This is a genomic window from Micromonospora sp. NPDC048947 (assembly GCF_040649495.1).
GTDB classification, from domain to species: domain Bacteria; phylum Actinomycetota; class Actinomycetes; order Mycobacteriales; family Micromonosporaceae; genus Micromonospora; species Micromonospora alfalfae.
This window is the reverse complement of sequence record NZ_JBEZFO010000011.1, coordinates 1-57,671: the sequence shown is the minus strand read 5'-3', so window position 1 is coordinate 57,671 and position 57,671 is coordinate 1. Positions and strand designations below refer to the sequence as shown.

The following is a 57,671-nucleotide window of genomic DNA, read 5'->3' as shown; positions in this document are numbered from 1 at the left end:
AGTTCACCGGTGCGCTCGAAGTCGCAGTCGATGTCGAACGTCGCGACGGTGGCGGCGATGGCGTCCAGGTTGTCCCGGCCGAGCCGTTCCAACTCGCCGACCTCGTCGGGAAACCGGTCGACGCCGTTGGCGAGGCCGTGGGTCAGCGAGGCGGCGCAGAAACCGCCGTTACGCCCCGACGCTGCCCAACCGCAGGTCCCGGCGTCGACGAGCAGCACGTCCCGGTCCGGGTCCGCCTGTTTCGCCAACAACGCGGCCCACAGTCCGCTGTAACCGCCGCCGATCACCAGCAGGTCGGCGGTGTGCCGACCGCCCAGTGGCGGTAGCGGGTCGGGGCGATCCGGGCGATCGAGCCAGTACGGCACGGGTGCCGCGTCGGCCAACGCGCGGCCGGTGTGCGGGAGCGTCATGACGACCTGGACAGCAGCGCGGCGCGGCGGGCCCTCCGGCCCCGCAATGAGCTGAGCCCCACGAGCAGCAGCGCGACCGCGAACATCGCCGTGCCGATGACGTTGACCTGTGGGGGGATGCCACGCTGGGCAGCGCCCCAGACGTACATCGGGAACGTGACAGTGGTGCCGGCGTTGAAGTTGGTGATGATGAAGTCGTCGAAGCTCAGCGAGAAGGCCAGCAGAGCGGCGGCCACGATGCCCGGCAGCACCAGCGGCAGGGTGATCCGGCGGAACGTCTGCCACTCGTTGGCGTAGAGGTCCATGGCGGCCTCCTCCAGCCGCCGGTCCATCCCGGCGAGCCGCGCCTTCACGGTGACCACCACGAACGACACGCAGAACATCACGTGCGCGATCACGATGGTCCAGAAGCCCTGCGGTACGCCCGCCGACACGAACAGGGCCAGCAACGACGTGCCCATCACCAGCTCCGGGGTGGCCATCGGCAGGAAGATCAGCACGTTGATCCCGGACCGGCCACGGAAGCGGTGCCGGACCAGCGCGAACGCCATCAGGGTGCCGAGCACTGTGGCGACCACTGTGGCGAGGAAGCCGATCTGCACGCTGCGGACCACCGCGTCGCACATGTCCGAGGTGGCGCACGGCTGCCGCCAGTTGTCCAGTGTGAACTCGTTGAAGTCGTACGACAGCCGGCTCGACGGCCGGTTGAACGACAACCCGGCCACCACCAGGATCGGCAGCGCCAGGTAGCCGAGCACCAGCAACGCCACGATCATCACCCAGCGGTCCGCGAGCCAACGGGAAACCCTCATCGGAGCCGCCTTTCATTCGCGACTGCGGGGCTCCGCTGCGCTGCACTCCTCGCGCTCATCAGAGGACCTCCTCCGTGCCGGCTCGACGGAGGTAGCCGAAGACCACCGCGAGGATCGCCGCCATCAGCAGGAACGACAGCGCGGCGCCCTGCGGGTAGTCCAGTCGGACCAGGAACGCCGAGTCGATGACGTTGCCGATCATGTATTCGTTCGGGGTGCCGAGCAGTTCGGCGTTTATGTAGTCGCCGCTCGCCGGGATGAAGAACAGCAGCGTGCCGGCGACCAGACCGGGCATGGACAGCGGCAGCGTCACCCGACGGAACGCCTGCACCGGGCTCGCGTACAGGTCGGTGGCCGCCTCCAACAACCGGGGGTCCAGCCGCTCCAGGCTCGCGTACAGCGGCAGCACCAGGAACGGCAGGAAGTTGTACGTCAGGCCGAGCACCACAGCGAACGGCGTGGCCAGCAGCCGACCGTCCGGGGCGAGCAGGTGCACGTCCCGCAGCAGACCGACGAGCGCGCCGTTGTCCGACAGGATCGTCTTCCAGGCCAGCGTGCGGACCAGGAAGCTGGTGAACATCGGCGCGACGACGCACACCAGCAGCAGGTTCTTCCAGCGGCCGGCCTTCTGCGCGATGGCGTACGCCAGTGGGTAGCCCAGCAGCAACGCCAACACCAGGGCCAACCCGGCGTAACCGAACGAGCGCAGGAACTGCGGCCAGTACGCCTGCAGCACGTCCGGGTAGTTGCCGACCGCCCAGGTCATCGCGTACCCGGTGGAGAGCGAGCCGCTGGGGTCGTACAGGCTGGCCGCCGCCAACTGCACCAGCGGCACACCGAAGAAGATGAGCAGCCAGGCCGCACCGGGCAACAACAGGAGGTACGGCAGGAGTCGGCGTCGCCCGGACCGGGCTGCCGGTGGCGCGGGCGGCGGGTGCCCCGCTCTGGTGGGGGCCAGCAGGGTCACGACGACGCACCCACCGGCTCGTCCAGCACCGGCGACGTCCGGTCGGTGTCTGCGGCGTCGCGGGGCAGCAGGAACGCGTGCTGCGGATCCCAGTACGCCACCGCCTCGCTGCCGACCGCCACCGGCGTCGACGTCCCGCTGTTGGCGGCGAAGACCGACAACTCGGTGCCCCAGCCGGTGCGCAGCAGGTACTGCGTGCTGACTCCCACGTAGGAGGCGTCGGTGACCACTCCGGTGACCTGCTGATGCCCGGCGGGCACCTGGTCGGCGGAGCCGACCAGAATCAGCTTCTCGGGGCGTACCCCAAGGTGAACCGGGCCGTGCTCGGCCCGCGACCGGCCGGCGGGCACCGAGAAGCGCGTGCCGTGCGCCGTCACCGCGACGTCGCCGCCGCTGGCGCTGGTGGCCTCGCCGGCGAGCAGGTTGGACTGGCCGAGGAAGTTGGCGACGAAGGCCGTGGCGGGAAACTCGTAGATGTCGGCCGGGGCACCCAACTGCTCGATCCGGCCGGCGTTCATCACCGCGACGGTGTCGGCCATCGTCATGGCCTCCTCCTGGTCGTGGGTGACGTGCACGAAGGTGATGCCGACCTCGGTCTGGATGCGCTTCAGCTCGATTTGCATCTGTCGGCGCAGCTTGAGGTCGAGTGCGCCCAGCGGCTCGTCGAGCAGCAGCACCTGCGGCCGGTTGATCAGGGCGCGGGCCAGCGCGACCCGCTGCTGCTGCCCCCCGGAGAGCTGGGCGGGGCGCCGGTTGCCGTAGCCGTCGAGTTGCACCAGCGACAGCATCCGGGTGACCTCGTCGTCGACCGAGCGGATGCCGCGTCGGCGCAGCCCGAAGGCCACGTTCTCGAAGATGTCGAGGTGCGGGAAGAGCGCGTAGCTCTGGAAGACGGTGTTGACCGGCCGCTTGTAGGGCCGCAGCCGGGCGATGTCCCGGTCACCGAGCAGCACCTGGCCGCTGGTCGGCTCCTCCAGGCCGGCGATCATCCGCAGCGTGGTGGTCTTGCCGCAGCCGGATGCGCCGAGCAGCGCGAAGAACGAGCCCTGCTCGATGGTCAGGCTCAGGTCGTCGACAGCTGTGAAGACGCCGAACCGTTTGGTGAGGTCGGCCAGGCGCAGGTCGCCGGCGGGTGTCTCGCGCGCCATCCTCGTCACGCCCCGATGACCTGTTGGAACTTGCCCTCGTACTCCTTCTCCTGCTTCTCGTCCAGGGCCATGAACACCTTGGACTTCGACAGCAGCGCCTCGTCCGGGAAGATCAGCGGGTTGGCGGCCAGCTCGGGGTCGATCTTCTCCATCTCGGCCTGAGCGCCAGTGACCGGGCAGATGTAGTTGACGTACGCGGCCAGCTTCGCCGCGACCGTTGGCTCGTAGTAGTAGTTGATCAGCGCTTCGGCGTTGCCTTTGTGGGTGGCCTTGTTGGGGACCATCATGTTGTCGCTGTAGAGCATCACGCCGGAGTCCGGCGCGACGAACCGCACCTTCTCGTCCTCACCGGACAGTTGGATGACGTCGCCGGACCAGCCGATGCACGCGGCGATGTCGCCCTTGGCCAGGTCCGGCGCGTAGTCGTTGCCGGTGAACTTGCGGATCTGCCCGGAGTCGACTGCCTTCTTGAGCTTGTTGAGGGCGTCGTCGAACTGGGCGGCGGTGAAGTTCGCCGGGTCGTGCCCGTTCGACCCGAGCAGCAGGCCCATGGTGTCGCGCATCTCGCTGAGAGCTGTCACCTTGCCCTTGAGGTCGGGGCGGGTGAGCAGTTCGTCGACAGTCCGCAGTTCCTTCGTGACGTTGCCGTTGTAAGCAAGGCCAGCGAGGCCGGACTGCCACGGAATGGAGATCCGGTTCTCGGCGTCGAAGGGGCGGTTGAGCAGCGACGGAAGGAGATTGGCCTGCACGTTCGGGATCTTCGCCGGGTCCAACTTCTGGATCCAGCCGAGCCGGATCATCCGGGCCGCCATCCAGTCGGTCAGCACGATGATGTCCCGGTCGGTGCTCTGGCAGGCGGCGAGCTGGTTCTGCACCTTGCCGAAGAATTCGTTGTTGTCGTTGATGTCCTCGGTGTAGGTCACCTGAATGCCGGTCTTCGTGATGAACTCGTCGAGGCTCGGTCGCTTGGACTCGTCAGTGTCGTCCACGTCCATGTACTGCGGCCAGTTGGCGAAGGCGAGTTTCTTCTCGGTGCCGGAGAGGTCCTCGCTGACGCAGCCAGCTTCGGTCTGTTGCGCGCCCTTGGTGCCGCAGCCCGCGAGGCTGCCGCCCATGGTGAGCAGGGCGGCCGAACCGAGAGTGCCGGTGAGCAGTCCACGCCGGGAGAGGGGCCGGAGGGGAGTACGCATGACGACTCCTAGGGGGTCATCGTCGGCGGGCGGGACGGGGAGGCACGCCGGCGGGAATGTCGGGAGGGTCAAGTGCCATGGACGACTGATCCTGACATGAGGTGACCTCCCTTACAAGGGATTCCGTTGCGGGAATAGCGATACACGACGAAATACGCCAGACTACGCGGGGATACACGCGCGACATCACGATTCGGGACATGGGGAGCGGGCAATGACAAACCGGCAGCACGAGAACAGCAACGGCGGTCGACGCGTCGCTGTCCGTGACGGTGCCAATCACGCTCTGCTGGATGACGTGGCCAAGCAGATCATCGAGCAGCTTCAGGAGGACGGCCGCCGCCCGTACGCGACGATCGGCAAGGCTGTGGGGCTGTCCGAGGCCGCGGTCCGCCAGCGGGTGCAGCGACTGCTCGACTCCGGCGTGATGCAGATCGTGGCGGTGACCGATCCGCTCCAGCTCGGCTTCAACCGGCAGGCGATGATCGGCCTACGTACCGACGGCGACCTGGAAGCGGTCGCGGACCGGCTGGCCGAGCTGGACGAGGTCGACTACGTGGTGATCACCGCCGGGTCGTTCGACCTGCTCACCGAGGTGGTCTGCCGCAACGACGACCACCTGCTGGAGATCCTGCAACGGCTGCGCGCGGTGCCCGGGGTGCTCTCCACCGAGGCGTTCGTCTATCTCAAACTCCGCAAACAGACCTACACCTGGGGTACGGCCTGACACCGCCACCGTTGTGCTCCACGCCGGCGCTCGATCCACGCGGCACTTGATCCACGCGGCACTTGATCCACGCCGCGCTCGAGTCACGCCGCGCTTGATCCAATCGGTCTTCAGGAAGTCGGGGTGTCGGGGCCGCCCTGACGCCCCGGTTTCCGTGAACCCGAGTGGATCAGTGGTCGGTCGCGTCGACCGCGCCCACCGCGTCACCCGCGTCACCTGACCCACGCCACCCCGACCCCACGCCCCCGACCCGCGTCACCAGACCCGTAACGCTGACCGCGCCGCCCCGACCCCGACTCCGACCCCGACTCACGTCACCCCGACTGCGTCACCCCGGCGGCCGACCCCCGCCTCCCAGCCCTGCCCTCGCGCTTGATCCACTCGAGTTCACCAATATCGCGGTGTCAACCACGCCCGAACACCGCGATCTCGGCGATCCGGAGTGGATCGAGCCGGCGGCCGGAAGGAGGCGCTACCACCAGCCGGGCCCTTTGGAGCTGATGTCGCAAACGAATCGGCGGACCGGCCGACGTCCACGCGCAGACCGGCCGACCCCCGCGCGACGAACCGGCCGGGCCCCGCGCACGGACCGGCAGACCCCGGCGCGACGAACCGGCCAGGCCCCGCGCACGGACCGGCAGACCCCGGCGCGACGAACCGGCCAGGCCCCGCGCACGGACCGGCAGACCCCGGCGCGACGAACCGGCCGGGCCCCGCGCACGGACCGGCAGACCCCCCGACGCGACCAACCCGCCGACGTCCACGCACAGACCGGCAGACCCCCCGCGCGACGACCGGCCAGCCTGGTCGACGCCGCGAACCCCGGGAGGGCTCGTGGAGCGGCCGCGACAAGGCAGCCGCGACAGGGCAGCCGCGACAAGGCAGCCCTGATGTCGCAAACGATTCAGCTCCAAAGGCAGCGACCAGCGCACGTCGGGCTCCTGCCGACCGCTGATCAACCCAGCAACAGTGGTGCGGATTCCGTTGCAGGCACTACGCCTCTGCGCTAAATCCGTCGCCAACCGGCCGTGATACCGCCGATAACACTTGCCTCGGAGGTCCAGGCTGTGCGATAACCGTTGGCAGAGCGGCCGGCTTCACCCCTTTGACCGGCCCGACGACCGATGGGGCTGACATGGCCAACGCCACCGACCACCTCTGGATGCACTTCACCCGGATGGCGAGCTACTCCGCCGGTGAGGTGCCGACCATCGTGCGCGGCGAGGGAGCGTACGTGTGGGACGCGCAGGGTCGCCGCTACCTGGACGGGCTCGCCGGGCTCTTCGTGGTCAACGCTGGCCACGGCCGCACCGAGCTGGCCGAGGCCGCCGCCAAGCAGGCCGGCGAGCTGGCGTACTTCCCGCTCTGGTCGTACGCCCACCCGAAGGCCATCGAGCTTGCCGAGAGGATCGCCGCGCTCACCCCCGGCGACCTCAACCGGATCTTCTTCACCACCGGCGGCTCGGAGGCCGTCGAGGCGGCGTGGAAGCTGGCCCGCGCGTACTTCAAGCGCACCGGGCAGCCCAACAAGTACAAGGTGATCAGCCGCTACATCGCCTACCACGGCACCTCCATGGGTGCCCTGTCGATCACCGGCCTGCCCGGCATCAAGAGCGACTTCGAGCCACTGGTGCCGGGCGCGATCAAGGTGCCGAACACGAACTTCTACCGGGCGCCCGAGCACGGTGACGACCCCGAGGCGTTCGGCCGGTGGGCCGCCGACGAGATCGGTCGGGCCATCGAGCGGGAAGGGCCGGACACGGTCGCCGCGGTCTTCCTTGAGCCGGTGCAGAACTCCGGCGGGTGCTTCCCACCGCCGCCGGGTTACTTCCAGCGGGTACGGGAGATCTGCGACGCGTACGACGTGCTGCTCGTCTCGGACGAGGTGATCTGCTCGTGGGGGCGGTTGGGTGAGTACTTCGGCGCGGTGCGCTACGGATACCAGCCGGACATCATTACCACCGCCAAGGGCATCACTTCCGGCTACGCCCCGCTCGGCGCGATGATCGCCAGCGACCGGCTGATGGAACCCTTCCTCACCGAGACCGGCATGTTCGCCCACGGCGTGACCTTCGGTGGGCACCCGGTCTCCTGCGCGGTGGCCCTGGCCAACCTGGAGGTGTTCGCCCGAGAGGACCTGGTCGGACACGTACGCGCCAACGAGGACGCCTTCCGGGCCACCCTGGAGAAGCTGCACGACCTGCCGATCGTCGGCGACGTCCGCGGCGACGGCTACTTCTACGGCATTGAACTGGTCAAGGACAAGACCACCCGGGAGACCTTCACCGAGGCCGAATCGGAGCGCCTGCTGCGCGGCTTCCTCTCGACAGCCCTGTTCCAGGCGGGCCTCTACTGCCGGGCCGACGACCGGGGCGACCCGGTCATCCAGCTGGCCCCACCCCTGATCGCCGAGCAGCAGCACTTCGACGAGATCGAGCAGATCCTCCGCACAGTCCTAACCCAAGCCTGGAGCCGCCTCTAACCGGCCGGGCCCCCTGTTGATCAAGAGGTATGCGTCAGGAACGCGCCGAATGGTGACCGAAACCTCTTGATCAACGCGGGAATGCCCCACCGCACGGCGAACGACCCGCAAGATCGCGCTCGAACATGGAAAGAGTGGGGTCCGGACGTCGTGAGGCCACTACAACCAGGATCGACTGTGATCTTGGGCCAGGGGGTGCCGTGTGGGGCACCCTGGCGGGTCAGTGGTTGGGGGGGATCACTCGGAGGTGGCCTCGGCGGCCGGTCTGGTGGGGGTTCTCGGGACGGTTCTGGTCCGGCTCCGGGGGGCGGGGGGCCGGGCGGGCGGCTTCGCGGACCGCTTCGGCCAGCGCGACCAGGTCGTCCGTGGTGGGCGGCGGCGGCTCGAACTCGCCCTCGTGGCGGACGACGTCCCAGCCCCGCGGCGCGGTCAGGCTGCGGGCGTGCGGCTCGCAGAGGTCGTACGTGTGCGGCTCGGCGAACGCCGCCAGCGGCCCCACCACCGCTGTCGACTCGTTGTAGACATAGGTCAATGTGGCGACCGCTTGCCGGGGGCAGCCGTTACGGGAGCAGCGCCGTGGTGACCTCACGTGCGGCAGGGTATCTCCATTACCGGGTCCGGCGCATCGCTTCGCGTTGCGACACGCCCGTCATGGTGATCACAGTCGACCGTCCTGGGCGCGCCGCGCCACTGGAGCGGCGCTGCCGCTGACCAGCCCGGGACGGGCGCTACCCTTTGCCTCATGACGAGCCCGGAACACCGCCGCACCGGCCCCGGCCGGCGTGCGCATCGTGACCGGCACGGGCGCGGCCTGCGCGGACGGCTGGTTCCGGCCACCGTGCCGCTGGCGCGGACCAAGGCCGAGGTCTTCGACGACCTGGTCCTGGACACCGTCGAGACGCTGGAGCGTCGGTTCGCCAAGGAGCTGGCCGGGGTCGAGTTCGCGGTCGAGGATGTCCCGCCGGACCTGAACGTCTACGACTCGGACGTACTGGAGGATGGCGAGGTCCCGCTGGCCCGGCTGCTGCCCGGCCGCCCGGGCCGGCAGGAGGTGCCGCCGCGGATCGTGCTGTACCGGCGGCCCCTGGAGTTCCGGGCGATGGACCGTGAGGACCTCGCCGATCTCGTCCATGACGTGATCATCGAACAGGTGGCGAACCTTCTCGGGGTGGACCCGGACGAGCTCGCCTGAGCCAACCTCCGGGCGGAGAGTCGGGCGGCCCCCACCGCCTCGACCTCACACCGCTCAGGCAGTCCCCCGCCCAGACCTCGAACCGTTCAGGCCGCCCCCCGCGCAGACCTGCACCGCCCAGACCTGAACCGCTCAGGCCGCCCGCCGCTTCAACTTGCGCCGCTCCCGCTCGGAGAGCCCACCCCAGATGCCGAACCGCTCGTCGTGACCCAGTGCGTATTCGAGGCACTCGGTCTTGACCTCGCAACGCGAGCAGATCCGCTTCGCCTCGCGGGTCGAGCCGCCCTTCTCGGGAAAGAACGCCTCGGGGTCGGTCTGCGAGCACAACGCCCGCTCCTGCCACTCCGGCGCGTTTCCGAGCAGGTCGGCCACCTCAAGCTGGCCGTCCATCAAATGCCTCCTTGTCGCGCACCGGCGTCATCGCCGCTGCAACCCCCCACGCGAAAGGCGTGCTTGTCCGTCCGGTCCCGTTTTGTTGCGTTCCGCGCGAACAACCCCATTCAAATTACACGCGTGTAATGCGTGCGCCGTCAAGCCAAACTTGATAATGGAGTCGCCCTCCCGACACCCTCGGCCGGCCACTCGGGCCGTCCAGCCTCGCAACCTGCCCTATCGATTCAGACCCCGGCCGAGTAACGCCCTCTCCGGCGAGTTGCCCGACTTTTCTGCCGTGGCGCTTCTCCGACGAGTCGCCGATCGGATGGCACCAGAGACCTCCACCCCTAAGCTGATCTTGGTGGGGGACAGGTTAACGCGGTGCGGCGCAGACCGCCCGTCGAGCTGCGGACAGCACTCGTGCCCCGTCCACAATGTGGACGGGGCACGGTGGTGAAAGCGATGCTCCGGGGTCAGCCGGCGGCCCCGAAACCGCTGCTGGGCCAGGCAAACTCGGCTATCTCTCCACCATGGACAGAGATTGTGCCGGCGGGCGTACGATCGTCCCACCAGACGGTATAAATTCCGCTCGGCAGATCGGGATAGACCGCACTGTGGAACGAACCGTCCCGCACCCGACGCTCACGCACCGCCGAGTGGACCCGCCGGTCCTCGTCGCGACTGATCTCGATCTCCCGGCCGTGCAGATCCCGACCCGTGTAGACGATCAGGGCGCCGGTGTCGCCGCCCAGATCGAGGATGACGGTCCCGGTCTCCGACGGCCCGTACGCGTGCTCGTGCATCCAGTTCGCCCTTCGCCCGATCAGGACGCCGCCGACGGGTTGTTGAACCCGTCGTACGGCGTACCCAGGTAGGGGAAGTTTCCGAGGAACGGCGCTGTCACGTCGGCGGCGCTCAGCCCCGGGGTGACGGCGGCGGCCGCCGCGTCCGGTTGGAACGTCTTGTCCACCAGCGGGACGGTGACCCCGGCGATGGCCCGCAACGCGATGCTGACCACGTCGTCGCCGACCCGACGCCCGTTCGGGAACCCGGCCAGGTCGCCACCGAGCACCCCGAACCGGTCCGGACGCCTGGTGGGCGGGATCGCCGTGTTCAGTCGCAGCATGTCGGCCTGCACCTCGCCGGTGCTGTTGGTGAAGCCGTCGATCAGCCCGGCCGGCACGCCGGTGAGCAGGATCGCCACCAGGTCGGCCCGCGCCTTCTTCGCCTTGGTGAGCTTGTCCAGGTTGGGAAAGACGTCCGGGTAGAGCGCCGGCAGCAACGCGGCCAGCTCCGGCTGCTCGACGAACTGGGCGAACCGTTTGTCCTCCGACGGTGGCAGCGAATTCCACAGGTCCTTCTTGGACATCGGCACGATGACCTCGTTGAACAGTGGATTGCCCAACCGCGATACCTGGGTGAACGGGCCGGTGCTGGTGTCCGCCCCGCCCCGGTCGCCGAGCACCCGCACCTGCCGACGCGACGCCGACGTCCACACCCCGATCACCGACGCCCGATCCGCGGCACCGTACCGGTTGGCGCGCCGACGCACCCGCTCCAGCGGCACCTGCACCGCGATGCTGTGCACGTTCATCCGGTCGGTGGCGTTCACCGGCTCGCCCTCGGCCTTGAAGATCTTCTTCCCGGCGACGTGCAGTTGCTGGAACGGCCGCAGCGTGCCGAGGTCGAAGATCGCCCCAAGGTCGACGAAGAACCCGTCGGCGCGTTGCCCGGCGAAGACCCGCTCCCCAGTGGAGAGCGAGTAGGTGGCCTGCCGCACCAGGTCGGCGTACTTCGGGGTGGACAGCGGGCCGACGTTGCACGGCGGACACTGCAGCTTGTGCGCCAGCCGGTGCTCGCGGCCGTCGGCCACCCGGGTCAGGCTGTAGAACTGCCGCCGGTTCCAGGTCTTGCTGTCGAGCGAATCGATCGGGCCGGTGTTGTAGAGAAAACTGTTCGGGTTCGTGATCTCGGTGGTGAATTCGAACCGGTAGGTGACGTCCGGACGACCGTCACCGTCGTTGTCGATATGGATCTCGTAGCGCACGTCGTCGCCGAACTCGAAGAAGTTCGGGCCCCCGGAGGGGAGTTGCAACGGCACGTAGTTGGCGATCAACGTGACCGTGTCGCGTTTGTCGGGGCTGACGAACGCGTACAGGTCGGAGCTGTCGGCTACCGGATCCTTGGCTATCTCCGGGGCCTCGCGGTGGGAAGACATGACGGACCAACCTCACTGGGCGGGGACAGGATGGCGGGGCGGAGGGGTCGGGTCAGCGCCGGGCGGCGCGCCGCAGCCGGTCCGCCAGGCCGCGGTCGCGTACCTCGATGCGCCTCTCACCGACGAAGACGTCCATCGTTCCCGAGTCGGCGTCACGCAGATGAACGACGATCGGCTCGTCGGCTCGACCGGCCGAGCCCGGGGCGTTCTGCGCGGCCGACAGGCCCGGCACTGTGAGCGCGGCGGCGCCGAGGGTGGCGCTGGCCGCGGCGGTCAACGTCTGCCGGCGGGTCAGTCGCGGCCACTGCCGCTTCCGCTGATCACTGGTCATGGGCAACCTTTCCGGCGGTGGCGCGAGCGCGCCCGCGGAGACGGACGGGTCCGGTGCCGTCACGCGACGCCGCCGGGCCCCTGAGGGGACACCGGCGGCGGTCCTCGCCGCGACCGCCACCGGCATCGCGTGGTACGGCCGGTGGCGGGGAAAGGTTCGACGTCAGGGCCGGGCGTGACCGTACGCAGTCGACCGCTTGCGCGCCGGACGTCCGGCGGCCTTCGCGATGGCCCGCAACTGCTCCTCGGTACGCGCCGAACCGTTGTCGGAGCCGGCCATCCGGGAGATGGTCTCCTCCATCAGCGTGCCGCCGAGGTCGTTGCAGCCGCCCTGGAGCATCGCGACGGTGCCCTCGTCGCCGAGCTTCACCCAGGAGCACTGGACGTTGTCGATCCGACCGTGCAGCAGCAGCCGGGACATGGCGTGCACCACCCGGTTCTCCCGCCAGGTCGGCCCGGGTCGGGCGATACCCGCCAGATAGATCGGAGCATTCGTGTGCACGAACGGCAGCGCCACGAACTCGGTGAACCCGCCGGTGCGGTCCTGCACCCCGGCCAACACCCGGAAGTGCGCCAGCCACTGCCCGGGGTGGTCGACGTGGCCGTACATCATCGTGGAGCTGGACCGGATGCCCAGCTCGTGGGCGGTGCTGACCACCTCGACCCAGGCGGCGGCCGGAAGTTTGCCCTTGGTCAGCACCCAGCGCACGTCGTCGTCGAGGATCTCGGCGGCGGTGCCCGGGATGGTGTCCAGCCCGGCCTCGCGTAGCTGGAGCAGCCACTCACGGACCGGCACCCCGGCCTTCGCGGCGGCGGTGACGATCTCCATGGGAGAGAACGCGTGCACGTGCATCTCGGGCACCCGGGCCTTGATCGCGCGAACGATGTCGGCGTACCCGGTGACCGGCATCTTCGGGTCAATGCCCCCCTGGAGGCACACCTCGCTGGCGCCGGCCGCCCACGCCTGCTCGGCCCGGTCCGCCACCTGCTCGACGGAGAGCCGGTACGCGTCGGCGTCCCGCTCACGCTGCGCGAACGCACAGAACCGGCAGCCCACGTAACAGACGTTGCTGAAGTTGATGTTGCGGTTGACCACGTAGGTGACGTCGTCGCCGACCGCCGCACGGCGCACGTCGTCGGCGAGGCGGCACAACTCGTCCAGCGCCGGCCCGTCCGCACCGAACAGCGCCAGCGCGGCATCGGTGTGCCCGGGGTCGAGCAGCGCCGCCGGGTCGTCGGCGGCGAGCCGCAGCCCGGCCGCCAGGTCACGGTCCGTGCCGTTCCCGGCCGATGCCACTGGTACGCCCGCCCGGCGGGCTGTCGCCTCCGGGGTGACCTTGCCAGCGACCTCGGACCAGTCGCCGTACACGCTGTCGAAGTCGCCGCGCCGGTCGTCGGTGCGGCCGGTGGTGTCGATCGTGGCGTGCAGGTCGACCCGCCCGCCGAACACCTCCTCCGGCTCCTGCCACGGCCGTCCCTGCGGCATCGCCGACTCGACAGCCATGCCCGTCGCCGCGTCGGCCAGGGCGCCGACGTGCGGCAGCAACCGTGGGTCGAGCCACGGATCACCCGCGCGCACGTACTCGGGGTAGATCGTCAACCGCTCCCGCAACGTGAACCCGGCCAACTCGCTGTGCCGGGCCAGCTCGTCGATCTGCGGCCAGGGGCGCTCCGGGTTGACGTGGTCGGGGGTGAGCGGGGAAACGCCACCCCAGTCGTCGATGCCGGCGCGCAGCAACAGGTCGTACTCGCCGGCGATGAGGTTCGGCGGGGCCTGGATCCGGGCCTTCGGGCCCAGCAGCAACCGGGCCACCGCCACAGTGGCGGCCAGATCGTGCAGCTCCGCGTCCGGCATGCCGCGCATCGCCGTGTCCGGCTTGGCGCGGAAGTTCTGCACGATCACCTCCTGGAGGTGGCCGTACTCCCGGTGGACGCGACGGATCGCGAACAGCGCCTCCACCCGCTCCGCCGGAGTCTCCCCGATGCCGATCAGGATGCCGGTGGTGAACGGCACCCCGACCCGGCCCGCGTCCTCAAGCACCCGCAACCGGACCGCCGGCTCCTTGTCCGGTGAGCCGAAGTGCGGACCACCCGGCTCCGACCAGAGTCGGGTCGCTGTCGTCTCCAGCATCATGCCCATGCTCGGCGCGACCGGCTTCAGCCGTTGCAGCTCCGACCAGGACAGCACCCCAGGGTTGAGGTGCGGCAACAGGCCGGTCTCCTCCAGCACCGCCACCGCACAGGCGCGCAGGTAGTCCAGTGTCGAGTCGTAACCGCGTTCGTCCAACCAGGTCCGAGCCGCCGGCCAGCGTTCCTCCGGTCGGTCACCCAGGGTGAACAGCGCCTCCTTGCAGCCCTGCGCAGCCCCGGCCCGGGCGATCGCGAGGACCTCGTCGCGGTCCAGGAACGGCGCCGGCAGCCGGTGCGGCACCGTCGCGAAGGTGCAGTAGTGGCAGCGGTCCCGGCAGAGCCGGGTCAGCGGAATGAAAACCTTCTTCGAGTACGTGACCACACCCGGCCGCCCGGCGTCCCGCAGCCCGGCGTCGCGGATCCCCCCGGCGAGCCGGAGCAGCTCGTCGAGCGCGTCGCCACGAGCGGACAGCAGCGCGGTGGCCTCATCGACATCCAGCGCCCGCCCGTTCGTAGCCCGGCCCAGGGCCCGCCGCACGCTCGCATCGCTCGGGCCGGAGTGGGTGCGATCAACCATCCACTCACCCTATGCGCAGCCCCACGCCACCCAACCAGTCCCCACCACGCCCGCCCCGAGTGCCGCGCCCCGCCCCGCCACCACGCCCGCACCGCGCACCGCGCGCACCGCGCCGCGCGCGCCCGCGTCGCGCGCCCGCTGCTGCGCCCGTGACGCGCGCCCCGTGACGCGCTCGCGCCCGCACCGTGCCGCGCCCCCTGCCGTGCCCCGCCCTGCCCCGTGCCACGCCCCCGCGCCGTCAACCCGCCCTGGGCGCAGGGTCCCCACCCCACCCCGTGTCGATCAAGGAGTTGTGGTGGGTGACAAAGCGTGTTGTGTGGCACAAATCTGGCACCACAACTCCATGATCGACGGACCTGGAGCGCCTGCGGCTCGCGATCTTGCAGTTTGTGTCCCCACTTAGGGGACATCTCGCTCGTTCCGACTACCGAAAGTGCAAGATCGCTGCGGTTTTCGGGTCAGCGGGGCTGGTCGGGGTGGTCGTTGGGCTTGATGTATTGGGTGCGGTCGGTGTCCGGGTCGGCCGGGTGGGAGATGACCTCGGTCGGGTCGGCGGACTGGCGCGGGATCGCCTGAGTGGGGTCGGCCGACGGCGGCTGCCCGAACGGCGGCGGCGCAGCCGGGGACGGCGGCGCCGACTGGGGGGCGGGGTTCGCCGGCGGCGCGGACTGCGGAGCCTGGAACGGCGGCGCGGACTGCGGGTGCGGCGGCGCGGACTGCGGGAACGGCGGGGCCGACTGCGGGGCCTGGAACGGGGGCGACTGTTGGCCGTACTGGCCGGCCTGCGGATAACCGCCGGGCTGACCGGCCTGCGGGTAACCACCAGGCTGACCGGCCTGCGGGTAACCACCAGGCTGACCGGGAGCGGGCCATCCGCCCTGCGGCTGACCGCCGGGCTGCCCCGGGGCCGGCCAACCGCCCTGCTGCTGCGGCCAGCCCGGCTGGGGCTGGCCGTAGACGCCCGGCTGCGGCTTGGCTCGCGGCACGTAGTAGTGGGCACGCCAGATGGTGTAGACGACCCAGGCGGCGATCGCGAAGATCACCATCCAGGCGAACCGGGTGAGCACACCGAGCAGCGCGTCGAGCACCTCTGCCTCGGCCAGCCGGCCCACCGTCCAGATCAGCATTGTCAGCGTGCCGAACAGGGCGCTGACCGCGTACTCGACGACAGCTGCCTGTGTGATCAGCTTCGCCTTCGCCAACACGGGCGAGATGTGCGTGGCCAACAGCACCGCCAGCAGCGGGAGGCCCACCGCCTCCACCCCGACGAACGCGTAGAAGGCGCTGCCCGCGCGGTCGGTGAAGGAGCTGTAGTCGTTCGGGGCGATGAGCCGGAGCAGGCCCACGAAGAGGAACACGGCGTTGGCGCCAAGCAGCACGAGCGCGGCGAGCTCCCGCAGTGGCTTGGTCAGCTGGCGGGCCTGCGTCGCGTCGGCGGACGCGGGCTCGGCGGGGCTGGTCACGAGCTCCCCCTCGGGGCATCAACGGACAGGGCGCACGTGAGCCTAGTCTCCCGGGCCACCCACGGATCGGAGGCGTCACGTGCGCGAGGATGGTCGACATGCGCATCGTGGTTCTGGCTGGCGGCATCGGCGGCGCCCGGTTCCTGCTCGGCGTCCGGGCGTACGCCCGTGACGTCGGCGCGGAGGTGACCGCCGTTGTCAACGTCGGCGACGACCTGTGGTTACACGGGTTGAAGATCTGCCCCGACCTGGACAGCGTCATGTACACGCTCGGCGGGGGCGCCGACCCGGAGCGGGGCTGGGGTCGGGTCGGCGAGAGCTGGACTGTCAAACAGGAGTTGGCCGCGTACGGGGCGGAGCCGACCTGGTTCGGCCTCGGCGACAAGGACATCGCCACCCATCTGGTCCGCAGCACCATGCTCAACGGCGGTTACCCGTTGAGCGCGGTCACCGAGGCGCTGGCCAGCCGCTGGGAGCCGGGCGTACGCCTGTTGCCGGCGACGGACGACCGCCTGGAGACCCATGCCGTGGTGGAGGACGACCAGGGTCAGCGGGCGATCCATTTCCAGGAGTGGTGGGTGCGGTACCGGGCCGACATCCGCACGCACCGTTTCGTGTTCGTGGGCGCGGAGACGGCGAAGCCGGCCCCCGGGGTGCTGGACGCGATCGCGTCGGCCGATCTGGTGCTGGTCGCGCCGAGTAACCCGGTGGTGAGCGTCGCGCCGGTGCTGGCCGTGCCGGGGCTGCGTGCGGCGGTGGCGGACGGCCCGGCGCCGGTGGTGGGTGTCTCCCCGATCATCGGCGGCGCGCCGGTGCGGGGGATGGCCGACCGTTGCCTGGCGGTGCTCGGTACGGAGTGCAGCGCGGCGGGGGTGGGTCGGCTCTACGGCGGCCGGGCGAGCGGCGGCCTGCTCGACGGTTGGCTGGTGGCCGAGGAGGACGCGGGCACTGTGGTGCCCGAGGTGACGGTCCGCGCGGTGCCGCTGCGGATGACGGACGAGGCGGCGACGGCGGCAATGGTCCGCGCCGCGGTGGAGTTGACGTGAGGCTGGAAATTCTGCCGGTGCTCGGCATCGGTCACGTGACCGAGGGTGACGATCTGGCTGCGGTGATCGCGACCGCTGCGCCGTGGTTGCGCAACGGCGATGTGCTGGTGGTGACCAGCAAGATCGTTTCCAAGGCGGAGGGGCGGCTCGTCGACGTGCCGGCGGACGGGCCGGAGCGGCTTGCCGCACGGGACGACGTCCTGGCCGGTGAGACCGCCCGGGTGGTCGCCAGTCGGGGGGCGACCCGGATCGTGCAGACCCACCACGGCTTCGTCATGGCGTCGGCGGGGATCGACGCGTCGAACGTGGACAAGACCCAGCTGGTGCTGCTGCCGGTCGACCCGGACGCCTCGGCGCGGGCTCTGCGGGACGCGCTGCGGGAGCGCTACGACCTGGACCTCGCCGTGATCATCAGCGACACGATGGGCCGGCCCTGGCGCAACGGGCTCACCGACGTGGCGCTCGGGGTGGCCGGAATGCCGGCCATCCGTGACCACCGGGGCGAGGTCGACCCGTACGGCAACGAGTTGCAGTTGACCCAGATGGCGGTGGTGGACGAGCTGGCGGGTGCCGGCGAACTGATCAAGGGTAAGTGCGATCAGGTCCCCGTCGCGGTGGTGCGGGGCTACCTGCCGGCCGCCATCCCGGACGACGCCGGTGGCGCGCGGGCGCTGATCCGCGACGCGGCACAGGATCTGTTCTCGCTGGGTACCGCTGAGGCCCACGCCGCGGGGCTCTCCGACGCCGCCACCCTGGCCGACGGTCCCGGCCCGACGCCGGCCGACCTGACCGCTGTGCGGCGGGCGATCGACGCGGTCGCCGGGGTGGTCGCCCCCGGCACGGTCTTCACGCTGGTCGACGAGGCTGAGGTACGCGCCGGTCTGGTCGCCGAGATGCCCGGGTGGCCGGACGGCGCCGACCTGGTGCTCGGCTCGGCCCCGACGCCCGTCGAGCCGATGGGTCTGGTCCGCTTCGGCGCCGACCTGCACCGGCTGCGCGTCGCCCTGGCCGCCCAGGGTGTCGGGTCGACACTGTTGCCGCCACCGCCCGGCAGCCCGGCGAGCGCCGCGCTCGCCCTGTAGATCCACCCTCGGCCGGCACGGATGGCCGGGTCACGCGTCCAGCATGGCCCGGCCCAGCGGGGTCAACGTGTGCAGCACGCTGTTGCGTTCGCGGTGGCTGACCAGCAGACCAGCGTTGCGCAGCACGGTGGCGTGCTGGCTCGCCGCCGCCGGTGAGATGTTGAGCTGGCGGGCGACCTCCCCGGTGGTGCAGCCCTCGTCGCTGGCCTGCAACACCGCCGCCCTGGTGCGGCCCAGCAGCGCGGCGAGTGATTCGCGGGCAGCACCGGAGGCGGCGCTGGGGTCGGCGGAGACCAGCGCGCCCAGCCGGTCCACCGGGTAGACCAGCACCGGTGGCAGCGCCGGGTCGAGCAGTGCGACAGGGGTGGCCGCGCAGAAGAACGACGGCACCAGCAGCAGCCCACGGCCGTCCAGGTGCAGTTCCCGGCTGTGCGGGTAGCTGCGGACCTCCAGCACCCCGCTCTCCCAGCGCATCGTTGGCCGGAGGCTGGTGAGCAGGCCCTCGACGCCGCCGTCGAGCAGCGCCCGCGCCCGCCGGGTGCGGTCCGCCGCGACCGCGGCCTGGATCCGGCTCCAGTACGGACTGATCGCCAGCGACCGGTACTGCTCCATCGACTCGGCCAGGTGGTGCAGCGCCGACACCTCACCCCGGGCGAGCGCGGCCGCCGAGGAGGGCAGCTGGTTCTCGGCGGCCAGCACGCTCAGGTCCCGCTGCAACAACTGGGCGGGGGTACGGCGGAGTGCGTCCAGCCCGGCCTCGAAGCCCTCGACGCTGGCGTACGGGGTGAGGAAGTCGGGGAAGTAGCCACGCGGCGGGTTCAACGCGAAGAGCAGGCGGAGCTGCTCGGAGGCGGAGTCCTGGCGCAGATCCCGGGCCACGCTGCGCCGCCAGTTGGCGGTCAGCGGATCGCGGGTGCGGCCGCGCAGCACGTGCAGGCTGAGGACCAGCTCCCAGACCGGGTCCGCCGCCGGTGCCACCCGGGTCCGGAGGATGTCCTCCCCAGAAAAGTGGATCTTCAGCATGGAGCGCTCCTGTGTCGCCGGCAGGGGGGTGCCGGATGACCGTTCGACTCTACCTGGCCGGCACTAATCTCCATCTTTAAGCCTGGACTGAAAAACCTCGACGCCTCCGGGGCGGGTTCGGCATGCTTCCCATGCCCGAACACGGCGCCGCGCGTCCTTGACGCCCGCGCTGCCGGGGGCACCGGGACCGGGGAGGCCCCGGTGATCGGACGGCACCACGAGGGTCTGCGGCCCTTGTTCCGCAGAGGTGCCGTCCGGTCATCCCGCCCCCCGCGCCGGCTCAGCCGACCCAGAGCGCGACCCGATGGTCCTCGTCCGTGACGTAGAACGACAGTCCGTCCAGCTCCGCCACGCCCTCGACGTGGTGAAACGGGGCCAGGTCCGCCACCTGCTCCCCGACGAGCCGCCGCCCGTCGCCCGCCTCGCCACCGGTCAGCCGGAAGCGGACGTGTCGGGAGGTGACCTCACCCCCACCCGGATGGTCGTCGAGCAGTACCGACCCCTTGCCGAGCGCGTCGATCGAGCCGATCACGGCCGCGTACCCGCCGTCCGATGTCGGGGTGATCGCGCGGAAGCCGGTCAGCTCCCCCGGCGGAGTGACACCTGTCAACGCGTACGCGCCCAACGCCCGCGGCCACTCCCGCTCGGCAGTGAACATGCCCGGCACACCGGCCACCTCGACCAGGATCGGCTCACCGGCGTCGGTGACCGGAAAACGCAGCCCGAGCAGCACCGTCCCGGCCGGGGTGAACGCCGCGGCCTCCACGTTCAACGGCAGGTCGTCCCTGGCCAACCGGCTCACCCAGCTCTTCTCCCGGACGGTTCCCCGGGCCAGCGTCTCCACGATGAACCGTTCCCGCACCCGCTCCCCCGCCGGCAGGACTGTCAGCGGCGACGCGGCGAGAGCATCGTTCACCGCCCGGTGCAGCCGAAACGAGTTGCGTACCACGTGCACCGGCACCGGCCCGGCCGCCGCGTCGTCCTCACGGAACCGGGCCACGAAGGCGCGCCGAGGTCTCAGCGGGCCAGCCTTCGAGCCGAAGTGGGAGCCGAAGACGTACACCCAGCCGTCGTGGTGGGCGAGCGCCTCACCGTCCTCGGTCCGCCCGTTCTCCACACCAGCATCCGCCCGCACGTGCAGGGCCGTCCACTCCCCGTCGTCGCCCTCCAGCAGCAGCGCGAGGCAGCGCTCCACCGGCCCCTCGTCCAGCACGGTCCAGAAGCCCCGCCGGGCACCGTACGCCCGCAGCAGCGCCGCCGACCGCACCGGCAACAGATCGCTGGCCTCGTTACCGGCCACCACGAATTCGACGAGTCGCACTGTCACCGGGCCAGCGTACGGAGCACACGCTCGTACAGTGGCGGGGTGCCCGACACAGTGATTACCGGCCCGACCGCCCAGACGACCGACCCCGAGGTGTACAAGGCGCTGCACGCCGACGCCACCGCGTTGCTGGAGGGTTGGCAGCCGACCAGCCCGGACGCGGCCGGCGCGCGGGACCGGACCCTCGCGCTGCTCGCCGCCGGCCCGGTCGCGATGAGCCGGCAGCACCGCCCCGGGCATGTCACCGCCAGCGCGTTGGTGCTGGACTCCACCGGCTCCCGGGTGCTGCTCTGCCTGCACGTCAAGTTCGGGCGTTGGGTGCAGCTCGGCGGGCACTGCGAGCCGATTGACCAGACCCTGGTCGCCGCGGCGCTCCGCGAGGCCACCGAGGAGTCCGGGATCGCCGGCCTGCGCATCGACCCGGTGCCGATCGACGTGGACGTGCACCAGGTGCAGTGTCAGGGCGGCTCGGCGCACCACGACGTCCGGTTCGCGGTGATCGCCCCGCCCTCGGCTGTGGAGCAGGTCAGCGACGAGGCCGAGCAGCTGGGCTGGTTCCCACCGGACCAGCTGCCCGAGCCGCTGGCCGGCGGGACCGCCCACCTGATCGCACCGGGCCTCGCCGCCCTCAGACGTAGCCCTCTTCGCCTCGCTCCTTGAGCTCGTCGACCAGGGCCTTGACGTCCTGCGCCCGGTCGCGCGGGCAGACCAGCACCGCGTCCGGGGTGTCCACAACGATCAGGTCGCGCAGGCCGAGCACGGCCACCAACCGACCCGACTGCGGGACGACAACGAGGTTGCTGCTGTCCCGCAGCAGCACGCCCGGCTTGGCCTCGGTGCCGAGCACCACGTTGCCCGCGTCGTCGGTTGCCAGCACGTCGCCCAGGGTGTGGAAGTCACCGACGTCGTTCCAGCCGAAGTCGCCCGGCACCGTCGCCACCCGACCCGCAGTGGCCGCACCCTCCATCACCGCGTAGTCGACGGAGATCTTCGGCAGGGTCGGCCAGATCGCGCCCAGGACGTCGTCCTGCTCCGGGGTGCCCCAGGCGGCGGCGATCGCGGCGACGCCGGCGTGCAGCGCCGGCTGCTGGCGGGCCAGTTCGGCGAGGAAGACGTCCACCCGCCACACGAACATGCTCGCGTTCCACAGGTGCCGGCCCGAACGGACGTACGCCTCGGCGACCTCGGCGGCCGGCTTCTCCTTGAATTCGGTCACCGGCCGCCACGGCACACCCTCGGTCGGATCGCCGGTCTCCAGGTAGCCGTAGCCGGTCTCGGCGCGGGTCGGAGTGATCCCGACGGTCATCAGCATGCCCTGCTCGGCCCCGCGGACCGCCTCCTGAACAGTGCAGACCCAGCTGTCCGTGTCGCGGATCAGGTGGTCGGCCGCGAAGCTGCCCATCACCGCGTCCGGGTCCCGCGCCGAGATCACCGCGGCGGCCAACGCGATCGCCGCGCAGGAATCCCGGGGGGAGGGCTCGACCAGGATGTTCTCCTCCGGCAGCACTGTCAGCTGCCGTGCCACCGCCGCGACGTGCGCGGCACCGGTGACCACAAGGGTCCGATCCGGTGTGGTCAGCGGCGCGAGCCGTTCGACTGTCGCCTGAAGCAGCGAGGCGCTGGTGCCGGTCAGCGGGTGGAGGAACTTGGGATGGCCAGCGCGGGACAACGGCCACAACCTCGTGCCACTGCCACCTGCCGGAATGACCGCATAGAGCATCCGCACATCATGCCCGACGTACCTGCCCAAAGTGGCACGGGTCACCCGCAGTGGTGCGGAGGTCAGGAACGGGCGCGACTCCACGCCGCGATGTGCACCTCGGCGCTGGACTCCCAGGTGAACTCCTTGGCCCGGTCGAACCCCGCCTTCGCCAGCGACAACCGCCGCTGCTCGTCGTCGAGCAGGGCGGCCAGGTCGGCGCCGATCTGCTCCGGGTCCTCAGAGGTGTACGCGACAGCGTCGCCGCCCACCTCGGGCAGCGAGAGCCGGGGCGTGGTCAGCACCGGGGCGGCGCACGCCATCGCCTCCAGGATCGGCAGCCCGAACCCCTCGCCGTAGGACGGGTACGCGGCGACCAGGGCACCGCCGAGGAAACCTGGCAGGTCGGCGTAGCGCAGGTAGCCGGGGCGCAGCAGACGCAGGTGCGACGGCACCTCGGCCACCGCCCGGTCGATGTCCTCGTCGTGCCCCTGCCCACCGGCGATCACCAGGGCCGGCGGGTCGGCCCGGTCAGCCACCGCCCGCGCCCACCCACGGATCAGGTTGGGCACGTTCTTCCGAGGCTCCTTGGCACCGAGGAACGCGACGTAGCTGCTGTTGCCCAGCCCCAGACGCGCGCGTACCCGAGCCTTCTCCTCCTCGGTGGGAGCGTGGAAGGCAGCCTGGTCGACGCCGTGGTAGGCCACGTCGATCCGCGTCGGATCGGCGTCGAGCAGCCGGATCAGCTCGTCCCGGGTGGCCTTGCTGGGCACTATCACCCGGTCGGCGCGGCGCAGCGAGGTCTTGATGGCGCTGCGGAAGAACGTGCGGCGCGACTTGTCGTAATGCTCCGGCTCGGTGAAGAACGTCGCATCGTGCACGGTGACCGTGACCGGACACCCGGCCCGCAGCGGGCAGGTGTAGAAGGGCGAGTGCAGCACCTCTGCGCCCACCTGCTGGGCGAGCAGCGGCAGGCCGGTCTGCTCCCAGGCGAGCCGGGCCGGGCGGTGCGCCACGGCGGCCGGAGCCGGGATGATCTCCGCGCCGGGCAGCATGCGGGTGTACCGCTCCAGATCGGTGCGGAGGCTGACCACCGCCAGCTCCACCCCCGACCCGCACACCTTGCCGAGGGCGCCGAGCAGACCGTCGACGTATCGACCGACACCACCACGGTCGGTGGGGACACTCGTGGCGTCGATGAGCACGCGGGGCGGGCGACCGGCGGTCACGGGGCGACTCCTTGAACTGGCGGGCCTGTGGGGAACAACACTCCGGGGGTAAAGCCTACGCCGGGGCGCGGGGCCGACGCTGACTGCGACCCGACGGTACGCCGACTTGTCATCGTCATCGAGTACGGCCCGCACTGGCGTATCGTTCGCGCCGATGGCCGACAACATTGCCCGGGTGTTCGCCGACGCGATCGCGACCGACCCGACCCGACCGCTGCTCACCTGGTACGACGACGCCACCGGCGACCGCACCGAACTCTCCGGCGTCACGTTGGCGAACTGGGTGGCGAAGACCGCCAACCTCCTCGTCGACGAGGTCGGCCTCGCGCCGGGCACCCCGGCCGGCGTGCTGCTGCCGCCACACTGGCAGACCGCGGCGGTGCTGCTGGCCTGCTGGTCGGCCAAGCTGAGTGTCGTCGACACGCCGGGCGATGTGGGGGTGCTCTTCGCCGCCGTCGACCAGTTCGACGAGGCGCAGTCCTGGTCCGCAGACGAGCGGTACGCCCTCGGGTTGGCTCCGCTCGCCGCCCCGCTCCGGCAGGTGCCGCCCGGGTTCGCCGACTACGTCGTCGAGGTACGCGGGCACGGTGACCACTTCACGCCGCAATCCGGCCCCGGCCCCACCGACGCGCACCTGCTGGGTCGCGCCGAGGCCCGCGCCACCGAGTTGGGCATCCTCCCCGGCGCCCGGGTCCTCATCGACGCGGCCCGGTACCCCGACCCGGTCGACTGGCTGCTGGCCCCGCTGACCCGAGCCGCCACAGTGGTCCTCTGCGCCAACCAGGACCCGGCCCGCCTGGCCGCCAGGCTGACCGCAGAGAAAGTCACCCACCCCCTCCCCTGACCCTCCCCGCCCCACCCCCCTGCTCCCGCGATCTTGCAGTTCCGGTTGCCGAGATGCGCGGAATGCCCCTTATATCGCGACAGAAAGTGCAAGATCGCGGGGGTCAGGGCGGAGGTTAGGGGCGAGGACGGCGTTGGGCGAGGGCGGCGAAGGCGGTCAGGGACTCGGGGTTGACCAGGGCGCCCTTCGCTGCGGCCTGGTCGACAGGGGTGCCGGTGAGGATCTTCTTGACCGGCACCTCCAGCTTCTTCGCCGAGAGGGTGCGGGGCACCGAACGCACCTGGTGGATCTCGTCGGGCACGTGCCGGGGTGAGAGCGCCGTACGCAGTTCGCGGCAGATCTTCGCGCGCATCGGGTCGTCCAACTCCAGACCCTCGGCCAGCACCACGAAGAGCAGCAGCTCACCGGCGCCGCCCTCGTCGTCCTCCAGGTGCACGACCACCGAGTCGAGCACCTCGTCGAGCCCTTCCACCACCGAGTAGAACTCGGCGGTGCCGAGGCGCACCCCACCACGGTTGAGGGTGGCGTCGGAGCGGCCGGTGATCACGCAGCCACCCCGCTCGTTGATGGTGATCCAGTCACCGTGCCGCCAGACGCCCGGGTAGACGTCGAAGTACGCCTCCGCGTAACGGGTGCCGTCCGGGTCGTTCCAGAAGCCCACCGGCATGCTCGGCATCGGTTCGGTGATCACCAGCTCGCCGAGTTCGCCGATGACCGGCGTGCCGTCGGCGGAACGGGCCTCCACCTTGGCGCCCAACGCCCGGCAGGCGATCTCACCGGCGTACACCGGCAGCAGCGGCACCCCGCCGACGAAACCGGTGCACACGTCGGTGCCCCCGGAAAGCGACTGGAGCTGGACGTGGTCGCCGACGGTCTCGTACACCCAGCGGAAGCCCTCCGCGGGTAGCGGCGCACCGGTGGAACCCACGCCGCGCAGCGCCGACAGGTCGGCGACCTCCCGGGGGACCAACCCGGCCTTACGGCAGGCCAACAGGTACGGCGCGGAGGTGCCGAAGTACGTCGTGCCGGTCTCCGCCGCCAGCCGCCACAGCCCGCCGAGGTCAGGCTCAGCCGGCCGGCCGGGCTCCGCCCGGACCCCCGGGTTGCCGTCGAAGAGCACGATGGCCGCCCCCACCGCCGGGCCGGAGACCAGGAAGTTCCACATCATCCAGCCGGTGGTGGTGAACCAGAAGAAGCGGTCGGCCGGACCCAGGTCGTGGTGCAGCGCGAGCATCTTCAGGTGCTCCAGCAGGATGCCGCCGTGGCCGTGCACGATCGGCTTCGGCAGCCCTGTGGTGCCCGAGGAGTACAGCACGTAGAGCGGGTGGTCGAACGGCACCGGCGTGAACGTCAACGGCTCGTCGGTGGGCGCGGCCAGCTCGGCCCAGCCCAGCGCGCCCTCGGGTGCGGGGGCCGCCGGGTCGAGGTAGCCGATGCTGACGGTGTGGCGCAACGACGGCAGGGCGGCCCGGATCGCCGCGACCTCGGCACGCCGGTCCACCGGCTTGTCGCCGTACCGGTAGCCGTCCACTGCGACCAGCACCGTCGGTTCGATCTGCTGCCAACGGTCAGTGACGCTACGGGTGCCGAACTCGGGGGCGCAGGACGAGAAGATCGCGCCGAGGCTGGCGGTGGCCAGCAGCAGGACGTACGTCTCGGCGATGTTCGGGGCGTACGCCGCCACCCGGTCACCGGCGGTGACGCCGAGCCGGCGCAGCCCGGCCGACACCCGGCGGACCTGCTCGCGCAGCTCAGCGGCGGTCAGCGTGACCGGCGCCCGGGTCTGCCCGTGCGCGATGACCACCGGGTCGTCGTCGGCGCGGCCCGGCATCCGCAGCACGTTCTCGGCGTAGTTGAGCGTGGCGTCGGGGAACCAGCGGGCGCCGGGCATCCCCCGCTCGGCCAGGGTGGCGGTCGGCGGGGTGTGCGCGATCACCTCGAAGTGGTCCCAGATCGAGCGCCAGAACCCGTCCAGATCGGTGGTGGACCAGCGCCACAGCGCGTCGTAGTCGGCGAAGTCCAACCCGCGGTGCTCCCGCAGCCAGCGCAGGTAGGCACCGATCCGGGACCGCTGACGTACGTCCGCCGGCGGCGTCCACAGCATGTCACCCACTGCTCCACCCTCCCCCTGGCCCGACACGACACTGTGACTGGGCCGTGGCGCCATCTTGCCCTACCTCGAAGCGCCATTCTGCGCACCGGGTAGGTCGACCGACGCGTGCCCGTCCCACACTCCGACCCGCCACCTCATGTGGGTCAGCCGGCGCGGTGGGCCTGGATGGCACGGCGGCGGGCGAGGCGGTGCGCGCGGCGGATCTCCGCCTCCTTGTACCGGCGCTCGTCCTCCGCCGTCTCCGGCAGCACCGGGCGGACCGCCCGCGGCGCCCCGCCCACGTCCACGCCGACGAACACCAGGTACGCGGTGGCCACCCGAACCGGCGCGTCCTCGGCCGAGTCCCACCGTTCGGCGACCACCCGTACGCCCACCTCCATGGACGTCTGGCCGGTCCAGTTCACCTGGGCGTGCGCGTGCACCAGGTCGCCGACCCGGACCGCCTCGGAGAAGACGATCTCGTCGATCGCCGCTGTCACCGCGGTCCCGCCGCTGTGTCGGGCGGCAGCGGCCCCGGCCACGTCGTCAACGAACTTCATCAGAACCCCGCCGTGCACGGTGCCGTAGAGGTTGACGTCCACCGCGGTCATGATCTTGCTGAGAGTGACGCGCGAGTACGACGTCGGCTTGCCGGTTGGAGCGGCGGAGAGGTGCTCAGTCATGTCGAAAACGGTACGGTGCGCGGATGCGACATCTCTGGAGCTTCCTCGCCGGGCTGGTGGTGGCGCCCATCACCTGGGTGCTGGTCACACTGGGGCAGGACGGGTCGAGCCGGACGGTCGACCGCTGGGTGGAGATCGGCACGTTCAACACCGCCAACCTGATCGAGCCGGCCGTGTACCTCGGTGTCGGCGGTGTCCTGCTGGGCCTGCTCGGCACGCTGCGCTTCTCGCCGTTGGGCCCGTTGGTGGCCGGTGCGCTGCTGGTCACCCCGTACATCGGGATGTTCGTGGCGCCCTTCTCGGTGCGGGACGCGATCCCGCACGAGTGGAAGGTGTTCGGCGATCCGTTGCCGCTGCGACTGCCAGTGGAGAACGGCACGCTCTTCCTGCTCGGCCTGCTGCTGCTGATGGCGACCTTCAGCCAACAGCGTTGGCGGCAGTGGCCGAGCCCGGCGACCGAACCCGCTGCGGCACCCACCCCCGCCTCGGACGGAGGCCCCCGCAACGACGACTTCACGTTGACCGACTGGCCGGCCCCCGCGCCTGCCGAGCGTGACACCACGCCCCTCACTCTGGGTTACCCGGCCGACTCGACGCCGACCGAGCCGCTGCCCCGCCGGGTGGGTGGCGAATCACCCTGGTCCGCCCCACCGCGCGGCCAACCGCGCCCCGAGGACACCACCGAGATCCGCTGATCGTCGGGGCGGGCCGGTGAACCGGCCCGCCCCTTTCGTCTCTTCCGGGCTGGTGCAGCGCGACCGCTCTTTTGGCTGGTGCAGCGCGACCGCTCTTCCGGGCTAGTGCAGCGCGACCGCCAGATCCGGGTCGACGCTGCCGAGGCTGGCACGGGGAACCACGAGGAGCATGACGATCAACGCGGCGGCCATGCCACCCGCTATGACGATCGCCATCGGTACGCTCCCGGTGCCGAACAGACCGGCCAGTGGCGCCGACACCGCGCCGATGCCGAACTGCACCGCGCCGAGCAGCGCCGCAGCGGTGCCAGCGGCCTCGCTGTGCCGGCTCATGGCCAGCGCCGGCGCGTTCGGCAGGGCCAGGCCGGCGGCGGCCAGGACCAGCCACAGTGACGCGAGCAGCGTGCCCAGGCCGCCGACGCCGGTCGCCGCGAACATGATCAGCAGCAGGCCGGCCGCCGTTCCGGCGATCAGGGCGCTGACCAGAATCTGCTGCGGGGTGTAGCGGCGCAGCAGCCGAACGTTGAACTGGGTGGCACCGATCAGGCCCACCGCGCCGGCCCCGAAGGCGATGCCGAACTGCTGCTCGTCGAGGCCGTACTCCTGCTGGAGCACGAACGACGAACCCGAGACGTACGCGAACAGGGCCGCCATCGCCAGCCCGGCGACCAGCACCAGGCCGACGAACGCCCGGTCGTTGACCAACCCCCGGTAGTCGCGCAGTGTGGCGCGTACCCCGCCGTGCCGCCGACGCGCCACCGGAAGGGTCTCCGGGAGCCGGAGAGCGGCCACGACGATCAGCAGCGCGCCCAGCACCGCCAGCGCCGCGAAGACGCCCCGCCAGTCAGTCCAGCTCAGCAGGGCGCTGCCCAGCGTCGGCGCGAGGATGGGCGCCAGGCCCATGACGAGCATCAGCCGGGAGAAGATCCGGGCGAAGGAGGCCCCGCTGAACAGGTCGCGGACCACTGCCGTCGCGACCACTGTGGCGGCGGCGACGCCGAGCCCCTGGAGTACGCGCAGCCCGCCGAGCACACCGATGTTGGGCGCGAAGACGCACAGCACGGACGCCACGATGTGCGCGGCCAGCCCGGCCAGCAGCGGCACCCGCCGCCCGACCACGTCGGAGAGCGGCCCGATCAGCAGTTGGCCCAGCGCGAGGCCGACCAGCGTGCCGGTCAGCGTCAACTGCACAGCGGTCTCGGTGGTCTCCAGGCCCGCCGTGATGGCGGGTAGCGCGGGCAGGTACATGTCGATGGTCAACGGCCCGATCGCGATCAACGCGCCCAGCACGAGGACGAGTTGTGCCCGCTGACGGTTGGTCATCAGGTCGCCGGGCAGCACTTCTTGCGCGACGGCGGAATCGCGTCCGGTCTTCTCCACCAACTGCTTCATCATCTCGATCTCTCTGCGGGGCGCGTCGTCACCAGCGGCGGCGCGGGGCGTCACCGCGACCGCGTGGACGTGGCGGCACGGTGTGGGATGCCCGACGGTGGGCAGCGTTGATGTGACGAGGCAGGGTCGTGGCGGGGGCGGCCGGGTGGGGCGATGATCCGAGGGTGATCCTCTCGCTCGGCAACACCTCAGTGGCGGGTGACGTTCCCGGTGTGTGGGGAGTCACCCCGCCCCGCCCACCCGATCCGAATGTGACCGGGGTCACAGCAGGATCAGAACCGGGGTCGGGGTACGCGTCGTCTTGCCTGATGTGAGACGAAGTCTGGACGGGCTCGACGAGGGTGAACTCCTTCGCCGCGTCGCTCGGGGGGACCGGCGCGCGTTCGACGCGCTGTACCGGCGTACCGCCCCGTGGTTGACAGCGCGACTGCGTCGACGCTGCGCCGACGAGGACGTGGTGGCCGAGGTGTTGCAGGAGACGTACCTGGCGGTCTGGCGGTCGGCCGGCAGCCAGGCTCAGTCCTCCACCTCCGGCAGCGCTGTGGGCTGGCTGTGGACGATCGCCGCGCACCGGCTGATCGACGCGTTCCGCCACCGGGCCCGACGGGAGCGGGTCCCGACGGTGCAGACCTTCGAGACGGTGGCCCCGGCGGCCGAGGACGAGGCGCTGGCCGGCGGGATGGACGCCAACCTGGAGCGTGCCCTACACGAGTTGCCGGCGGAACTCCGTCAGGTGCTGCGTTCGATGGTCCTCGACGGGTTGACCGCGCGGGAGACCGCTCTGCTGCTCGGCATGCCGGAGGGGACCGTGAAGACCCGGGCCCGACGGGCCCGAATCGCCCTCCGGGAGGCGCTGTCATGACCACTCACCCGACGCCCACCCTGATCTCCCAGTACGCCTCCGGTGCTGCCGGTGTCGACGACACCACCATCTGGGCGGTCGAGGCGCACCTGGAGACCTGCGCCGCCTGCCGAGCGGTGCTCACGGACGCCGTCGACCCGGGCACCCGGGACCTGCTGGACCGGGTGGCCGACGGCATCGCCACCGGAATCGCCACCGGCCCGCCCCCGGTGCCCCGTCGCCGGCTGCTGCGCACCGGGCTCGCCGCCCGGGTGCTGCCCTGGCTGGTCACCGCCACCGGGTTGATGCTGGCCGCGGTCCTGTTCGAGTGGACGTTCAACAGCCTGCCGTCGCTGGTGCTGCTGATCGCGCCGGTGGCGCCGCTGCTGCCGGTGGCCGCGGTCTGGAGCCGGCGCCTCGACCCGGCCTGGGAACTGACGGCCACGATGCCCCGCACCGGCCTGCCGCTGCTGATGCGCCGCACGTTGGCGGTGCTGTCGACGGTCATACCGGTACTGGCGGTGGCGGGCTGGGTCACCGGTCACTCCCCCGGCCTCTGGTTGCTGCCCGCCCTGGGGTTCACCGCCGGCGCGTTGGCGCTGGGCACCGTGGTGGGGGTTGACCGCGCCGCACTCGCGTTGACCGTCGTCTGGTCCACCGGTGTGGTCGTGCCGAGCCTCGCCGACGGGCGACTTCCGACGGTCCTCAGCGGCGGCAGCCTGCCGGGGTGGGCGCTCGCCACAGTGGCGCTGACGGCCGTCGTACTCGTTCGAGCCTGGCGACGGCCGCACGAACCGCACCAGAACCTTCTGCACCGATGACGAGATCGAGCCACTGCCGAATGGAGAGATCATGATGCGTACGGTCAGCGTGGCCGAGACCGCCCCGTCCACCTACGCGTGGGCGGTGCACGCCGAGAAGTTGCAGGTCCGGGCCGGCCGGCACCTCGCCGTCGACCAGCTCGACCTGAGGTTGGGCACCGGTGTGCACGGACTGCTCGGCCCCAACGGCGCCGGCAAGACGACGTTGATGCGAGCCCTGGCCACCGTGCTGAAGCCGGCCGGTGGGCGGCTGACCCTGCTCGGCGGCGAGGTCACCGGCAACGCCGACCTCCGCCAGGTACGCCGCGGCCTGGGCTACCTGCCGCAGCACTTCGGCTTCTACCCGCGCTTCACGGTCCGGGAGTTCGTCGAGTACATCGCCTGGCTCAAGGAGATGCCGAAGGCTGTCATCCCTGGCGCGGTCCAGCGGGCCGTCGAACGGGTGGGCCTGACGGACCGCGCCGACTCCCGGATGAAGACACTGTCCGGCGGGATGCTGCGCCGCGCCGGCATCGCCCAGGCGATCGTCAACGACCCGGCGGTGCTGCTGCTCGACGAGCCGACTGTCGGCCTGGACCCGGAGCAGCGCCTCGACTTCCGCGAGCTGCTGCGGGAGATCGGCCTGGACAGCTGCGTACTCGTCTCCACCCACCTGGTCGAGGACGTCGCGGTGGCCTGCTCCGACGTGGTGCTGATCAGTGAGGGCCGGTTGGTGTGGCAGGGCACCACGGGCCAGTTGACCGAGCAGGGCGGGGCCGGCGACGCCGGTGACAGCGCCGCCGAACGTGGCTACTCGTCGGTGCTGCGCGCCTACCGTGAGCGGGTGTCGGCATGACGGGACGCATCCTCCGCATCGAACTGCGCCGCTCGGCGGCGCTGGGCACCGCCCTGTTGATACTGGTGAGCGGCGCGGCGTTGCTGCTGACGTCCACCCAGTTCTTCGCGGGGCGCTGGATGCAGCTGGCGGTGATGGCCCGGTCGCTGCTGATGGTGCTGCTGCCGCTCGCGCTGGCCGGCGGGGCGTGGATGGGCCGGCGCGACGCGCGCCACCGCGTCAACGAGCTGTTCGCCAGCACCGTGCGTCCTCGGTGGCAGCGCGTCGCCCCGACCGCCGGCGCTCTCGCGGTCTCGGTGGTGACCGCGTACCTCCTGGCCTTCCTCATCGCGGCCGGATGGGTGGTGCCGACGTCGAACTACTTCCCGAGCGCGACGATCGTCGTCGTCGCGGTCGGCATTCCGGCGCTGATCGCCGCTGGTTGGCTGGGCATGGCCGCCGGCCGAGCCGTACCCCGGGTGATCACCGCGCCGGTCCTCGCCGTGGTCGGCTTCGTCCTGGTGGGGCTGGTGCCGGAGTTGGCCACGTCGCCAGCCACGGGCCCGGGCCTCACGCAACTCCCCCCGGAGCCGGCGGCCGTGCTACTCGTGCCGGCGATCACCGGCCTGGACGACTTCCAGACGATCGCGACGCGGGTCAGCCTGCTCCAGGCGCTGTGGCTGGTGTCCCTCGCCGCGACCGGCCTGCTGCTGCTCGGCGCGGTGCGGCGCCGCGCGATCGCGTTCGCAGTGCTGCCGGCGCTGCTCGGCGTCGCGGTAGCGCTGCCGCTCCTGCCCGTCGGCGGAATCCGCGGGGCGGCTGTCGTCGACCCGGTCGCCATCGAGCTGGTCTGCGACAACGACGGCCCGCAGGTCTGCGTGACGCGGGCACACGCCGGGCTGCTGCCCGCCGTCGTCGGCCCCGCCCGCCAGGCACTCGACATGATGGCGGCGAAGCTGCCCAACGCACCGGTCCGGGCGGTGGAGACCCAACAGGTCACCTACTGGGGGCAGCCGGACCTGGATGCCCTGCCGGCCCGGCACTCCGCCGACACGATCGTCTTCGACACCCCCACCATCGACCGCGTCGGCCGCGCCGACCTGTCCGGCGACTACTTCCTGCCGTCCCTGCTGGAGGCCGCCTGGCAGCAGGAGTGCGGCGACCAGTCGATTCGGGGCGACGTGTACCGGGCCCGGATGGTCGCCGCCGCCTGGCTGACCGGTCGACCGCCGGCCCCGCAGACCGGATGGGCACCAGAGGAGATGACGCTGCTGAAGAGCGCGTACCAGTCGCTGGTGAGCCTGCCGGAGGTCGAGCAACGACGTCGGATGGCGGCGGTACGCGAGAGTGTGCTGGCCTGCCGGGACGACGAGCTGGTGGCGATCCTGCCGGGAGATCAGCAGTGAGGTGGCTTCAGCTTCACCTGCGCTCCCGCCGGGTGCCCGTCGCCCTGACCACCGCGACCTCGTTGATCGCGCTGACCTGGGCCCTGTCGCTGGCCTACACCGACTCCACGACGATCAGCGCAAGGACGGCCAGCCTCGTCATCATGCTGGCGGTGGTCGCTGTCGGCACCACCCTCAACGGCGCCGACGACGCCCTGGACCACACGATGGCGGTCAATTGGCCGGTACGCCGTGCCGGGCACCTGCTGCTCGCCGCCGCCGCGATCACCGGGCTGCTGTCCCTCAGCATGATCACCGACACGCGCTACGAACCGTTCTCCCTCGTGCTGCGCAACACTGCGGGGCTGCTCGGGCTCACCGCGCTCGGCGCCACGGTGCTGGGTGCCGCCCTGGCCTGGATCGCCCCACTGATCTGGACCCTCATCGCGGTGCTGCCGATGATGGGGCCCAGCCAGGATCTGAAGATGCAGGTTGTCGGCTGGCTGATCCAACCCGCCGGGACCACCAGCGCCACCGCGTGCGCGGCCATCCTGGCGGTGACGGGTCTGCTGGCGTACGCCCTGCGGGGTTGCCCCGTGCGGCCGGTGAGCGAGACGGCCCCCAACCGGTGACGGGCGTTCCGGTGCTCCGGGATCCCGGAGCACCGGAACCCGACCTAGACGACGTCGGCGAGCAGTTGCCGGGCCATGACGATCCGCTGGACCTGGTTGGTGCCCTCGTAGATCTGGGTGATCTTGGCGTCCCGCATCATCCGCTCGACCGGGTAGTCCCGCGTGTAGCCGTAGCCGCCGAGCAACTGCACAGCGTCGGTGGTGATCTCCATGGCGGCGTCGGAGGCGAAGCACTTCGCCGCCGCGCCGAAGTAGGTGAGATCCGCGTCGCCACGCTCCGACTTGCCGGCGGCCGCGTACGTGAGCTGCCGGGCCGCCTCGAGCTTCATGCCCATGTCGGCCAGCATGAACTGGATCCCCTGGAACTCGGCGACCGCCTTGCCGAACTGGCGACGCTCCGCCACGTACCCCTTGGCGTAGTCGAGCGCGCCCTGCGCGATCCCGACGGCCTGCGCGGCGATGGTGACCCGGGTGTGGTCCAGGGTCTTCATCGCTGTCGCGAAGCCGGTGCCCTCCGCGCCGATCATCCGGTCGGCCGGGATCCGCACGTTGTCGAGGTAGACCTCGCGGGTGGGCGAGCCCTTGATGCCGAGCTTCTTCTCCGGCGCGCCGAAGCTCACCCCGGCATCGGACTTCTCGACCACGAAGGCCGAGATGCCCCGGGACCGGGCGGACGGGTCGGTGACGGCGAAGACCGTGTAGAACTCGGACACCCCTGCGTTGGTGATCCAGCGCTTCACACCGTTGAGCACCCAGTGATCCCCGTCACGCACCGCCCTGGTGGTCATGGACACCGCGTCGCTGCCCGCCTCCGGCTCGGAGAGGCAGTACGAGAACATCGCGTCACCGGCCGCGACCGGCGTCAGGTAGCGAGTCTTGAGATCGGCGGAACCGGACAACAACAGCGGCATCGTGCCGAGTTTGTTCACCGCCGGGATCAGCGAGGAGGACGCGCAGGCGCGGGCCACCTCCTCGATGACGATGGCGGTGGCCAGCGCGTCCGCGCCCGCGCCCCCGTACTCCTCGGGGATGTGCGGTGCGTGGAAGTCGGCCGCTCGGAGCGCGTCGTAGGACGCCTTGGGGAACTCCCCCGTCTCGTCGGCCTCCGCGGCGTGCGGCGCCACCTTCGCGGCGCAGACCTCTCGCACGGCTTCCCGGATCGCCTGGTGCTCCTCGGGCAACCGGTAGACGTCGAACGACTCCCCTGCGGCCATCTCGACCCTCCCCTTCACCACTATCATGCGCAGTCTGTGACGACTCCTGACCGCCGACCGCGCAGACTGAAGACTAGCGACTGCAGTTCAGGTGATGTTACCGGCGCGTAGGTATGGGCAGGACGGTGCACCTAACGCGCTCAGCGATGATGGAGATTGAGACAGTGAGCCACCCTCCGGTGCCCCGCCCAGGCGCCGCAGCAGAATGCGACGCGACGACGCGACGCCAGCGCGAGCGGAGAAGACAGGCGTGACGATCCCCTACCCCACCATCCAGCCGACCCCCGCCATCGCCGCGGTGACCCCGCCCTCGGGCGCACCCCGGCCGCGGGTGACGTTCCTTGGGACTGGTTACCTCGGTGCGACGTACGCCATCTGCTACGCCGAACTGGGCTACGAGGTTCTCGGGTTCGACGTCGACGCCGACAAGATCGCGATGCTGAACGCCGGTCAGGTGCCGATCCACGAGCCGGGCCTGGACGAGCTGCTCCGACGCAACCTCGCCGCCGGCCGCCTCCGGTTCAGCACCGACATCGCCGAGACCGCCGAGTTCGGTGACGTGCACTTCATCTGCGTGGGCACCCCGCAGCGGGCCGACGGCATGGGCGCCGACCTGTCGTACGTCGAGGCGTCGGTCACCAGCCTCGCGCAGCACCTGACCCGCAAGGCGTTGATCGTCGGCAAGTCCACCGTGCCGGTCGGCACCGCCGAGTGGGTCGAGCAGCTCGTCGGCAAGCACACGCCGGACGACCTGAACGTCGAGGTGGCGTGGAGCCCCGAGTTCCTCCAGGAGGGCTTCGCCGTCGACGACGTCCTGCGGCCCAACCGGATCGTGGTCGGCGTCAAGAGCGAGTGGGCCAACGGCATGCTCTACGCCGCACACAAGGGCGTGTTCGACCTGGCCGCCACCGAGGACCGCGAGGTACCCCTCGTGGTTACCGACTTCTCCACCGCCGAGCTGGTCAAGGTCGCCGCGAACGCCTTCCTGGCCACCAAGATCTCCTTCATCAACGCGATGGCCGAGGTCTGCGAGGCGTCCGGTGGCGACGTCACCCAACTGGCCCGCGCGATCGGCTACGACCCGCGCATCGGCAACCGGTTCCTCCAGGCCGGCCTCGGCTTCGGAGGCGCCTGCCTGCCCAAGGACATCCGGGCCTTCCAGGCCCGCGCCCAGGAGCTGGGTGCCGGCGAGGCGCTGCGCTTCCTGCACGAGGTCGACCTGATCAACCTGCGTCGGCGTACCCGGGTGCTCCAGCTCGCCGCGGACCTGCTCGGCCGCCGCTCCGGCCCGGCCGGCCCGGACTTCTCCGGCACCCGGATCGCCGTGCTCGGTGCCACCTTCAAGCCCAACACCGACGACGTCCGCGACGCCCCGGCGCTCGCCGTCGCCGCGCTGCTGCACAAGGCCGGCGCCGACGTGCACGTGTACGACCCGCAGGGCACCGAGAACGCCCGCCGCGCGGTCCCCGAGTTGACCTACGAGAGCAGCATCAACGAGGCGGTCAACGAGGCCGACCTGGTCTGCGTCCTCACCGAGTGGGCCGACTTCCGCAACGCTGATCCGGTCGCCCTCGGCGAGTTGGTGAAGGGTCGCAAGGTCGTCGACGGCCGCAACTGCCTCGACCCGGCACTGTGGGCCCAGGCGGGCTGGGAGTACCGGGGCATGGGTCGCCCCTGACCCAACCGACGCATCACCGGCCGGCAATCGAGCATCTCGGTGGCCGGCCGGTGTCGTTGTTTGCCCCGGACCCGCCGACAAGAGTCGAAATCCGCGCCAGCTTTGGGCATGCTGCGACAGTGGGAGTCCACAGTGCGGGTGGAGGGGTGTCGTGGCGACCTTTCAATGCTCCTCGTGCGGCCGGGAGATCAAGCCGGCTGTCCGATGCCCCCACTGTGGGGCAGATCAACCACAGTGGGTCGAGCACCTGGCCGACATTGAGCGTTCGATAGCGGAGATGAAGGCGCGCGACGCCGCCATCGCCCGCGAGCAGCGCCAGATCGCCGCGAAGATGCAGGCCGCGCTCTTCCAACGGGACATCCTCGCGCACGCCGGCGAGGAGCGGCTCAAGCAGGCCACCCGGCCACGCCGGGTGCTGCGCCGCCGCCCCGGCCGACGGCCACCGACGGCCACCATGGGAGCGCCACCCCGGGTGCCCCGCCAGGGCACTCCGACCGCCCCGGAGGATCCGCCGCCGCCCCCACCAGCCGCCTGGCTGGACGTGGACGACCCGGAGCACCCGCCGGAGGCGTCCTCGCGCGAGGTGCAGAACATTCCACTCGGGCTTGGCGCGCTGCTGCTCGGCGTGGCCGCCGTGGTCTTCGCCGCGGTGGCCACCAGCTCGATGGACGCGCTGGCCCGGCTCGGCATCCTGCTCCTGGCCACAGTGCTGATGCTGCTCGCCCCACCGGCACTGGCCCGGCGCGGGCTCACCTCGACCGCCGAGACCATCGCCGCTGTCGGTCTGCTGCTGGTGCCGCTCGCCGGCAACGCCCTCTGGGCGGTGGACCGGATCGGCGGCGGCGGCGGCTCCGGCACTGTCTTCGCCGGGGTGATCTTCGCAGTCACCGCCGCCGTCGCATTCGGGTACGCCGGTTGGACCGGTCTACGAGCGCCCCGCTTCGCCACTGTGCTCGCCGCCCAGCCGGTGCTGCCTCTGCTGGCGTACGACCAGATCACCGGCCCGGGCGGCTGGGCCCTGGTGCTGGCCCTTGTCGCCCTCGTCAACCTCGGCCTGGCCCGCTCCGGCGTGACTGTCGAACGCCCCGTCCGGCAGGACCTGCCAGCGCCGGGCACGCCGGCCGCGCCCCGCCAACGCGACGCCGAGAGCCGGCCGGAGGGCGACCCGGAGGAGGCCGCCGAGCTGATCGACGCCAGCGGCGGCTCCGCCGACCCCCAGCCGGCCCGCCCGGTGCCCGGCCTGCGTGAGCTGACCTGGTTGCTGCACGCAGTGGCTGTCGCCGTCTCGCTGGCGTACGCGGTCACCGCCCTGCTGCGGGCGCAGACCGTGCCGACGGCGGCCGGCGCCGGGGTGGTGCTGCTGCTGGCCGCCATGATCGGGCTGGCCGGCGCGTTGGTGCTGCGTCGCCCGCCGCTGCCGGACGTCGCGGCCGGCATCGTCACCCTGGCGGTGATCGGTTCGCTCAGCCGGATCGCCTCGGTGGCCCTCCCCGGCCGGGCGCTGCTGCTGATCGCGGCGGTCATCACGGTGACCGGGCTGGCGGTGCGCGCGGTCCCGGAGGCGGCCCGGCGTGGCCCACAGTTGGCCTCCGCGGTGGCGCTGACCGTCAGTGGCCTGGTGGTCGCCGGCGGCGCGCTACGCGCCGGGGTGGCACCGGTCCGGGCGGCACTGCCCGCCTGGAACCCCGACCTCAGCCGGTACCCCGGCGAGTTGGCCGCCGCCGTCGGGCCGACGACCTGGCAGCTCGCGGGTGCCGCGTTCCTGCTCACCATCGCGGCGGTGCTGGCCCTGCCCACCGAGATCCGCCGGGAGTTCGCTGTCGCGGGAGCGGCGCTGACCGCGCTCGCCGTCCCGGCCTCGTTCGGCCTCGGCTGGGCGGCAGCACCCTGGCCAATGGTGATCACCGCGATCGGCATCGGGGTCATCGGGCTCTCCGCCCGCACCGACCGAGCCGCTGTGGCGCACGCCATCGGGGCGGCCGTGGTCGGCCTGTTCGGCGCGGGTGCCAGCCTGGTCAGCCCCACCCTCACCGCCGCGGTCCTGATCACCCTGTTCGTGGCCGGCACGCTGGTCACGCTGGCGCCCCGGATCAGGATCGCCTCGGCTGCCTCCGACACGGTCACCGCCTGGGCCGCCGGTGGCGCCGCGTTCGCGCTGCCCGGGGCGGTGGCGGCGTTCGTGGCCGCGACCATGCCGAGCGACCCGACCCCCACCCCGGCGAGCCTGCGCGAGGTGACCGTCCCGATCCTGGCGGCCAGCTTCCTGGCGGTCTGCGTGACACTGGGCTACGCGGCAGTCGTGCAGGTCTCCCAGCGCCACATTCCCGCTCCGCTGTCGCTCGGCACCGGGCTGGGCGCGCTGATGGTCACCGCCGCGGCGTTCGGGGCGCCCGGCGCGACAGTCGCCGACGCCTGGGTGGGCGCGCTCCTGCTGGTCGCGGCGGTGCTGCTCTTCCTGGCCCCCTCCATCGACGCCGGCCGTCGAGCCGACCTCACCCTCGACGGCTCCGACCTGGCCGCCGCAGCGGTCACCACCGCCCTGATCGCCACGCTGGTACGGATCGGCGCGGTGCTCGCCCCGGGCGGGCAACTGGCGGTGGCCGCCGCCCTGCTTCTGGTGGTCGCCGTGGGCGCCCGCAGCATGCCGGAGGAGTGGCGACGCGGTCCGATCCTCGGCCTCACCGTCGGCGGCGTCCTGATCGGCGTCCTCGCCGGCTGGTCGGCGGTGCGCGGTGGGGTCGGCGTGCTGGCCACCCCCGGAGCGATCTGGAGGGGTGACCTGAGCGACTGGCCGGCCGCCCCCGTCGGCGGTGCCACCTGGCAGGCGCCGGTCGCGCTGGCGCTGCTGGCCCTCGCCGCCGGCATCCTGCTCCCGCCGCCGTGGCGCTGGGACGTGTCCGGTGTGGCGGTGGTGCTCGCCACGATCGGCGCACCGGCCGCATTCGATCTGGCCTGGTGGTCGCCGGTACTCGTCGGCGGAATGGTCGCCACAGTGTTCGGCATGGCCGCGGTGGCAACGGAGGAGGCGCGCGCCGGGCTGTCCCGGGCCACAGTGGCCGGGGTCGTCGCGCTGCACGCCGCCGGAGCCGGACTGGTCCGCCCGTGGACCACGGCCCTGGCGCTGGGCAGCATCGCGCTGATCGGCGTGGTGGTGGCCACGCTGGCCCGCGTCCTCGCCGGTCCACAGGTCGTCGACATCGACACCGAGGGGATGCCGCCGCACCTGGCGCAGATCGGCGGCGCGGCGATCGGTGCCGCCCTGCTGGCCCTCCCCGGTGCGGTGGCGGCGCTCTCCGCCGAGTTCGAACACTCGGCGCAGGTGGTGCTGACCGCCGCGCTGGCCGCTACCAGCCTCGGTCTGGCCGCCGTGGCCGCGGTCCGCCGGCTGGTGCCGCAATATCTGCCCTGGGTCAGCGTGGCGGTGGTCGGCGGGGCCACCATCAGCGCCCTAGCCGCCATCCCCACCGGCCTCGCCGCCGGCGTCTACGCGGCCGCCGCCGCCCTGCTCGGCGTACTGGCCGAGCTGATCCGCGCGGCCACAGTGCCGCCCACCGGCGCGGCCCAGCCGGTCCGGCGCTGGGCGGTACGGCTCGACGGCGCCCTACGGCGGTTGCCGGACGACGCGGAGAGTCGGCGGTGGCGGGTCAACCCGGCCGCTGGCGCGTTGGCCGCGGCAGCGTTGCCGACCGCCCTGGCGCTCGCCTCGATCGCACCAGCGCTGCTCACCGCCCTGGTAGAGCCGCACCGCACACTGACCCGGATCTGGCAGGGCCCGCCGCCGGAGCTGCAAACCCCACCACCGGACGTGGTCAACCCGACCCACGTGCTGACGGCGTTGCTGCTCACCGCGACCGCCGCGCTGGCCGCCACCGGGTTCAGCGGCGGGCGGCGTTCCCGGGCCGTGCCGGTGGTGCTGCCCGGGGCGGCCGTCACGCTGCTGATCGCACCCATCGCGCTGGGCCAGGGCTGGCCCGCCAGCACCGTCGCCGCGCTCTCCGTCTTCACCATCGCGATGCTCGGTCTCGCACTGACCCCACCGCCGCCGCTGGTCGAGCGTGCCCGCTCGCTGCGGCTGGCCCGGGTGCTGGTGTTCGCCATCGGTCTGGCCGGTGGCAGCGCCGGGCTCGCCGGCAGCCTGGCCGACCGGCAGATGACACTGTTCACCCTCGGTAGCGCGGTCGGGGTGGGCGCTGTGGCTGCGCTGTTCGGCACCACCCAGCGGGCACGCATCCTCGGCTGGCTCTTCGCCTCACTCATGGCGCAGCTCTTCGTGCTCACCGCCGGCCTGGTCGCCGGGCTGGCGGCGGTCTGGTCGGCGTTCGGGGTGCTCGCCGTCGGCGCGGTCCTACAGGTGCTCGCCGCGACACTGCCCCGGCTGCGCCGCCCCGAGGCGCAACGGGAAGCATCCACTGTGGAGTGGACCGGGTACGCTGCCGCGCTGATCGCGTTGGCCCTCGCCTTCGACTCGCCCCGCCACATCGCCGCCCTGCTGGCCGCCTGGGGCGCTGTCCTCGGGGTGGCGGCGACCCGACCCGGTCGCCGGCCGGTGGAACGTCGGATCCTGTTCTGGTCGGTGGTGGTCTGTGAGATCACCGCGTGGTGGATCCTGATGCGCGTCGCCGACGTGGCGTTGCCCGAGGCGTACACGCTGCCGTTCGCCGTGTTGGCCCTCCTCGTCGGAGTCCTGGAACTGCGCCACCGACCTGACATGAGCAGTTGGGTGGCGTACGGGCCGGCGCTGGTCGCGGCCTTCGTGCCGACGCTGGCGATCGTGCTGGCCACCGAGTCCAGCACGGTGCGGCAGATGCTGCTGCTGCTCGGCGCTGTCGCGGTGCTGATCTTCGGCTCGTCCAGTCGGCAGCAGGCCCCGGTGATCGTCGGCGCGTCGGTCACCGCGATCACGGCGATCCACGCCCTGTTCAGCCTGGGCCCGTGGCTGGCACTGATCCCGGTGGGCATCCTGCTGCTGGTGCTCGGCGCGAGCAACGAACGCCGCCGCCGCGCCCAGGAACGCCTACAGACAGCCCTACGCGGCATGAGGTAGGTCGGAGGGTCCCTGCGGCGTGGGCGAGTGCGCCGTGTGTACGGGCGCGGCTCGCGCTGCCGCCCCGCGATCTTGCACTTCCTGTCGCGGCATAAGGCGCGAAAGCCGCAGAACAACGACCGAAAGCGCAAGATCGTGGGCGGAGTGGGCCGACCGCCCCGACCGCTGCGCTCCCGCTCGCGCTCGCGCCCCCGCTCGCGTCGATCATGGAGTTGTGGTGGGGGACAAAATCCCTAAGTGCCCTCTCTCCGGGCACCACAACTCCATGATCGACCCGTCGAGGTCGGGTTCGCGCAAGGCTGGCGCGGGGGTGGGCCGGGTTCACCGGTTGGCTTCGCGCGATCTTGCACTTTCTGTTGCGACATAAGGCGTGAAAGCCGCAGAACAACGACCGAAAGCGCAAGATCGCGGGGTGCAGGGCGGGGCCGGGGGGTTAGTGCAGGGTGGCTTGCAGGGCGGCTTCCTTTGTTGCCACCAGCTTCTCCAGGTCCTGCTGGTAGGTCGCCATCTTGGCGCGCAGGCCCTCGTCGGCGGCACCGAGGATCCGTACGGCGAGCAGGCCGGCGTTGCGGGCGTTGCCGATCGACACGGTGGCGACCGGGATCCCGGCCGGCATCTGCACGATGGACAGCAGCGAGTCCATGCCGTCGAGGTGCTTCAGTGGCACCGGCACACCGATCACCGGCAGCGGCGTCACCGAGGCCACCATGCCGGGCAGCGCGGCGGCACCCCCAGCTCCTGCGATGATCACCTTGAGACCCCGGTCGGCGGCGTCGCGCCCGTACTCGATCATCGCGACCGGAGTCCGGTGCGCCGAGATCACCCGAACCTCGTACGCCACGCCGAAGTCGTCCAACACCTCGGCGGCGGCCCGCATTGTCGGCCAGTCCGAGTCGCTGCCCATGATCAAGCCAACCGTGCTCACTGCGGCCCTCTCGTCGTTCCGGAAACCGTGGCTCACTCGTGGCCCTCGCGCAGCCAACGCGCGGCCCGGGCGGCCCGCGCCCGCAGGTCGTCCAGGTCGTCACCGAGCACCGTGACGTGCCCGATCTTGCGGCCGGGTCGCACCTGCTTGCCGTACAGGTGCACCTTGGCACCCGGCTCGGCGGCGAAGAGGTGGTGCAACCGCTCGTCGATCGACATTCCGCCCGGCTCGCCGCCGAGCACGTTCGCCGACACCACCACCGGGGCGGTCAGCGCGGTGTCGCCCATCGGGTAGTCCAGCACGGCCCGCAGGTGCTGCTCGAACTGCGAGGTCCGGGCGCCCTCGATGGTCCAGTGCCCGGAGTTGTGCGGACGCATCGCCAGCTCGTTGACCACGATCGCGGGCCGGCCGGCGTCGTCGCGCACCTCGAACAACTCCACGGCCAGCAGGCCGATCACTCCGAGCGCGGTGGCCAGGTCGATGGCGAGCTGCTGCGCGGAGACCGCCAACTCCTCGTCCAGGCCGGGTGCCGGGGCCAGCACCTCCACGTTGATGCCGTCGCGCTGCACGGTCTCGACCACCGGGTACGCGGCCACCTGACCGAACGGCGAACGGGCCACCTGCACCGCCAGCTCTCGCCGCAGCGGCACCCGCTCCTCGACGATCAGCCGGGTGCCGCCGGCGAGCAGCGTGGTCGCCAACTCGGTGGCCTGGGCGGCGTCGTCGACCATCCAGACGCCCCGGCCGTCGTACCCACCACGGGCCGCCTTGAGCACCACCGGCCAGCCGACCTGCTCGCCGAAGCCGACGAGGTCGGCGGGCTCCCCGACCGGCCGCCAGGCCGGGTTGGGAGCGCCCAGCTCGGTCAGGCGTTCCCGCATGACCTGCTTGTCCTGGGCGTGCAGCAGCGCGTCCGCCGGCGGGTAGAGGGGCACCCCTTCCGCAGCCAGCGTGCGGATGTGCTCGGAGGGCACGTGCTCGTGGTCGAAGGTGACGACGTCGCAGCCCTTGGCGAAGGTGCGCAGCGCGGCCAGGTCGGTGTGGTCGCCGTACTGGACGTCGGCGGCGACCAGCGCCGCGCCGTCGTCGGGGGCGGTCGCGAGCACACGCAGTGACTGGCCGAGGGCGATCGCGGCCTGGTGGGTCATCCGGGCCAACTGGCCGCCACCCACCATGCCGACAACTGGCAGACCGGTACGGGAATCCATAGCGCGGCCAGCCTATCCGGGCCGCCGACGGGCCCACCGGGAGGGCTGGCGACCCGCCTCGGAAGCGGTGGCGGGGCCACCCGGCGGGCGACGCTGGCGACTACCGGGCGTGGCCGTGCGCTCAGCCCAGCTCGGCTACCAGCTCCTCGACCGAGGTGACCGGCCGCTGGCAGACGAAACCCCGGCAGACGTACGCGGCGGACCGCCCCTCGACCAGCGGACGGTCGGCGAGCAGCGGCACACCCGGCTGGTCCGGACGCCCGGCGACGACCACCGCTCCGGGCGGCGCGTGCCGGCGGGCGGCGGCCACCAGGGGGTCGCCGGCCGGGTCGTCGGTGACCACTGCGATCTCGTACGGCCCGGAGAGCAACGCCTCCCCGACAGTGGCCGCGTACCCGGCGAACCGGGGGTGCCTGCCGACGATGGGCGCGACAGTGCCGAGGGCCACCTCGGCGGCCTCCCGGTAGCGCGTCTCCCCGGTCAGCGCCGAGTACGCCACCAGCCCGGCGATCATCGCCGACCGGCCGGACGGGGTGGCGTTGTCGGTGGGGTCGGCCGGCCGTGCGACGAGCCGCTCCGCGTCGTCGGCGGTGTCGTAGAAGGCGCCACCGGGCGCGGCGAAGTGCGCGAGGGCGGTGTCCAGCAGCTCGCCGGCCACTGTGAGCCAGCGGCCCTCGCCGGTGAGCTGGTGCAGCGCGCAGAATGCCTCGGCGACGCAGCCGTAGTCCTCCAGGACGCCGGCCGGCTCGCCGACCTTGCCGTCCCGGGAGACCCGGCGCAGCCGGCCGTCCACCAGGTGCACGGTGGCCAGGTGCTCGGCGGCCTGGCGCATCGCCCCGTCGGCGACGATGGTGACGCCGTCCATCAGGTTGGCGTCCTCGTCCTGCGGGGACGCGTACACGGCGGCGACCTGCTGGAACTCGGCGATGGCGGTGATCGCCAGGCCGTTCCAGGCGGCCACCACCTTGTCGTCGAGGGCCGGCTGGGGGCGGGTGTCCCGGGCGGCGAGGAGCCGCCCGACCACCTGCTGCCAGCGGGCACGCACCTCGGGCGCGGCGTCGTCCACGTCCCGGGCGAGCTTGAGCACGCTCATGCCGTGCTCAAAGGTGCCCTGGTCGGTGACTGTGAACAGGTCGGCGGCGAACCGGCCGTCCTCCTCGCCCAACGCCTCCACGAGCTGGGCGGGCGTCCAGGCGTAGGTGAGCCCCTCGACGCCCTCGGTGTCGGCGTCCAGGGCGGACGCGAACCCCTGCCCCGGGCGGTGCAGCTCGTCGGCGAGGAACCGGGCGGTGTCCCGGGCCACCCGGCGGGCCAGCGGGTCACCGGTGAGTCGCCACAGCTGGGTGTAGACCCGCAGCAGCAGCGCGTTGTCGTAGAGCATCTTCTCGAAGTGCGGCACCGTCCAGTGCGCGTCGACCGAATAGCGGGCGAAGCCGCCCGCGAGCTGGTCGTAGATGCCGCCCCGGGCCATCGCCTCGGCGGTGTGCCGGGTGATCTCCAGGCTGCCCGGGTCGCCGGTGCGCTGGTGGTGACGCAGCAGGAAGAGCAGGTTCATGTGCGGCGGAAACTTCGGGGCGCCGCCGAAACCGCCGTTGGTGCGGTCGTACTCGCTGGCCAGCGTTGCGGCCGCCGCGTCGAGCAGCGGGGCGTCCAGCGGCGCGGTGGGGCCGCCCACGGCCTGCGCGCCGCCGATCGCCTCGACCACCGCGGCGCCCTGGCCCAGCACCGCCTCGCGCTGCTCCCGCCAGGCGGTGGCGACCGACTGGAGCAACTGGACGAAGTTGGGTTGCGGGAAGTAGGTGCCGCAGAAGAACGGGGTGCCGTCCGGGGTGGCGAAGACAGTCATCGGCCAACCACCCTGGCCGGTCATCGCCTGGGTGGCGGTCATGTAGATCGCGTCCACGTCCGGACGTTCCTCACGATCCACCTTGATCGACACGAAGTTGTCGTTCATCAGGGCACCGACCTGCTCATTCTCGAACGACTCGTGCGCCATGACGTGGCACCAGTGGCAGGCCGCGTAGCCCACCGAGATGAGCACCGGAACGTCCCGCCGCTTCGCCTCGGCGAACGCCTCGTCCGACCACGGCCACCAGTCGACCGGGTTGTCGGCGTGCTGCAGCAGGTACGGACTGGTGGCGTCGGCGAGTCGATTCACCTGACGACCATAGCCAGCCCCGGCGCGGACCGCGCGGGCTCCACCCGGACGGTCAGGAAGCGCCGTCGGCGCGGAGCCGGAACACGTTCGACTCCGCCGAGTCGCGCAGCGACCCCAGCACCGCGCCGATCTTGTCCGCCGGCATGGGCTTGAAGAAGTGGTAGCCCTGCGCGGAGGTGCAACCCAACTCGGCCAGGGCCATTCGCTGCTCGGCGGTCTCCACCCCTTCGGCGACCACCCGCAGCCCCAACTCGTGGGCCAGGCCGACGGTCGTCCGGACGATCGCGGCGGCCTCCGGCGAGTCGGCCATCCGGATGACGAAGGAACGGTCCACCTTCAACTCGTCCACGGCGATCCGGGTGAGGAAGGTCAGCGACGAGAAGCCGGTGCCGAAGTCGTCGACAGCGAGTTGCACGCCCATCGACCGGAGCGTCGCCAACACCTCGTCGATGACCTCCAGCTCGCTCATCACCACCGTCTCGGTGATCTCCAGAACGAGCCGGTGCGGCGGCACCTGGTGGCGGCGCAACGCCTCGGCGATCTCCGCCGGCAACCGGGGGTCGAGCAGGCTGCGCGCCGAGAGGTTGACCGAGATCGGGACGTCCAACCCCTCCCGGGCCCAACTGGCGGCCACGCTGAGCGCCTTGTCGAGCACGTAGCGGGTGAAGGTGCCGAGCTGCTCGCTGTTTTCCACCGGGCGGATGAAGTCGGCCGGGTTCAGCCACCCACGCCGGGGGTGCTGCCAACGGATCAGCGCCTCCACCCCGGTGGGCGCACCGGTGGCCAGGTCGACCGCCGGCTGCAACGCCAGCACCAGCTGATCGTCGACCTTCAACGCCTCCCGCAGCTCGGCCAGCAGGGCGAGCTGGTCGGTGCTGGCCGCGTCGCGTGCGCCGTCGTACGCGGCGACGTTGCCGCCGCCCTCCTTGGCCTGGTACATCGCGATGTCGGCCCGACGCAGCAGCTCGGTCAGGTCCGCGGTGCCCGCGGCGGCCACCACCACCCCGACCGAGACCTCGATGGACATCCGTACGCCGGCCACCTCGGTCGGTGCGGCCAACCGTTCGGCGATCTCGCGGGCCTGCCGCAACGCGTGGGCCATCGGGGCGGCCCGGTCGCCGAGCACCGGCACCGCCGTGAGCAGCAGGGCGAACTCGTCACCACCGAGTCGACCGAGCAGGTCACCAGCGCGGACCAGCGCGTTGAGTCGGTTCGCGGTCAGTCGCAGCAACTGGTCACCGGCCGCGTGGCCGAGGGTGTCGTTGACTTCCTTGAACTGGTTGATGTCCAGCAGCAGCAGTGCCACCGGGTGGTCGTGGCTGAGCTGTCGCAGCGACTGGTCGCCCTTGCTCAGCATCGCCGCCCGGTTGGCGAGCCCGGTGAGCGGGTCGTGCACCGCCTCGTACGACGAACGGGCGGTCACCAGCCGCAGCTCGTGGTGGGTCGCGGCGTCGTGCAGCGCGGCGGCGAGGGCATCGCCGAACGCGGCCACCGCGTCATGTTCGCGGGCCGTGGGCGGGGCCGAGCGGGGGAACCGCACCCGCAGCCGGCCGACCGGCGTGGCACCGACCGACAGTGCCCGGCTCAGCTCGTGCTCGTCCGGCTCCGACTGGTCCGGTGGGCCGGTCTCCCGGTCGACAAGCTGACCGCCGGCGTCGCCCCGGTAGCGGTGCCACCGGCCGTCGGCCCGGGCCACGTCGACGTCCACCAACTCGGCGTTGAACAGCGTCAGCGCCCCGGTGACCGCCGCGCTGGCCACGCCCCGCTCGTCGAGCTGGTTGAGGGCCGCGGTGGCCTCCGCGAAGGCACGCCAGGTGCGGCGCTCCTGATCGGAGCGCAGCCGGTAACGGTAGGTCTGCTGCAACAGCCACAGCAGTGGTGGCAGCAACAGCAACCAGCGCGGGTCGAGTTCCAGCAGGGCGACCACCACGAGGCCGACCGCCACGTTGCCGACGAACATCAACAGCTTGCCGCGCAGCGCGGCGAGCAGCGGCGGCCCGATCGGCAGCCCGTGCCGCAGGCCCAGCGTCACGCCACCGAGCCAGGCGGTCACCAGGAGGTACGTCACCGAACCGGCGATCACGGCCAGCGCCAGGATGGGGGTGGGTGGCGAGAGCAGTGGCCGCCCGAGCGCGGTGGTCACGGAGACGGCAAGTGCCGACGCGGCGGCCAGCGACGCGGCGATCCGGACGATCTCCAGGGCCGGACGGCGGTCGTTGTGCAGTGACAGCAACGTCCAGGCCAGCCCGGTGCCGAGCAGCGTGGCGGACGGGAGCCAGCCGGCTGGAGTCAGGTAGAGGCAGACGATCAGGGCGGCCTCGCCCCAGGTGATGCTGACCATGCCGGCGGCCGAGCGGAATCGCAGCCGGGCGAGCTGGGCGAGGGCCAGGACGGCGACGGCGATGCCGAAGCGGGCCGGACCGCCGAGGGGGTCGTCGGCCGGCAACCGGACCGGGAGGGTCAACCCGACCGCGGCGGCGGCCAGGGCGGTCAGCGTGACGGCGGCGGTGAGCACGAGCAGCCGGCCCGGTGTGCCACGCACCCCGAGCCGATCGAACGGGTCGTCGGCCGGACCGGAGGTCATCGACCTCCCCCGTCAGCCGACCGACCGACGTCGCGGTGGGCGGCCGGTGCTGTGCTGGTCATCGGCGCCCCCTCCCGCACACGGCTCGGAGACTTTTGGTCCCCCCGGCGGAAGGCTAAGCCAAACCGGGTGGTCGCAACAGGGGGCGACCACCCGGTTCGGCGTGATTCATGCGCGGACTACCCGTTCAGGTGCTGCTGGTGCCCGTTGGGAGCGGGCGTGGATGAATCACGCCCACCGGTCCCGTCTGTCGGATCGACGACTGTCGCATCGGCCCTGGTCGGGTCGGTCGGCCCGGACTGCTGGGGGAAACGGTCCGGCAGACGGCGCAGCCGAGCGTTCATGTTGCGGATCAGCAGGATGGTCGCGGTGGCCAGCAGCAGGATGAGGAAGAGGCCCATCGGCCCGGCCAGACCACCCGTGCGGGTGTCCCCGAAGTTGTTCTCCGCGAGCACCTGGGCAGCGGTCAGCATGGCGTTCCTCCGATGTGCGGTTGGTAACCAGGGTAGCGCCGCCGGGAATCAGCGCGCGTGCGCCGTCTCCCGCACCCCGGCGAAGAGATCGGACTCGGGCAGCGGGCTGTCGACCATCGAGCGGGCCAGCTCGTAATCCTCGGTCGGCCAGGCGCGCTTCTGCAGCTCCATCGGCACGTGGAACCAGAAGCCGTCCGGGTCGACCTGGGTGGCGTGGGCGCGCAGCGCGTCATCGCGGACCGAGAAGTATTCGGCGCACTCGACCCGGGTGGTGATCCGCGGGCCCTTGTCGGGGCGGTCCTCCCAACGCTTGAGCCAATCCTCGTAGGGCGACTCCAGACCGGCGGCCAGCATGCCCTCGTGCAAAGCCATGATCTTGCCCTTGGAGAAGCCGATGTCGTAGTAGAGCTTCAGCGGCTGCCAGGGCGCGCCCAGCTCCGGGTAGCGCTCCGGGTCACCGGCGGCCTCGAACGCGGCCACGCTCACCTTGTGGCACATGATGTGGTCCGGGTGCGGGTAGCCACCCTCCTCGTCGTACGTGGTCACCACGTGCGGACGGAACTCGCGCATCAACCGCACCAGCGGGCCCGCGGCGACCTCGACGTCCTGGAGGGCGAAACAGCCCTCGGGCAGCGGCGGCAGCGGATCGCCCTCGGGCAGACCCGAGTCGACGAAGCCCAGCCATGCCTGGTCGACGCCGAGGATCGCCCGCGCGGCGTCCATCTCGGCACGCCGGATCTCGCCGATGTTGGCCCACACGTCGGGTCGGTCGAGCTTGGGGTTGAGCACGCTCCCGCGCTCGCCACCGGTGCACGTCACGACCAGGACGTCCACCCCCTGAGCGACATATTTCGCCGTCGTCGCCGCGCCCTTGCTCGACTCGTCGTCCGGGTGCGCGTGCACGGCCATGAGACGCAGTTGCTCTGCCAACTTCGGCGCTCCTCGTCTGTGCCGGACGGTGGACCCGACCGGGCTCGACCGGCTGACCTGCCGGGATCTTTCCTCACCGCACCTGTCACCGGCCACCAGCGCCGGGCATGACCTGCCATTCCTGCGGCTGGACCGGGTGGGAGGATGGGGCTCTGTCATTCTTGCCGATGCCGCCGACAACAACGCCAGGAGATACCCGCCGGTGACCGAGACGCACGCCACAATTTCACCAGGCGCGCCGGTATTCCCGGCCGGACGCTACGGCCGCCGTCGGGCACCGGGCGGAAAGCGCCGCCGTACGCTGCTGGCCGCGCTGGCGCTGTTGGCGCTCGTGGCGACGCTGACAGTGATCTCGGTCCGGCTCTACCGGCAGTACGGTGATCCGGTCTACGACGCCCAGGTGATCACGTACACCGACATCACGGACAAGCAGGTGCTTCTCGACTTTCGGGTCACCGTCCCGCCCGGTGGATCAGCGGTCTGCCTGGTGCGCGCCCGGGACCGCGCCGGTGCCGAGGTCGGCCGCGAACAGGTCACCGTGACCGCCGATCCCGGGGATCGGCATGTCAGGACCCAGCACCTCCTGGCCACCACCGCGCGGCCGTTCATCGGTGAGGTCCTGAGCTGCCGACCACCGTCCTGAGCTGCTCGAACAGCACCAGAAGCGGGGCTGACGGGGCGCCTACCGCCGGTGTCGGATCCGGACACCGGCGGTGATGGCCGACACGCTGTGTCGTAGCGCACTGGTAACTTGGTAGTTCACCTGTCAGCCAGCCACGCACAACTGAGGAGAACGCCTGTGTCCACTGGCAACGAGGCGCCCGCCACCTGGCTGTCGCAGGACGCGTACGACCGCCTCCAGGCCGAGCTCGACGAACACATCGCCAACCGTCCGGCGATCGCAGCCGAGATCAACGCTCGGCGCGAGGAGGGCGACCTCAAGGAGAACGGCGGCTATCACGCCGCCCGCGAGGAGCAGGGCAAGGCCGAGGGTCGCATCCGCTACCTGCAGGAGCTGCTGCGCACCGCGAAGGTCGGCGCGGCGCCGACCGCCGACGCGGTGTCGCCGGGCATGGTGGTGACGATCTACTTCGACGACGACACAAACGACACCGAGACCTTCCTGCTCGGTTCCCGGGAGATCGCGGCCACGACGGACCTGACCGTCTACAGCCCCGAGTCCGCGCTGGGCAAGGCGATCCTGGGTGGTCGAGCCGGGCAGACCTGCACCTACACGGCGCCCAGCGGCGCCGACATCAAGGTGACAGTGGTCAGCTTCGAGCCGTTCTCCGGCTGATTCTCGCCGGTCGCGCCACCCGCTGCCGGCCGGCTCGACCGACGCCGGCATCCGCTGTCGAAACACCGCGCATCCGAGGCGTGGCACCCACCGGTGTCACGCCTCGGCCGCGAAGACCACCTGGTAGCCACTGGCCCGTAGGGCGCTGATCAGGGTGTCCGAGTGCTCGACGCCCCGGGTCTCCACCGACAGCGCCACCTCCACCTCGCCGAGGCTGAGGTGCGGGTTGGCCCGCTGGTGCTCCACGTCCACCACGTTGGCCCGGTGCTCGGCGATCTGGCTGAGCAGCGACGCGAGCTGCCCTGGCCGGTCCGAACAGCGGACGGTGACCCGCAGGTAGCGACCCGCCGCGGCCAACCCGTGCTCGATCACCCGCAGCATCAGCAGCGGGTCGATGTTGCCGCCGGAGAGCACCGCGACCACGGGGGTCTCCACCTCGACCACGCCGGCCAGCAGCGCGGCCACACCGACCGCCCCGGCCGGCTCGACCACCTGCTTGCCCCGCTCCAGCAGCATCAGCAGGGCCCGGGAGATGTCCTCCTCGGAGACCGTGACGATCTCGTCGACCAGCTTGCGCACGTGGTTGAAGGTGATTTCGCCCGGCCGGCCGACCGCGATGCCGTCGGCGATGGTGGAGAAGATGGGCAGCCGGACCGGTTCCCCGGCCACCAGCGAGGGCGGGAACGCCGCCGCCCCGGCCGCCTGCACGCCGATGATCCGGACATCCGGGCGCAACGCCTTCACGGCCACCGCCATGCCCGAGATCAGACCGCCGCCACCCACCCCGGTGATGATCGTCTTCACGTCCGGGCACTGTTCGAGGATCTCCAGCGCCACGGTGCCCTGCCCGGCGATCACATCGGGATGGTCGAACGGGTGGATCAGCACCGCGCCGGTGCGCTCGGCGTACGTGTGCGCCGCGACCAGCGACTCGTCGACGGTGTTCCCGGCCAGCTCGACCTGCGCGCCGTACCCCTTGGTGGCGGCGACCTTCGGCAGCGGCGCGTTGACGGGCATGAAGACGGTGGCGTGCGTGCCGACCAGGCCGGCGGCGAGTGCCACGCCCTGCGCGTGGTTGCCAGCGCTCGCCGCTACCACGCCGCGCTCCCGCTCCGCCGCCGACAACCGGGAGATCCGCACGTACGCGCCCCGCACCTTGTACGAGCCGGCGCGCTGCACGTTCTCGCACTTGAGCCACGTCGGCCCGCCCAGTGCCGCGCTGAGCGGCCGGGAGGGCTCCAGTGGGGTGGTGCGGGTGACGCCAGCGAGCAACTCCCGTGCGGCCCGCACGTCGTCGAGACCGACCAGTTCCGTCATGCCCCGATCGTGCCATTCGCCCCCGTGGCACCCTGCGGCGACACCGGTGCGAGGCGTGCGGGAGACGGTCACGCGGTGGCCGGCGACTCCGTGCCGACCCGGGGGTAGCCGGGGGCGTGACGCGTCCACGGGGCGGCCATCTCGAACTGACCGGCCACACCGAGCAACAGCAGCTCCGAACCGGGCGGACCGACCAGCTGCACGGCGACCGGCAGGCCGTCCGGGCGGCGGCCGACCGGCACGACGACCGCCGGCAGGCCGGCGATGTTCCAGGGTGCGGCGTACGGGGCGTACCGGATGTTGGCTGACATGTTCGCCCGCCAGGACCGCTCCGACCAGCGGGCCGCCTCCGGTGGCGCGCTGGCCAGCGCCGGGGTGAGTAGCAGGTCGACCGAGTGGTCGGTGAAGAAGTCGACGGACCGTTGCCGCCAGGCGGCCCGGTCCGCCTCCCGCACGTAGCCGCGACGCTGCGCCCACTCGCCGAGCGCGACGTGTCGCCGGGTCCGCCGTTGCAGCCCACGCCGGTCCAGACCGGAGGCCCGGACGTCGGTGGCGGCCGCGGCGAGCCAGGTGGCGATGCCCTGCAGGCCGAGCGCGGTCGGGTAGACCGGATCGGCCGGCACGGTGTCGTGCCCGGCGGCGGCGAGGAGCCGACCGGCGGCGGCGACCGCGTCCCGGTTTGGCGCGTCCGGTGCGACACCGCGCACCGGCGAACGCAGCGAGACACCCACCCGCAGCCGCTGCGGGGGGACCAGCTTCTCGGGACGCCGGCCGGCGAGCACCGAGAAGCCGACCGCCGCGTCGGCGACAGTGCTGGTGAGCATGCCGTGCTCGGTGAGGCCGAACCAGTCGTCCGCCCCGAGCTGGCAGGGGACCACGCCCCGGCCCGGCTTGAGCCCGACGAGTCCGCAGCAGGCCGCAGGAATCCGGATCGAGCCGAGACCGTCGTTGGCGTGCGCGATCGGCACCAGCCCGGCGGCGACAGCGGCGGCGGCACCACCGGAGGACCCACCGGGGGTACGCGTGCTGTCCCAGGGGTTACGGGTGACCCCGCTGTCGTCGTCGGTCAGTGCCCACAGCCCCAGCTCCGGCATCCGGGTCACGCCGAGGATCACTGCGCCGGCGCCGCGCAGCCGACGCACCACCTCGTGGTCGGCCTCCGCCACCTCGGTGCGGGCGGCGGCCGACCCGTTCCAGGTGGGCAGACCGGCGACCGGTGTGTTCTCCTTGACCGCCACCGGAACCCCGGCCAGCGGCAGGTTGGCCAGGTCCTCCTGCTCGTCGACCTTCTCCGCCTCGGTGATCGCCTCACCGCCGCGAACGGCGCGGAACGCGGCCAGCTCACTGTCGGCTCGGGAGATGTACTCGAGGTGGTCGGCGACGACCTGGGTCGCCGAGACGTCACCTCGGCGTACGCCCCGGGCGATCTGCTTGGCGGTCGCTCCGACCCAGGTCGCCATGATGTCCTGCACGGCCATCCTCCCCCAGCGGTCAGCCCAGCGCCTGCTCCAGATCGGCGAGTAGGTCGTCGACCGTCTCGATGCCGACAGACAGTCGCACGAGATCCCCGGGAACTTCAAGCGGCGAGCCGGCAGCACTTGCGTGTGTCATCCGACCCGGGTGCTCGATCAGGGATTCCACACCACCCAGCGACTCGGCGAGCACGAAGAGCTTGGCCCGGTTGCAGATGTCCACGGCGTGGTCCTCACCACCGGCGGCGCGGAACGAGATCATGCCGCCGAACCTGCGCATCTGCTTGGCGGCCACCTCGTGACCGGGGTGCGAGGGCAGGCCCGGATAGAGCACCTGGGCGACCTTGGCGTGACCGTCGAGGTACGCGGCGAGCCGCTCGGCGTTGTCGCAGTGCCGGTCCATGCGTACCCCGAGGGTCTTGATGCCCCGCAGGGTGAGCCAGGCGTCGAACGGACCGTTGATCGCGCCCATCGCGTTCTGGTGGTAGCGCAACTCCTCGCCGAGCCCGGCGTCGGCGACGACGAGGGCGCCACCGACCACGTCGGAGTGCCCGCCGACGTACTTGGTGGTGGAGTGCACCACGACGTCCGCGCCGAAGGCGATCGGCTGCTGCAGGTACGGCGAGGCGAAGGTGTTGTCCACCACCAGCAGGGCGCCCGCGTCATGTGCCACGGCGGCCAGGGCGGCGATGTCGGCGATGCCGAGCAGCGGGTTGGTCGGCGTCTCCACCCAGACGATCTTCGTGCGGCCGGGCTGCACCGCCGCCCGGACCGCGTCCGGGTCGGAGACCTTGGCCGGGCTGAACTCCAGGCCCCAGCGTTGGGCGACCCGGGCGAAGAGCCGGTACGTGCCGCCGTACGCGTCGTCCGGGATCACCACGTGGTCGCCGGGCTGACACACGGCCCGCAGCAGGGTGTCCTCCGCTGCCAGGCCGCTGGCGAAGGCGAGCCCCACCGGCCCGCCCTCCAGCGCCGCCAGGCACTCCTGGAGCGCGTCACGGGTCGGGTTGCCGGAGCGGCTGTACTCGTAGCCGAGACGAGGTGCGCCGACGGCGTCCTGGGCGTACGTGCTGGTCTGGTAGATCGGTGGGATCACCGCGCCGGTGCGGGCCTCGGGGTCCTGACCGGCGTGGATGGCGAGCGTCTCGAAGCCGTGACTCATTCTGGTGAGGCTAGTGCCCCGCCCCGAGGGCGGGAACGGAACCCGCGCTCCCGGTGGGGGCCGGGCCTTCCGGCCCGGCCCCGTGTGCCAGCCAGGGGCCGACGGCCGGTCAGTCGGCCGGTACGGGCAGGACGTGCAGGGTGGCCGGGTTTCTCCCGGTCCAGTCGTAGGAGAGCGCGTAGAGCCGTGCACCGTTCGGCGACCAGGCCAACCCACCCGGGCTCAGCTCACCGCCTCCCAGCACGAAGCGGGTCAGCTCGGTGCCGTCCGGCCGATGGACGAACAGGTACGACGTGTCCGCCGCGGCGGCGATCCTGGTGCCGTCGCGGGACGGCTCGACGGCGGCCGGGTAGGCGCCGGTGGGGAAGGTCGCGGAGGGGGTGGTGATGTCGGCGAACGGGAACGCCTGCACCTCGTACGGGGCACCGGCCGCGGTGTAGACGGTGGTGCCGGTCGGGTCGAGGGCGATGTCCCGCAGGTTGCTGCCGATCGCCGTCCAGTCGCTCGCCCGCAGCAGGGTCAGCGTTCCCCCGGCTCCGATGGCGTACGCGTAGACCGACGCCGGGCTCAACGACATCTGCCCGGCCAGCAGCACCGACCGGTTCTGGCTGGCGGCGGCGAGCAGCGGAGCGCCATAGAAGTCCTGAGTGGTGGCCAACCCCGTCGTCACCCGGGCCGGCTGGCGTCCCAGGTCGATCTGGCCGATGTTGCCGCCCCACTGGTCACAGCCGTAGCCGAACCACAGGTACCGGCCGGTCAACGCCAGCGACGACGGGCACTCGCCCGCGCCGGTGTCGTACCGGGCCGACTCAATCAGCGAGCCGGTGTCGAAGGCGGCGATGGCGTTGGCGGTGGGCAGCGCCACGTAGAGGGTCCGCCGGTCGGCGCTGAGCAGCAGGTCGGTGGGGCCGGGCAGGCCCGACAGCGTGCCGACCACGGTGCCTGTCGCGCTGGTCACCACGACATCGGTTGCGGAACTGCCACCGCTGACGAAGACCCGGTCACCGGCCGACACCACGTCGGCCACCGTGTTCAGCGGCAGTGCGACGGCGGTCGGCGCGGCGGCCGCCTGGGCGTGGCCCGGGGTCGCGCCGGTGAGCAGCCCGGCGATCAGCGCCGCCAGCGCCAGGGTGAGGCCTCTTCTGTTCTGCAAGCTTGGTCCTTTCGGAGCGTCGACGCGCACGCCGACGGCCGGGATCACCCCGCGTTCATTCATTCACGTAGATGATTACCACAGTCGGTTCACGTGCGGGGGGCGCCGTGCCTCGCGAGGCGCCGGCATAGCCTGGGCCGATGAGCGGTTGCGTGTTCTGCGGGATCGTGACGGGCGAGGTGCCGGCGTTCCGGGTGGCCGACACCCCGGACGGGGTGGCCTTCCTGGACACCCGGCCGGTGTTCAAAGGCCATGTCCTGGTGGTGCCCCGGGTGCACCTGGTGACCCTGGCGGAGTTGCCGGCCGACCTGCTGCCCGACTACTTCGCCATGGTTCAGCGGCTCGCGGTGGCGGTAGAGACCGCTCTCGGCGCCGGTGGGACGTTCGTGGCGATGAACAACAAGGTGTCCCAATCGGTGCCCCACCTGCACACCCACGTGGTCCCTCGCACCAAGGGCGACGGGTTGCGGGGCTTCTTCTGGCCGCGCACGCGGTACGACGACGACACCGAGGCCCAGGCGTACGCGGACCGGATCGCGGCTGCGCTCCCCGGCGGGGCCTGACTGACTGTCACGCGGGTAAGGAAGGTGGACCCTCCGGTGTTACACGCTGGGAGTGGTACGAGAGGAGATCCCCACCGTGTTTTTGCGCCGTATGAACGCCGATATGGTCTCGCCCGACCAGGCCCTGCCGGGCCGTTCGATCGCCATGCCGGTCGCCGACCGCCACGAGGTGCTGGGCACCCCGTTGAAGGGCCCGTTCCCTGAGGGCCTTCAGGTAGCGGTCTTCGGCATGGGCTGTTTCTGGGGTGCCGAGCGGCTGTTCTGGACGCTGCCCGGTGTCTACACCACCTCCGCCGGCTACGCGGGTGGCATCACCAAGAACCCGACGTACGAGGAGACGTGTTCCGGCCGGACCGGGCACGCCGAGGTCGTCCAGGTGGTGTACGACCCCAGCAAGATCAATTATGAGGATCTGCTGAAGGTCTTCTGGGAGAACCACGACCCGACCCAGGGCATGCGCCAGGGCAACGACGTGGGCACCCAGTACCGCTCGGCGATCTACACGACCACCGACGAGCAGCGGACCATCGCGGAGTCGTCCCGGGACGCGTTCCAGCCGATCGTGACGCGGGCCGGCAAGGGTGAGATCACCACCGAGATCGCGCCGCTCGGCAGCTACTACTTCGCCGAGGACTACCACCAGCAGTACCTGGCGCCGACCAAGAACCCGAACGGGTACTGCAACCACGGCCCGAACGGGCTGAGCTGCCCGGTCGGCGTGGCCCGAGTCGGCGGCTGACCAAGACGCACACCACCCCGTCGGGGGGGGGGGGGGGGGGGGCCCCCCCCGGGGGGGGGGGGCGCCCCCCCCCCCGGGGGGGGGGGGGCCCCCCCCAACGCCGCCCCCGGCCCCCCACCCGACGCCGCCCC

Annotated in this window: 49 protein-coding genes (1 of these 49 running past the window's edge); 19 read left to right on the top strand and 30 right to left on the bottom strand. The window is 71.6% G+C overall.

Annotated features, from left to right (window positions below):
- The 5 genes in view from AB0B98_RS17420 to AB0B98_RS17400 are tightly spaced (at most 58 nt apart) and all read right to left on the bottom strand, a layout consistent with a single transcriptional unit that may run on beyond the window.
- Positions 1-410: the 5' portion of an FAD-dependent oxidoreductase gene (locus AB0B98_RS17420; protein ID WP_357363714.1), read on the bottom strand. 1,057 nt of this gene lie to the left of the window's left edge; 410 of the gene's 1,467 nt are visible here — the first part of the coding sequence; its start codon is at positions 408-410; its stop codon lies beyond the left edge, outside the window.
- Positions 407-1,222, bottom strand: coding sequence for an ABC transporter permease (locus AB0B98_RS17415; RefSeq protein ID WP_357363712.1), 816 nt, complete (start codon positions 1,220-1,222; stop codon positions 407-409). The genes AB0B98_RS17420 and AB0B98_RS17415 overlap by 4 nt, the downstream gene beginning before the upstream one ends.
- 58 nt (positions 1,223-1,280) lie before the next feature.
- Positions 1,281-2,189, bottom strand: a complete 909-nt coding sequence (locus AB0B98_RS17410) for an ABC transporter permease (protein WP_238666623.1) — start codon at positions 2,187-2,189, stop codon at positions 1,281-1,283.
- On the bottom strand, positions 2,186-3,337 hold the full coding sequence (locus tag AB0B98_RS17405; RefSeq protein WP_238666752.1) for an ABC transporter ATP-binding protein: 1,152 nt from the start codon (positions 3,335-3,337) through the stop codon (positions 2,186-2,188). Before AB0B98_RS17405 ends, AB0B98_RS17410 begins: the two co-directional genes overlap by 4 nt.
- A 5-nt stretch (positions 3,338-3,342) precedes the next feature.
- Complete coding sequence (locus tag AB0B98_RS17400) at positions 3,343-4,527, bottom strand: spermidine/putrescine ABC transporter substrate-binding protein (RefSeq protein ID WP_357363710.1); 1,185 nt, start codon at positions 4,525-4,527, stop codon at positions 3,343-3,345.
- Between the two features lie 214 nt (positions 4,528-4,741).
- Between AB0B98_RS17400 and AB0B98_RS17395 the strand changes: the two genes are divergently transcribed.
- On the top strand, positions 4,742-5,254 hold the full coding sequence (locus AB0B98_RS17395; RefSeq protein WP_091394101.1) for an Lrp/AsnC family transcriptional regulator: 513 nt from the start codon (positions 4,742-4,744) through the stop codon (positions 5,252-5,254).
- A gap of 1,135 nt (positions 5,255-6,389) precedes the next feature.
- Positions 6,390-7,736, top strand: a complete 1,347-nt coding sequence (locus AB0B98_RS17390) for an aspartate aminotransferase family protein (protein ID WP_357363708.1) — start codon at positions 6,390-6,392, stop codon at positions 7,734-7,736.
- 220 nt (positions 7,737-7,956) lie between these two features.
- Here the strand turns inward: AB0B98_RS17390 and AB0B98_RS17385 are convergent, their stop codons facing one another.
- Positions 7,957-8,325, bottom strand: coding sequence for a DUF3499 domain-containing protein (locus tag AB0B98_RS17385; protein WP_091394110.1), 369 nt, complete (start codon positions 8,323-8,325; stop codon positions 7,957-7,959).
- Between the two features lie 153 nt (positions 8,326-8,478).
- Here AB0B98_RS17385 and AB0B98_RS17380 point away from each other — a divergent pair, with 153 nt between their 5' ends.
- Positions 8,479-8,928 (top strand): metallopeptidase family protein, encoded by a 450-nt coding sequence (locus tag AB0B98_RS17380; protein WP_238666626.1) that lies wholly within the window; start codon positions 8,479-8,481, stop codon positions 8,926-8,928.
- 132 nt (positions 8,929-9,060) lie between these two features.
- On the opposite strand, the gene AB0B98_RS17375 is transcribed toward AB0B98_RS17380, so the two are convergent.
- From AB0B98_RS17375 to AB0B98_RS17350, 6 genes are all read right to left on the bottom strand, one after another.
- On the bottom strand, positions 9,061-9,318 hold the full coding sequence (locus AB0B98_RS17375; protein ID WP_007455784.1) for a WhiB family transcriptional regulator: 258 nt from the start codon (positions 9,316-9,318) through the stop codon (positions 9,061-9,063).
- A gap of 458 nt (positions 9,319-9,776) precedes the next feature.
- Complete coding sequence (locus AB0B98_RS17370; protein WP_357363706.1) at positions 9,777-10,106, bottom strand: phospholipase; 330 nt, start codon at positions 10,104-10,106, stop codon at positions 9,777-9,779.
- Positions 10,107-10,126: 20 nt separating this feature from the next.
- Positions 10,127-11,521: a DUF4331 domain-containing protein gene (locus AB0B98_RS17365; protein ID WP_357363705.1), complete on the bottom strand. Its 1,395-nt coding sequence runs from the start codon at positions 11,519-11,521 to the stop codon at positions 10,127-10,129.
- 52 nt (positions 11,522-11,573) lie between these two features.
- A complete protein-coding gene (locus AB0B98_RS17360) occupies positions 11,574-11,852 on the bottom strand; it encodes a hypothetical protein (RefSeq protein ID WP_357363703.1) in 279 nt (92 codons plus the stop codon).
- Between the two features lie 162 nt (positions 11,853-12,014).
- A complete protein-coding gene (locus AB0B98_RS17355; protein WP_357363701.1) occupies positions 12,015-14,558 on the bottom strand; it encodes a bifunctional FO biosynthesis protein CofGH in 2,544 nt (847 codons plus the stop codon).
- 458 nt (positions 14,559-15,016) lie between these two features.
- Entirely contained in the window at positions 15,017-16,021 is a 1,005-nt protein-coding gene (locus tag AB0B98_RS17350) for a hypothetical protein (protein WP_357363699.1), read from the bottom strand.
- Between the two features lie 98 nt (positions 16,022-16,119).
- On the opposite strand from AB0B98_RS17350, the gene cofD reads away from it, so the two are divergent.
- Together cofD and AB0B98_RS17340 are read left to right on the top strand one after the other, a co-directional pair.
- Positions 16,120-17,067, top strand: a complete 948-nt coding sequence (gene cofD / locus AB0B98_RS17345; protein ID WP_357363697.1) for a 2-phospho-L-lactate transferase — start codon at positions 16,120-16,122, stop codon at positions 17,065-17,067.
- On the top strand, positions 17,064-18,149 hold the full coding sequence (locus AB0B98_RS17340; protein WP_357363695.1) for a coenzyme F420-0:L-glutamate ligase: 1,086 nt from the start codon (positions 17,064-17,066) through the stop codon (positions 18,147-18,149). Before cofD ends, AB0B98_RS17340 begins: the two co-directional genes overlap by 4 nt.
- A 30-nt stretch (positions 18,150-18,179) precedes the next feature.
- Here AB0B98_RS17340 and AB0B98_RS17335 read toward each other — a convergent pair whose 3' ends face one another.
- Together AB0B98_RS17335 and AB0B98_RS17330 are read right to left on the bottom strand one after the other, a co-directional pair.
- On the bottom strand, positions 18,180-19,172 hold the full coding sequence (locus AB0B98_RS17335) for a winged helix-turn-helix domain-containing protein (protein WP_238666633.1): 993 nt from the start codon (positions 19,170-19,172) through the stop codon (positions 18,180-18,182).
- Between the two features lie 280 nt (positions 19,173-19,452).
- Complete coding sequence (locus AB0B98_RS17330; RefSeq protein WP_357363693.1) at positions 19,453-20,499, bottom strand: hypothetical protein; 1,047 nt, start codon at positions 20,497-20,499, stop codon at positions 19,453-19,455.
- Between the two features lie 90 nt (positions 20,500-20,589).
- On the opposite strand from AB0B98_RS17330, the gene AB0B98_RS17325 reads away from it, so the two are divergent.
- Complete coding sequence (locus tag AB0B98_RS17325; RefSeq protein WP_357363928.1) at positions 20,590-21,156, top strand: NUDIX domain-containing protein; 567 nt, start codon at positions 20,590-20,592, stop codon at positions 21,154-21,156.
- Here the strand turns inward: AB0B98_RS17325 and AB0B98_RS17320 are convergent.
- Both AB0B98_RS17320 and AB0B98_RS17315 read right to left on the bottom strand, forming a co-directional pair.
- The gene (locus AB0B98_RS17320) at positions 21,125-22,216 is read right to left on the bottom strand and encodes a sugar phosphate nucleotidyltransferase (protein WP_357363927.1); all 1,092 of its coding nucleotides are present in this window, start codon (positions 22,214-22,216) and stop codon (positions 21,125-21,127) included. The genes AB0B98_RS17325 and AB0B98_RS17320 overlap by 32 nt on opposite strands.
- A 62-nt stretch (positions 22,217-22,278) precedes the next feature.
- Positions 22,279-23,424 (bottom strand): glycosyltransferase family 1 protein, encoded by a 1,146-nt coding sequence (locus tag AB0B98_RS17315; RefSeq protein ID WP_357363691.1) that lies wholly within the window; start codon positions 23,422-23,424, stop codon positions 22,279-22,281.
- Between the two features lie 154 nt (positions 23,425-23,578).
- Here AB0B98_RS17315 and AB0B98_RS17310 point away from each other — a divergent pair, with 154 nt between their 5' ends.
- Complete coding sequence (locus AB0B98_RS17310; RefSeq protein WP_357363689.1) at positions 23,579-24,268, top strand: TIGR03089 family protein; 690 nt, start codon at positions 23,579-23,581, stop codon at positions 24,266-24,268.
- A 115-nt stretch (positions 24,269-24,383) separates the two neighbouring features.
- Here AB0B98_RS17310 and AB0B98_RS17305 read toward each other — a convergent pair whose 3' ends face one another.
- Both AB0B98_RS17305 and AB0B98_RS17300 read right to left on the bottom strand, forming a co-directional pair.
- Entirely contained in the window at positions 24,384-26,381 is a 1,998-nt protein-coding gene (locus AB0B98_RS17305) for an acetoacetate--CoA ligase (RefSeq protein WP_357363687.1), read from the bottom strand.
- A 143-nt stretch (positions 26,382-26,524) separates the two neighbouring features.
- A complete protein-coding gene (locus AB0B98_RS17300; RefSeq protein WP_091394150.1) occupies positions 26,525-27,043 on the bottom strand; it encodes a hotdog domain-containing protein in 519 nt (172 codons plus the stop codon).
- A 23-nt stretch (positions 27,044-27,066) separates the two neighbouring features.
- Here AB0B98_RS17300 and AB0B98_RS17295 point away from each other — a divergent pair, with 23 nt between their 5' ends.
- Positions 27,067-27,738, top strand: a complete 672-nt coding sequence (locus AB0B98_RS17295) for a hypothetical protein (protein ID WP_357363685.1) — start codon at positions 27,067-27,069, stop codon at positions 27,736-27,738.
- Between the two features lie 102 nt (positions 27,739-27,840).
- On the opposite strand, the gene AB0B98_RS17290 is transcribed toward AB0B98_RS17295, so the two are convergent.
- Positions 27,841-29,061 (bottom strand): multidrug effflux MFS transporter, encoded by a 1,221-nt coding sequence (locus AB0B98_RS17290; RefSeq protein WP_357363925.1) that lies wholly within the window; start codon positions 29,059-29,061, stop codon positions 27,841-27,843.
- A gap of 379 nt (positions 29,062-29,440) precedes the next feature.
- Between AB0B98_RS17290 and AB0B98_RS17285 the strand changes: the two genes are divergently transcribed.
- The 5 genes from AB0B98_RS17285 to AB0B98_RS17265 are packed head-to-tail and all read left to right on the top strand — an operon-like array spanning position 29,441 to position 33,623.
- On the top strand, positions 29,441-29,992 hold the full coding sequence (locus tag AB0B98_RS17285; protein WP_357363684.1) for an RNA polymerase sigma factor: 552 nt from the start codon (positions 29,441-29,443) through the stop codon (positions 29,990-29,992).
- Positions 29,989-30,792 carry a zf-HC2 domain-containing protein gene (locus AB0B98_RS17280; protein ID WP_357363682.1) on the top strand — a complete coding sequence of 268 codons (804 nt, stop codon included), beginning with the start codon at positions 29,989-29,991 and terminating at the stop codon, positions 30,790-30,792. The genes AB0B98_RS17285 and AB0B98_RS17280 overlap by 4 nt, the downstream gene beginning before the upstream one ends.
- Before the next feature lie 34 nt (positions 30,793-30,826).
- The gene (locus tag AB0B98_RS17275) at positions 30,827-31,627 is read left to right on the top strand and encodes an ABC transporter ATP-binding protein (RefSeq protein WP_357363923.1); all 801 of its coding nucleotides are present in this window, start codon (positions 30,827-30,829) and stop codon (positions 31,625-31,627) included.
- Positions 31,624-33,012 carry a hypothetical protein gene (locus AB0B98_RS17270; RefSeq protein ID WP_357363681.1) on the top strand — a complete coding sequence of 463 codons (1,389 nt, stop codon included), beginning with the start codon at positions 31,624-31,626 and terminating at the stop codon, positions 33,010-33,012. The genes AB0B98_RS17275 and AB0B98_RS17270 overlap by 4 nt, the downstream gene beginning before the upstream one ends.
- Positions 33,009-33,623, top strand: coding sequence for a hypothetical protein (locus AB0B98_RS17265; RefSeq protein WP_238666644.1), 615 nt, complete (start codon positions 33,009-33,011; stop codon positions 33,621-33,623). The genes AB0B98_RS17270 and AB0B98_RS17265 overlap by 4 nt, the downstream gene beginning before the upstream one ends.
- A 44-nt stretch (positions 33,624-33,667) precedes the next feature.
- Here AB0B98_RS17265 and AB0B98_RS17260 read toward each other — a convergent pair whose 3' ends face one another.
- Positions 33,668-34,837, bottom strand: a complete 1,170-nt coding sequence (locus AB0B98_RS17260; protein WP_238666645.1) for an acyl-CoA dehydrogenase family protein — start codon at positions 34,835-34,837, stop codon at positions 33,668-33,670.
- Between the two features lie 250 nt (positions 34,838-35,087).
- Between AB0B98_RS17260 and AB0B98_RS17255 the strand changes: the two genes are divergently transcribed.
- On the top strand, positions 35,088-36,515 hold the full coding sequence (locus tag AB0B98_RS17255; protein ID WP_357363678.1) for a UDP-glucose/GDP-mannose dehydrogenase family protein: 1,428 nt from the start codon (positions 35,088-35,090) through the stop codon (positions 36,513-36,515).
- 151 nt (positions 36,516-36,666) lie between these two features.
- Entirely contained in the window at positions 36,667-41,559 is a 4,893-nt protein-coding gene (locus AB0B98_RS17250; protein ID WP_357363677.1) for a permease, read from the top strand.
- Positions 41,560-41,992: 433 nt separating this feature from the next.
- Here AB0B98_RS17250 and purE read toward each other — a convergent pair whose 3' ends face one another.
- The 6 genes from purE to mca all read right to left on the bottom strand — a co-directional run bounded on the left by purE (position 41,993) and on the right by mca (position 49,837).
- Positions 41,993-42,484 carry a 5-(carboxyamino)imidazole ribonucleotide mutase gene (gene purE, locus AB0B98_RS17245; RefSeq protein WP_238666648.1) on the bottom strand — a complete coding sequence of 164 codons (492 nt, stop codon included), beginning with the start codon at positions 42,482-42,484 and terminating at the stop codon, positions 41,993-41,995.
- A gap of 32 nt (positions 42,485-42,516) precedes the next feature.
- Positions 42,517-43,692 carry a 5-(carboxyamino)imidazole ribonucleotide synthase gene (locus AB0B98_RS17240; RefSeq protein WP_210863297.1) on the bottom strand — a complete coding sequence of 392 codons (1,176 nt, stop codon included), beginning with the start codon at positions 43,690-43,692 and terminating at the stop codon, positions 42,517-42,519.
- Between the two features lie 121 nt (positions 43,693-43,813).
- A complete protein-coding gene (locus tag AB0B98_RS17235) occupies positions 43,814-45,850 on the bottom strand; it encodes a thioredoxin domain-containing protein (protein ID WP_357363674.1) in 2,037 nt (678 codons plus the stop codon).
- A gap of 52 nt (positions 45,851-45,902) precedes the next feature.
- Positions 45,903-48,434, bottom strand: a complete 2,532-nt coding sequence (locus tag AB0B98_RS17230; RefSeq protein ID WP_238666651.1) for a bifunctional diguanylate cyclase/phosphodiesterase — start codon at positions 48,432-48,434, stop codon at positions 45,903-45,905.
- 179 nt (positions 48,435-48,613) lie between these two features.
- Positions 48,614-48,907 carry a hypothetical protein gene (locus AB0B98_RS17225; RefSeq protein ID WP_238666652.1) on the bottom strand — a complete coding sequence of 98 codons (294 nt, stop codon included), beginning with the start codon at positions 48,905-48,907 and terminating at the stop codon, positions 48,614-48,616.
- A 48-nt stretch (positions 48,908-48,955) separates the two neighbouring features.
- Entirely contained in the window at positions 48,956-49,837 is an 882-nt protein-coding gene (gene mca, locus AB0B98_RS17220; protein ID WP_238666653.1) for a mycothiol conjugate amidase Mca, read from the bottom strand.
- A 202-nt stretch (positions 49,838-50,039) separates the two neighbouring features.
- Between mca and AB0B98_RS17215 the strand changes: the two genes are divergently transcribed.
- Both AB0B98_RS17215 and greA read left to right on the top strand, forming a co-directional pair.
- Positions 50,040-50,480, top strand: coding sequence for a DUF4307 domain-containing protein (locus tag AB0B98_RS17215; protein WP_238666654.1), 441 nt, complete (start codon positions 50,040-50,042; stop codon positions 50,478-50,480).
- 156 nt (positions 50,481-50,636) lie between these two features.
- Positions 50,637-51,134, top strand: a complete 498-nt coding sequence (gene greA, locus AB0B98_RS17210) for a transcription elongation factor GreA (protein ID WP_124854723.1) — start codon at positions 50,637-50,639, stop codon at positions 51,132-51,134.
- Positions 51,135-51,230: 96 nt separating this feature from the next.
- Here greA and ilvA read toward each other — a convergent pair whose 3' ends face one another.
- From ilvA to AB0B98_RS17190, 4 genes are all read right to left on the bottom strand, one after another.
- A complete protein-coding gene (ilvA, locus tag AB0B98_RS17205) occupies positions 51,231-52,451 on the bottom strand; it encodes a threonine ammonia-lyase (protein WP_238666655.1) in 1,221 nt (406 codons plus the stop codon).
- 68 nt (positions 52,452-52,519) lie between these two features.
- Positions 52,520-53,929 carry an amidase family protein gene (locus AB0B98_RS17200; RefSeq protein ID WP_357270902.1) on the bottom strand — a complete coding sequence of 470 codons (1,410 nt, stop codon included), beginning with the start codon at positions 53,927-53,929 and terminating at the stop codon, positions 52,520-52,522.
- 13 nt (positions 53,930-53,942) lie between these two features.
- Entirely contained in the window at positions 53,943-55,085 is a 1,143-nt protein-coding gene (locus tag AB0B98_RS17195; protein WP_091394199.1) for a cystathionine gamma-synthase, read from the bottom strand.
- A 109-nt stretch (positions 55,086-55,194) separates the two neighbouring features.
- Entirely contained in the window at positions 55,195-56,238 is a 1,044-nt protein-coding gene (locus AB0B98_RS17190) for a hypothetical protein (protein WP_357363671.1), read from the bottom strand.
- Between the two features lie 140 nt (positions 56,239-56,378).
- On the opposite strand from AB0B98_RS17190, the gene AB0B98_RS17185 reads away from it, so the two are divergent.
- Complete coding sequence (locus AB0B98_RS17185) at positions 56,379-56,801, top strand: HIT family protein (RefSeq protein WP_238666658.1); 423 nt, start codon at positions 56,379-56,381, stop codon at positions 56,799-56,801.
- Between the two features lie 76 nt (positions 56,802-56,877).
- On the top strand, positions 56,878-57,540 hold the full coding sequence (gene msrA / locus AB0B98_RS17180; RefSeq protein ID WP_238666659.1) for a peptide-methionine (S)-S-oxide reductase MsrA: 663 nt from the start codon (positions 56,878-56,880) through the stop codon (positions 57,538-57,540).
- Positions 57,541-57,671: the final 131 nt, after the last annotated feature.

Bases quoted from the DNA above. Each gene is read 5' to 3' on its own strand.
- AB0B98_RS17400 (WP_357363710.1), bottom strand. From the start codon at position 4,527: ATGCGTACTCCCCTCCGGCCCCTCTCCCGGCGTGGACTGCTCACCGGC.
- AB0B98_RS17270 (WP_357363681.1), top strand. From the start codon at position 31,624: ATGACGGGACGCATCCTCCGCATCGAACTGCGCCGCTCGGCGGCGCTG.
- cofD (WP_357363697.1), top strand. From the start codon at position 16,120: ATGCGCATCGTGGTTCTGGCTGGCGGCATCGGCGGCGCCCGGTTCCTG.
- AB0B98_RS17230 (WP_238666651.1), bottom strand. From the start codon at position 48,434: ATGACCTCCGGTCCGGCCGACGACCCGTTCGATCGGCTCGGGGTGCGT.
- AB0B98_RS17310 (WP_357363689.1), top strand. From the start codon at position 23,579: ATGGCCGACAACATTGCCCGGGTGTTCGCCGACGCGATCGCGACCGAC.
- AB0B98_RS17360 (WP_357363703.1), bottom strand. From the start codon at position 11,852: ATGACCAGTGATCAGCGGAAGCGGCAGTGGCCGCGACTGACCCGCCGG.
- AB0B98_RS17200 (WP_357270902.1), bottom strand. From the start codon at position 53,929: ATGGCCGTGCAGGACATCATGGCGACCTGGGTCGGAGCGACCGCCAAG.
- ilvA (WP_238666655.1), bottom strand. From the start codon at position 52,451: ATGACGGAACTGGTCGGTCTCGACGACGTGCGGGCCGCACGGGAGTTG.
- AB0B98_RS17335 (WP_238666633.1), bottom strand. From the start codon at position 19,172: ATGCTGAAGATCCACTTTTCTGGGGAGGACATCCTCCGGACCCGGGTG.
- AB0B98_RS17395 (WP_091394101.1), top strand. From the start codon at position 4,742: ATGACAAACCGGCAGCACGAGAACAGCAACGGCGGTCGACGCGTCGCT.
- AB0B98_RS17370 (WP_357363706.1), bottom strand. From the start codon at position 10,106: ATGCACGAGCACGCGTACGGGCCGTCGGAGACCGGGACCGTCATCCTC.
- AB0B98_RS17355 (WP_357363701.1), bottom strand. From the start codon at position 14,558: ATGGTTGATCGCACCCACTCCGGCCCGAGCGATGCGAGCGTGCGGCGG.
- AB0B98_RS17380 (WP_238666626.1), top strand. From the start codon at position 8,479: ATGACGAGCCCGGAACACCGCCGCACCGGCCCCGGCCGGCGTGCGCAT.
- AB0B98_RS17415 (WP_357363712.1), bottom strand. From the start codon at position 1,222: ATGAGGGTTTCCCGTTGGCTCGCGGACCGCTGGGTGATGATCGTGGCG.
- AB0B98_RS17300 (WP_091394150.1), bottom strand. From the start codon at position 27,043: ATGACTGAGCACCTCTCCGCCGCTCCAACCGGCAAGCCGACGTCGTAC.
- AB0B98_RS17185 (WP_238666658.1), top strand. From the start codon at position 56,379: ATGAGCGGTTGCGTGTTCTGCGGGATCGTGACGGGCGAGGTGCCGGCG.
- AB0B98_RS17295 (WP_357363685.1), top strand. From the start codon at position 27,067: ATGCGACATCTCTGGAGCTTCCTCGCCGGGCTGGTGGTGGCGCCCATC.
- AB0B98_RS17225 (WP_238666652.1), bottom strand. From the start codon at position 48,907: ATGCTGACCGCTGCCCAGGTGCTCGCGGAGAACAACTTCGGGGACACC.
- AB0B98_RS17275 (WP_357363923.1), top strand. From the start codon at position 30,827: ATGCGTACGGTCAGCGTGGCCGAGACCGCCCCGTCCACCTACGCGTGG.
- AB0B98_RS17195 (WP_091394199.1), bottom strand. From the start codon at position 55,085: ATGAGTCACGGCTTCGAGACGCTCGCCATCCACGCCGGTCAGGACCCC.
- AB0B98_RS17290 (WP_357363925.1), bottom strand. From the start codon at position 29,061: ATGACCAACCGTCAGCGGGCACAACTCGTCCTCGTGCTGGGCGCGTTG.
- AB0B98_RS17390 (WP_357363708.1), top strand. From the start codon at position 6,390: ATGGCCAACGCCACCGACCACCTCTGGATGCACTTCACCCGGATGGCG.
- AB0B98_RS17280 (WP_357363682.1), top strand. From the start codon at position 29,989: ATGACCACTCACCCGACGCCCACCCTGATCTCCCAGTACGCCTCCGGT.
- AB0B98_RS17240 (WP_210863297.1), bottom strand. From the start codon at position 43,692: ATGGATTCCCGTACCGGTCTGCCAGTTGTCGGCATGGTGGGTGGCGGC.
- AB0B98_RS17365 (WP_357363705.1), bottom strand. From the start codon at position 11,521: ATGTCTTCCCACCGCGAGGCCCCGGAGATAGCCAAGGATCCGGTAGCC.
- AB0B98_RS17375 (WP_007455784.1), bottom strand. From the start codon at position 9,318: ATGGACGGCCAGCTTGAGGTGGCCGACCTGCTCGGAAACGCGCCGGAG.
- AB0B98_RS17405 (WP_238666752.1), bottom strand. From the start codon at position 3,337: ATGGCGCGCGAGACACCCGCCGGCGACCTGCGCCTGGCCGACCTCACC.
- AB0B98_RS17320 (WP_357363927.1), bottom strand. From the start codon at position 22,216: ATGCTCTATGCGGTCATTCCGGCAGGTGGCAGTGGCACGAGGTTGTGG.
- AB0B98_RS17260 (WP_238666645.1), bottom strand. From the start codon at position 34,837: ATGGCCGCAGGGGAGTCGTTCGACGTCTACCGGTTGCCCGAGGAGCAC.